Raw genomic sequence first — 57671 nt, 5'->3', positions numbered from 1 at the left:
ATCAACGCTGTGGGTCGTCCCCGGTTTAGCTATCGCTCTGCTCGGCGTGTGTTGGGTATTAGGAGGTGAGCAAGGATTACACATTGATGAAATAATCCGCAATGTCGTCTCTAATCCCCTTAGCTATACGCTTGCTTTTGCCGGAGCATTTATCTGGGCCGCCTACTGCACCGTAACCGCCAAATTTGCCAAAGGGCAAAACGGTATTACCCTCTTTGTTTTGCTCACTGCGCTGAGCCTGTGGGTGAAATATACTATTAGCGATCAGCCAGAAATGGTGTTCAGCTTTCCGGTTATCGTGAAGCTTGTTATGTGCGGCATTGCGCTTGGGTTTGGCTATGCGGCATGGAATATTGGCATTCTGCACGGTAACGTCACGGTGCTGGCTGCCGTATCCTATTTTACTCCCGTGCTCTCTGCCGCGCTTGCAGCCGTGCTGCTAAGCTCACCCCTCTCTTTTTCGTTCTGGCAGGGCGCGCTGATGGTCTGCGCCGGGTCATTGCTCTGCTGGTACGCTACACGAAAATAGGGTTCAGATTTATGCCGGGTTCGATTAAATCCGGCAGAAAAATTAACATAAATTTAATATGTGATCACATCGTAATATATTAATCAGAACATTAGTGCATTTGTTGATGTTCTGTTTATATTAACTTCCTTCGTCAATTCCCCCGACATTAAATTGACATAACCTGACACCGCTGCGTAACTACTTCCCTGCGAATATTACCGCTATTAATAACACGAAATGCAATAATATTCGCCATCATAGTTGCCAAAAAAATAAACTCATTCTGATTAAATAATCGCCACAACATTTTATTCAGCCGTCATTAACCCGATCTCGATCACACTAAATGAAATTATTACTCATATTTTGAAACTTATTATTGAAAGACAACTACAAGATTTTTAAAAATAGCACGCCGTTGACGAACAGCCTCGTTTAGAAATCGTTCGCGATGGTTCAGGAAATACTGAAAAAAATTATAAGGAATATTTAAGATGAAACTTAAATTAGTTGCAGTGGCAGTCACTTCCATGTTGGCAGCAGGCGTTGTAAACGCAGCTGAGATTTATAACAAAGACGGTAACAAGCTGGATCTGTACGGTAAAGTGACAGGTCTGCACTATTTCTCTGATGACGCAGGCGCAGACGGTGATAAAACCTACATGCGTATCGGCTTCAAGGGTGAAACCCAGGTTAACGACCAGCTGTCCGGTTACGGCCAGTGGGAATACCAGATTCAGGGTAACAAGGACGAAGGCGACAACCAGTCCTGGACCCGTGTGGCCTTCGCAGGTCTGAAGTTCGCTGAAGCCGGTTCATTCGATTACGGCCGTAACTACGGCGTGATTTACGACGTGACCTCCTGGACCGACGTTCTGCCAGAATTCGGTGGTGACACCTACGGTGCCGACAACTTCCTGCAGTCTCGTGCAAACGGCGTGGCAACTTACCGTAACCAGGACTTCTTCGGTCTGGTTGACGGCCTGAACTTTGCCCTGCAGTACCAGGGTAAAAACGGCAGCGTAAGCGGTGAAAACACCAACGGCCGCAGCCTGCTGAACCAGAACGGCGACGGCTACGGTGCGTCTCTGACTTACGATCTGGGTGAAGGCTTCAGCGTCGGTGGTGCAATGTCTTCCTCTCGCCGTACCGCTGACCAGAATGCGGCTGGCGTATACGGTGAAGGCGACCGCGCTGAAGTGTACAGCGGCGGCGTGAAGTACGACGCGAACAACGTTTACCTCGCGGCGCAGTACTCTCAGACCTATAACGCAACCCGTTTCGGCACCTCTAACGGTAACCGCAGCGACATCTACGGCTTTGCAAACAAGGCGCAAAACTTCGAAGTTGTGGCTCAGTATCAGTTCGACTTTGGCCTGCGTCCATCCATCGCTTACCTGCAGTCTAAAGGCAAAGACATCGAGAACTTCGGCGACCAGGATCTGGTTAAATACATTGATGTCGGCACCACCTACTATTTTAACAAAAACATGTCCACCTACGTGGATTACAAAATCAACCTGCTCGACGACAACCAGTTCACTCGCCAGGCAGGTATCGGTACCGACAACATCGTGGCGCTGGGTCTGACCTACCAGTTCTAAAATCTTGTCTGTCCAAAAGCCAGCGTGACACGCTGGCTTTTTTATCTTCCGCATTTACCCGACGGACAACTCCCCGCCTGCCGCCCGACGCAGCCAGGTTTGCAGTAGCTTGCCGTCTTCGGTCATCTCTGAATCTGAACGCACGCAGAGGTAATAATCGCGCCCGTCATCAATCGGTAAGTCAAATATCTTGACCAGCTCGCCGCTCTCAAGATATGGCGCAATCAGCGGCTCACGCATGAGCGCACATCCCAGCCCTGCCTGAACGCCCGCCAGCGTCAACAGCCCGTCTTCAAACAGCGGGCCGCTGCGCCGGAGTGGACGTTTTACCCCCTGCAACAAAAACCACTGCGTCCAGCTCGTACGCTCTTCATCGTGCAGCAGCGGCATTTGCAGCAGCTGTTCAGGCGTGTCGATATGGCCATGAACGCGCAAAAACGCGCGGCTGCACACCGGCACCATCTGGCCGGAAATCAGTTTTTCACTCTGATACCCCGCCCACTGCCCGTTACCAAAACGAATCGACATATCCGACGCGTCGCTCAGATAGTTACGGTGGTTGGCATACACCACGTTGATCTCGGTTTGCGGATTGGCGCGCATGAACGCAGGCAAGCGCGGGATAAACCACCCCATACCAAACAGCGGAATCAGGCTGATGGTGACCTGACGCGTTTGCGCCTGCTCCGCCAGGTGCTCCGTCGCCTGGCGCAACACGTTAAAGGCCGCACGGATCGAGCGGTAATATTCCCGCCCGTGCTGGCTCAGCACCAGCCTGCGTCCCTGACGTTCCGTGAGCGGCATTTGCAGGTATCCTTCGAGCACCTTGAGCTGATGGCTGACGGCCGACGGAGAGATATCCAGCTCCTGCGCGGCCAGCGTGACGCTCCCCAGCCTGGCGATGGCCTCGAATGCACGTACGGCCCGAAGCGGCGGATCGTTTGCCAGGCGGCTCTCTGCAAACGCCGTCAGGCTCGCCAATTGTTCTGTTTTATTCATATGTTGATTTCTTTAGGCTTTTCACCCAAAAGCAGGCTTTAACTATTTTCATTTAAATCATAAACATAAAACAATATTTATTTATCATAAGAAATAATAGATGCGTATTTTACAATTTAATTCATTTATTGGATGGTAGCCGCAGAACGAGCACTTTGCGGGTACAAACGTTGGATACACTCATACAACAACTGATCAACGGTGTGATGCTGGGAAGCATCTACGCGCTGATCGCGCTGGGCTATACCATGGTGTATGGCATTTTGCGCATTATTAACTTTGCCCACGGGGATATTCTGATGGTCGGCGCGCTCACCACGCTCTCCGCCATTAACGCCCTGAATAGCACCTTCCCGCATATGCCGCTGCTCTTGCAGCTCGGCGTTGCCCTGATGATTGCCATGGCCGTGTGCGCCCTGCTGGCCATGGCCGTGGAGCGATTTGCCTACCGTCGACTGCGCAACGCTCCGCACCTGGCGCCGCTGATCTCGGGTATCGGCGTCTCCGTCCTGCTGCAAACCGTGGCGATGATTATCTGGACGCGCAACCCGCTGATGTTCCCGCAGATCCTGCCCATGGATCCGATTACCGTGACGTCAGGCAGTGAAATGCACCCGCCCGCCATCGTGACCGTTACCGGTATTGTCACCGTGGCGCTGGCGCTGGCGGTGATGACCGGGCTCTGGCTGCTGGTGGAATACACCCGCCTGGGGCGCGGCATGCGCGCCGTGGCGGAAAACCCGCGCGTGGCCACGCTGATGGGAGTTAACCCAAACGCCATTATCACCCTGACGTTTGCGATTGGCGGGGCGTTTGCCGCGCTGGCAGGCGTAATGATGGCCAGCAACTACGGTAACGCCAGCTTCTCGATGGGCTTTTTACCCGGGATCAAGGCCTTTACCGCCGCCGTGCTGGGGGGCATTGGCAACATTCGGGGTGCCATGATTGGCGGCATCCTGCTCGGCATTATCGAAGCCCTGGGCGCAGGCTACCTGGGTGAACTGACCCACGGTGTATTTGGCAGCAACTATCAGGATGTCTTTGCCTTTATGGTGCTGATCCTGGTGCTGGTCTTCCGTCCGGCTGGCCTGCTGGGCGAGCGCGTGGCGCACAGGGCGTAAGGAATACCATGACAACACTTCAAATTCAGGCCCCGGCGGCGACGCGCAAATTCTGGTCAGGCATGAGCCTGTTCTGCCTCGCGCTGCTGATAGCGCCCGTGGTGGCCACGCAGCTCGGCGGCAACTACTGGGTGCGCGTTATCGACTTCGCCCTGCTCTACATCATGCTGGCGCTCGGGCTCAATATTGTGGTCGGCTATACCGGCCTGCTGGACATGGGCTTTATCGCCTTTTACGCCGTCGGCGCCTACCTCGCGGCACTGATGGCTTCTCCACACCTGCTGGAGGTGTTTCCGATCCTCGCAGTCTGGTTCCCGGACGGGCTGCACACCTCGTATCTGCTCATTATTCCGCTGGCGGCCCTCGTGGCGGCAGTCTGCGGGATTTTACTCGGTGCGCCCACGCTGAAGCTGCGCGGGGACTACCTGGCGATAGTGACCCTCGGCTTTGGCGAAATTATCCGCATCCTGATGCGCAACCTCGACCGTCCGGTAAACATCACCAACGGCGCAAAGGGCATTACCGGGGTAGATACGCTGAACCTGTTCGGCCTGAAGTTTAGCGGCGTCTACCACTGGTTTGGTTTCAAAGTGCCCGCCCTGTGGCTGTGGTACTACCTGCTGATGCTGGTGATTGTAGCGATTATTTTTGTCTGCCTGCGCCTGCAGCATTCCCGTATTGGCCGCGCCTGGCACGCCATCCGTGAGGATGAAGATGTGGCCCGCGCGATGGGCATCAACGTGCGTAACTATAAGCTGCTCGCCTTTGCGATGGGCGCCTCCTTTGGCGGCATAGCAGGTGCGCTTTTCGGCGCGTTTCAGGGCTTTGTCTCCCCGGAATCCTTCACGCTGCAGGAGTCCATTGCCGTACTGGCGATGGTGGTGCTGGGCGGTATGGGGCACATACCGGGCGTGATCCTGGGCGCGGTACTGCTTACCGCCCTGCCGGAACTGCTGCGCAGCCAGGCAGCGCCGGTTCAGCAGGCGCTGTTCGGTACGGTACTGATTGACCCGGAAGTGCTGCGCCAGCTGTTTTACGGTATGGCACTGGTGCTGGTCATGCTGGTGCGCCCGTCAGGCCTCTGGCCGGTACGCCACAAGGAGGTGAAGGCATGAGCCTGTTAACCGTACGCAACATGTCAAAACGCTTCGGCGGGCTGACTGCCGTAGATGACGTTTCGATTACCGTGAACAGGGGGGAAATCTACGGGCTGATTGGCCCCAACGGCGCGGGAAAAACCACCTGCTTTAACCTGATCACCGGGCTTTATCCGGCGGACAGCGGTGAGTTTTCGATTGCCGATAAGCCCTACTTCCCAAAACACATAGAGAAAGTCACCGCCGCCGGGATTGCCCGCACCTTCCAGAACGTGCGCCTCTTCAACGAGATGTCGGTGCTGGAAAACGTGATGGTGGGCCGCCACGTGCGCACCCGTAACGGCCTGTGGGCCGCGCTGAGCCGCCATAAACGCGCCCGCGAGGAAGAGAAGCAGACCCGCGAGCTGGCCTGGCACTGGCTGGACTATACCGGCATTGCGCAGTTCGCCCACTATCGCGCCTGCGATCTGGCCTATGGTCATCAGCGTCGCCTTGAAATCGCCCGCGCGCTGGCGACGGATCCGCTGCTGCTGGCGCTGGACGAGCCCGCCGCAGGGATGAACGCGGCGGAAAAAGTGGCGCTCGGCGAGCTGCTCATCCGCATCCGCGATGACGGCAAAACTCTGCTGATGATTGAACATGACGTCAAGCTGGTGATGGGCATCTGCGATCGCCTGACGGTGCTTGATTACGGTAAAACGCTCGCCAGCGGTACGCCGGAAAGCGTGCGGCGCGACCCGGCAGTGATCGCCGCCTGGCTTGGAGGTAACGCCCATGACTGAATTACTGAAGGTAGAACGTCTGGACGTGCATTACGGCGGCATTCAGGCCGTACGCGATGTCTCCTTTACCCTGCACGAGGGCGAACAGGCTACGCTGATCGGCGCTAACGGCGCGGGGAAAAGCTCCACCGTGCGCGCCATTACCGGGTTGGAAAGCTTTAGCGGCAGTATTGAATTCAACGGTAGGCCGGTCCGCAAACAGAGCCCGGAGACCCTGCTTCGCGACGGGCTTGTCATGGTTCCGGAGGGCCGCGGGATCTTCTCCCGCATGACGGTACTGGAAAACCTGCAGATGGGCGCCTGGCTAAGGCGTGACACTGTCACCATTAAGCGCGAGATGAACGAGATTTTCGAACGTTTCCCGCGTCTGGGCGAGCGCCAGCATCAGCTTGCCGGGCTGCTGTCCGGCGGCGAGCAACAGCTGCTGGCCCTTAACCGCGCCCTCCTCAGCCGCCCGCGCCTGCTGATCCTCGACGAGCCGTCGATGGGCCTTGCCCCGAAGATGGTCGAGAACATATTTGCCGTTATCGCCGGGCTGCGCGAGCGTGGCGTCGCCCTGCTGCTGATCGAACAAAACGCCCGGCTCGCGCTGGAAGTGACCGACAGCGCATGGGTGATGGACAGCGGCAGCATTGTTCATCATGGCGAATCGACAGCACTGCTTCACGACGACCAGATTGCACACATTTATTTGGGCGAAATGCCCGTTTAACCACATCAGCCAACATCAGGGAAATACAATGAAAACAGTAAAAATCAGTGCGCTCAGCGCCGCTATTCTGCTCGGCGGTCTTGCCTCAACGTCCTCGTGGGCCGCCGACGGCGAAACCGTGGTTATCGGTCTGGCAGGCCCGCTCACCGGCCCGTCCGCCCGTATCGGGAAAGATCTGGAGAACGGCGCGCAGCTGGCCATTGACGACATAAACAAGCAGCATCCGACCATCGGCGGCAAAGCGGTCACCTTCAAACTGCAGTCCGAAGACGATCAGTCTGACCCGCGCACTGCCGTAGCCGTCGCGCAGCGTCTGGTGGACAGCGATGTGGCGGGCGTGGTCGGCCACTGGAACACCGGCACCAGCATTCCAGCGGCCCGCGTTTATCACGATGCGGGCATCGCCCAGGTAGCACCGGTCGCGACCGGTCACGCCTATACGCAACAAGGTTTTGATACCAGCTTCCGCGTGATGGGACACGACGATGACGGCGGCCAGCTCGCCGGTCAGTACTCGGTTAACACCCTGAAAGCCAAACGCATTGCGGTAATCGACGACCGTACCGCCTTTGGTCAGGGGCTTGCAGACCAGTTTATTAAATCGCTGGAAGCCCAGGGCGTGAAAATTGTCGACCGTCAGTACGTGGATGACAAAACGGTCGATTTCAGCGCCGTACTGACCGCCATCCGCAGTAAAAACGCCGATCTGATCTTCTTCGGCGGCGTCGACAGCCAGGCCGCACCGCTGGCTCGCCGCATTAAACAGCTGGGCATGAATGCCACGCTGATGGGCGCAGGCGGATTCGTCAGCCAGACGTTCCTGAAGCTGGCGCAGAAAGAAGGCGAAGGCGTTGTGGCGCTGGAGCCGGGCCTGCCCGTTGATCAGATGCCGGGTGGAAAGGCATTCGAACAGGCCTACCAGGCCCGCTACCACACCCATATCGAGCTGCACGCCCCGTTCGCCTATGACGCCACCCGCGTGCTGGTTGCGGCGATGGAAAAAGCAGACTCCGTTGAGCCATCAGACTATCTGCCAGCCCTACGCGCCATCAGCTATTCCGGCGTTACCGGACAGATCGCGTTTGATAAAGAGGGCAACCTGAAATCGCCGTCGTTCACGGTCTATAAGGTTGTCGACGGCAAATGGCAGCCGCAGGCCGTGCTGGGCGGCGCAAAAGCGAAGTAACGCAGCGAGGCAATGTGATGAGTGATAATAATGAGCTGGGCATTCTCGCCCGCCGCAAAATTGAAGCTGAAATTATTAAGCCAATTTATGAAATCCTGGTGCGCGAGATAGGGAAAGCCCGCGCCCAGGCGGTGATTGGCGAGGCCATTGAGCAGGCCGCGATTGACGCTGGCAAAGGGTTTGCCAGCAAAGAACCCAACGGCGCGAACATCAAGAGCTTTATCGCCCTGCAGTATCTGTGGGAGAAAGATAACGCCCTGGACGTGAAGGTGATCGACGCTGACGACCAGCAGTACAACTACAATGTGACCCGCTGTCGCTACGCGGAGATGTACCACGAGATGGGGCTGGGCGAGATCGGTCATCTGCTCTCCTGCGCGCGCGATGAAAAATTCATCGTTGGCTATGCGCCGGACGTAGAGCTAACCCGCACCACGACCATTATGCAGGGCGGTGCGTGCTGTGATTTCCGCTACCGCAGCGGTAAGGACAAGCCATGATCCGCGTCAACGCCGAACGGCTGTGGTCAACGCTTGAGATGATGGCGCAGATCGGCGGCACGCCCGCCGGTGGCGTCACCCGTCTGGCACTGAGCGAGGAAGATCGTATTGCGCGTAACCTGCTGCGCGACTGGGCGCTGGACGCCGGTTTTTCCTGTGACGTCGACAGCATGGGCAATATGTTTATCCGCCGCGCGGGGAAAAACCCGCAACTCGCGCCGGTCATGACCGGTTCGCACGTGGATACCCAGCCGCTGGGAGGGAACTACGACGGCGTTTACGGCGTGCTGGCCGGGCTGGAGCTGCTGCGCACCCTCAATGACCATCACCTTGAGACGGAACGTGACGTTGTGCTGGTCAACTGGACCAACGAAGAAGGCGCGCGCTTTGCGCCAGCCATGCTCGCTTCAGGGGTCTGGACGGGGCAATTTAGCGAAGCGTACGCCCATGCCCGCGCGGATAGCGACGGTATCAGCGTGGGTGAAGCGCTGGAAAGCATCGGCTACCGGGGTGAAGCCCCTGCCCGCGCGTTTCCGGTTCACGCCTGCTACGAGCTGCACATCGAACAGGGCCCGATTCTGGAAGATGAAGCACTGGATATCGGGTTAGTCCGCGCGGCAATGGGCCAGCGCTGGTTTACCCTGACGCTGGACGGGTTTGCCGCCCACGCGGGCACCACGCCGATGCACAGCCGCCGAGACGCGCTGACCGCGTTCTCGGAGCTGGCGCTGAAGGTGGAGGAGATTGGCTATCGGCACGCGCCGGACGGACGTGCGACCATCGGTATGGCGCAGGTTACGCCAAACTCGCGCAACGTCGTCCCGTCTCGAGTGGTCTGCAGCGTGGAGTTTCGCCATCCGGCGCTGACGGCACTGGAAGCCATGGAGGCGGCGCTGCATAAGGTGGCTGAAAGCCTGAGCCTGCGCGGCGTGGCGGCTCTTGTTGAGCGCATTTTTGACTACGCGCCCATCGCGTTTGATGCCGAATGTCTGGCCCGCACGGAGAAGGCCGTGGCGGAACTGGGCTACTCGGCGAAACCGATGGTCTCGGGGGCGGGACATGACGCCTGCTATGTCAGCAAGATTGCCCCTGCCAGCATGATTTTTATCCCCTGCGTGAAGGGCATCAGCCATAACGAAGCGGAAAGGATCCTGCCGGAGTGGTCGGAGAAAGGGGCGAACGTGCTGTTGCACAGCGTCCTGTCCGCGGCCCAGGAAAAATAAACCGGGTGGCGCGGCTCGGACAACCGCGCCCGTAGGCCCGGTAAGCGCAGCGCCACCGGGCGTGTTTTACGGCTTCGGCACCTTCGCCAGGCTAAACCAGATCCCCACTGCCAGCAACAGCAGCATTCCACCCGCACTCCCCAGCGCCACGCTGTGGGAGGTAATAAACGCACTTTTCGCCGCCTCAATCACCGGCTCCGCGAGGGACGGCGTCAGATCCTGCGCCACCTTCATCGCTTCACCAATCGATGACGAGGCTTTATCGACGAGCGAGGCATTCAGCCCCTGCGGCAGGTCAATGGACGCCGAGAAGCTGCGGGTCAACAGCAGACCAAAAATAGCGATCCCCAGCCCGGCGCCAAGTTCATAGGACATGGTTTCAATCGCCCCTGCGGCAGCGGCTTTCTCCTTCGGCGCGGCAGCCATAATGGCGGAGGTCGAGGCCAGCAGCGCGCTGGCGGCGCTGAAGCCCAACAGCACCATCAGGCTCCACGCCTGCCACTGCTGCGTGCTGAAATCGAGCATCGAGAGGCCGATGAAACTGACCGCGCTGAGCCCCATGCCACCCGCAGCGACAATGCGCAGCCCAAGACGCCCCACCAGTACCCCGGCGATCGGCCCGCTAAACCCGCTCGCTACCATGACCGGAAGCATAAACATGCCCGCTTCAAATGGCGTAAAGCCGTGAACGAATTGCAATTCCTGCGCCATCAGCAGCTCAAACCCGACCAGGGCAATCATGGCGGTCATCGCCATTACCACGCCGCTCAGAATGATGCGATGGCAGAACAGGCGCATATCGATCATCGGAATGCGGGCGCGAAGCTGAATACGCACGAAGATAAACAGCAGCACCGAGCCGGTCACCAGCGCGGAGGCAACCAGCCACGGCGACAGGACGCCTTTGAGCGCGGTTTTGGCACTGTAGACCAGCAGCAAAATTGCCACAATCAGCATGATGGCATGACTGATATTCAGCGGCTGCTCCGGTCGGCCCTGCTGACGGGGCACAAAACGCGCGGCCAGCGACACCACTACCAGCACAATCGGCACGTTGATTAAAAACACCGATCCCCAGTAAAAATGCTCGAGTAACATACCGCCAATCAGCGGACCAAATGCCGCGCCACCTGAGCCAACGGCCGCCCAGACGCCAAGTGCGATATTACGATCTTTCGCGTCGGTAAACAGCGTGCGGATCCCGGCCAGCGTAGCCGGAATGATCATCGCCGCACCGATTGCCAGCGAGGCGCGCGCCGCAATCAGCCACCCGGCTGACGGCGCAAAGGCTGCCGCCAGGGACGACACCCCAAACAGCGTGCTGCCGATCATCAGCAAGCGTTTAAAGCCAATGCGGTCACCCAGGGCACCCATCGGCAGCACCATCCCCGCCATCACCAGCGAGTAAATATCAATGATCCACAACAATTCGTTTCCGCTGGCACCCAGCGTCATGCTCAATGTCGGCGCCGCCACGTGCAGCACCGTCGCGTCAATCGCGACCGGGATATAGACCAGCACGATAATCACTAACGCTAACCACTGACGAAACATAAATTTCCTTTTCATTTTAAACATGGACACATGTCCAGGATGCGATCCTACGTAAAGTTGAACGAGTGTCCAGCTTTTTGTTACACTCGTTTCATTCCCATTGAGAGTGAGTAAACATGCGATATCTGAGCAAGGATGAACGGCGGGAAGCAATCTTACAGGCCGCCATGCGCGTGGCGCTCGCCGAGGGGCTGGCGGCGATGACGGTGCGGCGCATTGCAACTGAAGCGGGCGTTGCTACCGGGCAGGTCCACCACCACTTTGCCTCCGGCGGTGAGTTAAAATCGCTGGCATTCGTTCGCCTGATCCGCGAGCTATTAGATGCCGACGTGGCGGATGAACGTGCCACCTGGCGAGAGCGGTTGCACAGCATGCTCGGCAGCGACGATGGTAAGTTTGAGCCTTATATCCGACTGTGGCGGGAAGCCCAAATTCTCGCCAGCCGTGATCCCGAGATCAAAGCGGCTTATGTCCTCACCATGGAGATGTGGCATCAGGAAACCGTGGCGATTATCCGCGCCGGGGCTGATGCCAGCGCGTTCACGCTTACCGATCGGGCGGAAAATATCGCCTGGCGTTTAATAGGGCTGGTTTGTGGCCTGGATGGGATCACCGTATTAAATATGCCTGAAATGGACGATGCGGCATTTAATAAACATCTCGACAAACTTATCACGCTGGAATTGTTTTAATACTCCTTCCGGAGTATAAATTCCGCAAAATGTTACAATTAGTAACACATTAAGCGAGCCCTTATTTTCATTCTAATCTCGGGGGTTCGCTTTTTTATCTATCCTTTCAGATGTATCCCAAAGCATCCCAAAAAACCAATAACACTTCTTTAATCATCTTTTTGTTTTTACTTCATTTTTCTCTCAAACATGGTAAGCAAGAGGGCGATATGTCGCAACAAAGTGATAAAAGTAATCCCCATTTGTTGAGTAACTGGAAACCTGAAAACGCGCAATTTTGGGAGAATAAAGGAAAACATATCGCACGAAGAAACCTATGGATTTCTGTAGCTTGCCTGCTATTAGCGTTTTGCGTGTGGATGTTATTTAGCGCCGTTGCGGTCAATCTGAATAAAGTCGGATTTAATTTCACCACCGATCAGCTTTTTATGCTAACGGCATTACCTTCACTCTCTGGCGCGATATTGCGCGTGCCCTACTCGTTTATGGTGCCAATATTTGGCGGACGCTACTGGACGGTATTGAGCACCGTTATCCTGATTATCCCCTGCGTCTGGCTGGGGATAGCCATTCAGGACACCGCGATACCTTACTGGGTCTTTATCGTGATTGCCCTGCTCTGCGGTTTTGCCGGGGCCAACTTTGCCTCCAGCATGGGTAACATCAGCTTCTTCTTCCCGAAGGCCAGACAGGGCAGCGCGCTGGGCATCAACGGCGGGTTGGGAAATCTGGGCGTCAGCGTGATGCAGCTGTTTGCTCCGCTGGTGATTTTCCTGCCAATGTTTACCTTCCTCGGCGTGCACGGCGTACCGCAGGAGGATGGCTCAACGATGTGGCTGGCCAATGCGGCCTGGGTCTGGGCGCCGCTGCTGCTGCTGGCAACCCTTGCGGCGTTTTTTGGCATGAACGATATCGCCAGCTCTAAAGCCTCTATCGCCAGCCAGCTGCCGGTACTGAAGCGCTTTCACCTCTGGCTGCTGAGCCTGCTTTATCTTGCTACCTTCGGCTCGTTTATCGGCTTCTCGGCGGGCTTTGCCATGCTGTCGAAAACCCAGTTCCCGGACGTGAACATCCTGCACCTCGCTTTCTTTGGCCCCCTGATCGGCGCGCTGGCGCGTTCGGCGGGCGGGATGGTCTCTGACAGGCTGGGCGGCGTGCGCGTCACGCTGATTAACTTCGTCTTTATGGCTATCTTCAGCGCCCTGATCTTCCTGACGCTCCCCGGCTCTGGCTCCGGCAGCTTTATCGCCTTCTACCTGGTCTTTATGGGCCTGTTCCTCACCGCTGGGCTGGGCAGCGGTTCGACCTTCCAGATGATCGCGATTATCTTTCGCCAAATCACCCTCGACCGCGTCAAAAAGCAGGGCGGCACGGACGAACAGGCGCAGCATGAAGCGGTGACGGAGACCGCCGCCGCGCTGGGCTTTATCTCCGCCATCGGTGCCGTTGGCGGGTTCTTTATCCCTAAGGCGTTCGGCACATCGCTGGCAATGACCGGTTCGCCGGTTGGGGCCATGAAGGTCTTCCTCGTGTTTTACATCGTCTGCGTGTTCGTCACCTGGCTGGTGTATGGCCGTAAATCCTCAAAAAAATAAAAACTACATCTTCGCCGGAGCGTGATGCATCGCACTCCGGACATGCTATCGAAGCAGGAGAAATGTCATGAGCAAACTGTTGGACCGCTTCCGTTACTTCAAAACAAAAGGCGACAGTTTCGCCGATGGGCACGGGCAGGTGTATCACACCAACCGCGACTGGGAGGACAGCTACCGCCAGCGCTGGCAGTTCGACAAGATTGTGCGTTCCACCCACGGGGTAAACTGTACAGGCTCCTGTAGCTGGAAGATTTATGTCAAAAACGGCCTGGTGACCTGGGAAACCCAGCAGACCGACTACCCCCGCACCCGCCCTGACCTGCCCAATCACGAGCCGCGCGGCTGCCCGCGAGGCGCAAGCTACTCCTGGTATCTCTACAGCGCCAACCGCCTTAAGTACCCGCTGGTGCGCCGCAGGCTGATTGAACTCTGGCGCGAGGCGCTGGCGCAGCATACCGATCCGGTGCTGGCCTGGGATGCCATCCAGAACGATCCGCAAAAGGCGCAAAGCTACAGGAAGGCGCGGGGTAAAGGCGGGTTTATCCGCTCAAACTGGAAAGAGCTGAACCAGCTGATCGCCGCCGCTAACGTCTGGACTATCAAAAACTACGGCCCGGACCGCGTGGCCGGTTTTTCGCCTATTCCGGCGATGTCGATGGTCTCCTACGCCGCCGGAACGCGCTATCTCTCCCTGCTGGGCGGCACCTGCCTGAGCTTCTACGACTGGTACTGCGACCTGCCGCCTGCGTCGCCCATGACCTGGGGCGAGCAGACCGACGTGCCGGAGTCCGCCGACTGGTACAACTCCAGCTATATCATTGCCTGGGGCTCGAACGTGCCGCAGACGCGTACTCCGGACGCCCACTTCTTTACCGAGGTGCGCTACAAAGGCACCAAGACCGTTGCGATTACGCCGGACTTCTCGGAGGTCGCCAAGCTCAGCGACCAGTGGCTGGCCCCCAAACAGGGCACCGACAGCGCCCTCGCCATGGCGATGGGCCACGTCATCCTCAAAGAGTTCCACCTCGATAACCCGAGCGATTACTTCCTTAACTACTGCCGCCGCTACACCGACATGCCGATGCTCGTGCTGCTGGACGAGCAGGCTGACGGTCGCGTGGTGCCGGGCCGGATGCTGCGCGCCTCCGATCTCTTCGACGGACTGGGGGAGGCCAATAACCCAGAGTGGAAGACCGTCGCCTTCGATATTGCCGGTAACCTGGTGGTGCCAAACGGCTCGATCGGCTTCCGCTGGGGGGAAAAAGGCAAATGGAACCTGGAGCCTCAGGCTGCGGGCCATGAAACAGAACTCACCCTCTCCCTACTGATTACCCACGACAGCGTGGCGGACGTCGCGTTCCCCTACTTTGGCGGCAACGAAAACCCGCATTTTCGTAGCGTGAAGCAGGAGCCGGTGCTGACGCGCCGCGTGCCGAGCAAAACCCTGACGCTCGCCGACGGCAGCCAGAAACGCGTGGTCAGCGTTTACGATCTGGTGCTGGCTAACTACGGTCTCGATCGCGGCCTGGAAGACAGTAACGCCGCAGACAGCTATGACCAGATCAAAGCCTACACGCCCGCCTGGGGCGAGCAGATCACCGGCGTGCCCGCATACCTGATCGAAAAAATTGCCCGCGAGTTCGCCGACACGGCGCACAAAACGCACGGTCGCTCGATGATCATTCTGGGTGCCGGGGTGAACCACTGGTACCACATGGACATGAACTACCGCGGGATGATCAATATGCTGGTCTTCTGCGGCTGCGTCGGGCAGAGCGGCGGCGGCTGGTCCCACTATGTCGGCCAGGAGAAGCTGCGCCCGCAAACCGGCTGGCTGCCGCTGGCCTTCGCGCTGGACTGGAACCGTCCGCCTCGCCAGATGAACAGCACCTCGTTCTTCTACAACCACGCCAGCCAGTGGCGCTACGAGAAGCTCACTGCGCAGGAGCTGCTCTCCCCGCTGGCGGACGCGTCGAAGTTCACCGGACATCTGATCGACTTTAACGTTCGCGCCGAGCGCATGGGCTGGCTGCCGTCGGCCCCGCAGCTCAACCTCAACCCGCTGCACGTCAAGGAGCGTGCGGACGCGGCGGGCATGACGCCGCAGGAGTACACCGTTCAGGCGTTGAAATCGGGCGATATCCGCTTCGCCTGCGAACAGCCGGACAACGGCAAGAACCACCCGCGCAACCTGTTCGTCTGGCGCTCTAACCTGCTCGGCTCGTCCGGGAAAGGCCACGAGTACATGCTGAAATACCTGCTCGGCACCGAGAGCGGCATTCAGGGTGAAGATTTAGGCTCAACGGATGACGTGAAGCCTGAAGAGGTGGAGTGGCAAACCGCCGCCATCGAGGGCAAACTCGACCTGCTGGTGACGCTCGATTTCCGCATGTCCAGCACCTGCCTGTTCTCCGATATCGTCCTGCCGACCGCCACCTGGTATGAAAAGGACGACATGAATACCTCGGACATGCACCCGTTTATTCATCCGCTTTCCGCCGCCGTTGACCCGGCGTGGGAATCGCGCAGCGACTGGGAGATCTACAAAGGCATCGCCAAAGTCTTCTCCGAGGTGTGCGTTGGCCATCTGGGCACAGAAACCGACGTGGTGCTCCAGCCGCTGCAGCATGACTCCCCGGCGGAGCTGTCGCAGCCGTTTGATATTCAGGACTGGCGCAAAGGGGAATGTGACCTGATCCCCGGCAAAACGGCGCCGAACATCGCGGTGGTGGAGCGTAACTACCCGGAAACTTACGAACGCTTCACCGCCCTCGGCCCGCTGATGGACAAGCTCGGCAACGGCGGGAAAGGCATTTCGTGGAACACGCAGAACGAGGTCGATTTCCTCGGCAAGCTGAACTACGTCAAGCTCGACGGCCCGGCGAAAGGCCGCCCGCGCATTGAAACCGCCATTGACGCCTCGGAGGTGATCCTCGCCCTCGCCCCGGAAACCAACGGACAGGTGGCGGTGAAGGCCTGGGAAGCGCTCGGGGAACTGACCGGGCGCGACCACACCCATCTGGCGCTGAACAAGGAAGACGAGAAAATCCGCTTCCGCGACATTCAGGCGCAGCCGCGCAAAATCATCTCCAGCCCGACGTGGTCCGGCCTTGAGAGCGAGCACGTCTCCTATAACGCGGGCTATACCAACGTCCACGAGCTGATCCCGTGGCGCACTCTTTCGGGCCGCCAGCAGCTGTATCAGGATCATCCGTGGATGCGCGCCTTCGGGGAGAGCCTGGTGGCCTATCGCCCACCGATTGATACCCGCAGCGTGACCCACATGCGCGAGATCCCGCCGAACGGCTTCCCGGAAAAAGCGCTGAACTTCCTGACGCCGCACCAGAAATGGGGCATCCACTCCACCTACAGCGAAAACCTGCTGATGCAGACCCTGTCGCGCGGGGGACCCATCGTCTGGATCAGCGAAACCGACGCCCGCGAGCTGGGCATAGAGGACAACGACTGGATCGAAGCCTTCAACGCCAACGGCGCCCTCACCGCCCGCGCGGTGGTCAGCCAGCGCGTGCCGCCGGGCATGACCATGATGTACCACGCCCAGGAGCGCATCCTGAACATTCCCGGGTCAGAAGTGACCGGACGGCGCGGGGGGATCCACAACTCGGTCACCCGCGTCTGCCCAAAACCGACGCACATGATCGGCGGCTATGCGCAACTGTCCTACAGCTTCAACTATTACGGCACCGTCGGCTCGAACCGCGACGAATTCATCATGATCCGCAAAATGAAAAACATTAACTGGCTGGATGGCGAAGGTCGGGATCAGGTACAGGAGGCGAAAAAATGAAAATACGCTCACAGGTTGGCATGGTTCTGAATCTCGATAAATGCATCGGCTGCCACACCTGCTCGGTCACCTGCAAGAACGTCTGGACCGGGCGCGAAGGGATGGAGTATGCGTGGTTTAACAACGTGGAGACCAAACCGGGGATTGGCTACCCGAAAAACTGGGAAGATCAGGAGGAGTGGCAAGGCGGCTGGATCCGCGGCATACACGGCAAGCTGACGCCGCGCCTCGGCGGCAAAATGGGCGTGCTGTCGAAGATTTTCGCCAACCCCGTCCTGCCGCAGATTGACGATTATTACGAACCCTTCACCTTTGACTATCAGGATCTGCACCGCGCACCGGAGGGGGATCATCTCCCTACCGCCCGCCCCCGCTCGCTGATCGACGGCAAGCGGATGGATAAAATCGTCTGGGGGCCAAACTGGGAGGAGCTGCTGGGGGGCGAGTTCGAAAAACGCGCCCGCGACCGCAACTTCCAGAAGATCCAGAAAGAGATGTACGGCCAGTTTGAAAACACCTTCATGATGTATCTGCCGCGCCTGTGCGAGCACTGCCTGAACCCGAGCTGCGTCGCCACCTGCCCGAGCGGCGCGATTTACAAGCGCGAAGAGGACGGCATTGTGCTGATCGACCAGGATAAATGTCGCGGCTGGCGCCTGTGCATCAGCGGCTGCCCGTACAAAAAAATTTACTTCAACTGGAAAAGCGGCAAGTCAGAAAAATGCATCTTCTGCTACCCGCGCATTGAGTCCGGCCAGCCGACCGTTTGTTCGGAGACCTGCGTCGGGCGAATCCGTTATCTCGGCGTGCTGCTGTACGACGCGGACCGTATTGAAGAGGCCGCCAGCACCGAGCATGAAACCGATCTGTACGAGCGCCAGTGCGACGTGTTCCTCAACCCTAACGATCCGGCGGTGATTGAGGAAGCGCTGAAACAGGGCATTCCACAGAACGTGATTGATGCCGCCCAGCGTTCGCCGGTCTACAAGATGGCGATGGACTGGAAGCTGGCCCTGCCGCTGCATCCTGAATACCGCACCCTGCCGATGGTCTGGTACGTGCCGCCACTGTCGCCGATTCAGTCCTACGCGGATGCGGGCGGCCTGCCGCAGAGTGACGGCGTCCTGCCAGCCGTGGAAAGCCTGCGCATTCCAGTGCAGTACCTGGCAAACATGCTCAGCGCGGGCGATACCGGCCCGGTGCTGCGCGCCCTGAAGCGCATGATGGCGATGCGTCACTATAAACGCTCCCAGACCGTGGAAGGCGTGACCGATACCCGCGCCATTGAGGAAGTGGGCCTGACCGAAGCGCAGGTTGAGGAGATGTACCGCTATCTCGCCATCGCTAACTACGAAGATCGCTTCGTGATCCCGACCAGCCACCGCGAAATGGCGCGCGACGCCTTCCCGGAGAAAAACGGCTGCGGCTTCACCTTCGGCGACGGCTGCCACGGCTCCGACACCAAATTCAACCTCTTCAACAGCAGCCGCATCGACGCGATTAACATCACCGAGGTGCGCGAACACGGGGAGGGAGAATAATGCAGATCCTTAAAATCATCGCGCTGCTGATTGAGTATCCCGATGAGTTGCTGTGGGAAAACCGCGATGAGGCGCTTTCCCTGGTTGAGCAGGACGCGCCCATGCTGCTGCCGTTTGCCCGGCAGCACCTGAGCGCCCCGCTGCTGGATAAGCAGGCCGAATGGTGCGAGGTGTTTGAACGCGGGCGCGCAACGTCCCTGCTGCTGTTCGAACACGTTCACGCCGAGTCCCGCGATCGTGGTCAGGCGATGGTCGATCTGATGAGCCAGTATGAGAAAGCCGGGCTGGAGCTGGACTGCCGCGAGCTGCCCGACTATCTGCCGCTCTACCTGGAATACCTCAGCCTCGTCACCGACGACGAGGCGCGTGAAGGATTGCAAAATGTCGCGCCGATCCTGGCGCTGATTGGTGGTCGCCTCAAGCAGCGCGGCGTGGCGCATTACCAGCTGTTTGACGCCCTGCTGACGATGGCCGGTACGCGGCTTTCCAGCGACAGCGTGGCGAAGCAGGTGTCCGGTGAAAAACGGGATGATACCCGTCAGGCGCTGGACGCCGTGTGGGAAGAGGAACAGGTGAAGTTTATCGAAGACAACGCCTCATCGTGCGACAGTTCGCCGATGCAGCAATATCAACGACGCTTTAGCCAGGACGTCGCGCCGCAGTACGTGGACGTCAGCGCCGGAGGCCCAAAATGACGCACTACCTGAACGTGTTTTTCTATGATATTTACCCGTATATCTGTGCTACCGTTTTTTTCCTCGGCAGCTGGCTGCGCTACGACTACGGGCAATACACCTGGCGGGCCTCATCGAGCCAGATGCTCAGCAAGCGCGGGATGAACTGGGCCTCTAACCTGTTTCATATCGGGATTCTGGGGATCTTCTTCGGGCACCTGTTCGGCATGTTAACCCCGCACTGGATGTACGCCTGGTTTTTACCCGTCGCGGTTAAACAGCAGCTGGCCATGATTGCGGGAGGCATTTGCGGCGTACTGACGCTGATTGGTGGGTCAATGCTGCTGATCCGCCGCCTCTTCAACCAGCGGGTACGCGCCACGTCCACCACGCCGGATATTATCATCATGAGTATCCTGCTGCTTCAGTGCATCCTGGGGCTGTCGACCATTCCTTTCTCCGCGCAATATCCTGACGGAAGCGAGATGATGAAGCTGGTCGGCTGGGCGCAGGGGATCGTAACGTTTAAAGGGGGCTCGTCGGAGATGTTGAGCGGCGTCGCGCCGATCTTCCGCGTGCATCTGGTGCTGGGGATGACGATCTTCCTCATCTTCCCGTTCACCCGTCTGGTGCACGTGTGGAGCGCACCGTTTGAGTATTTTACCCGTCGGTATCAGGTGGTGAGATCGCGCCGTTGATTTTGTCGGGTGGCGGCTTCGCCTTACCCGACCTACGTTCACACTCCCGTAGGCCCGGTAAGGCGTAGCCGCCACCGGGCCGCAATCTCAGAACAAAGTACTTCCGGTTACGACAGAAATCACCACCAGCAGCAGCAAAACGGCAACGATCAAACCAAAAGCCAGTAACACCGCATGAAAAGCGAGCGTAGCTCCGGAAAAAAACAGCGCGCCACTCACCCCCCATCTGTTCTCTTTGCGCATCCCTGCCGTGAACGCAAGCCCTAATGCCACCACGGATAAAATTATTCCGCTATTGATAAGAATGCTGTCGATATCGACCGCTTTCTTTTTCGCCTCAATGGTCGGCTGCTCTCCTTTTATGCCAGCAATGATCCCTTTTTTTACCGCCGAAACCTTTTCAGCCACAACAATTTCAAGCGCCGTCGACTTTGTCGAAAAAGGACCAAAAGTGAACTGCACTAATGAGAGAAGCAGTGCAATAACCCCGAGTAACATTCCCACTGAACTGAATTTATTCCGTAACAAGATTTCCATATCAGCATGCCTTTGATGATGTTTAAACTAACCTGTCGAGTGGCGGCCTATGTTCAGGCCCGGTAATGCGTAGCCGCCACCGGGCTATTTCCCTGCCTGCGGATGCGTATCAAACCCCGCCATCACTGCCGTCAGCTCGGCCAGTGTAAAGCCGTGCTTCGGATCAGCAACGCCAAGGCCAAACCGCTCCTGCATCAGCTTATACAGCGCCTCTGCATCCGGCAAATGGATCTGCTCCTCCACGTGACCGTTCTGCCAGTGGGTAAAGTTGAAGTTAGTCAGCGTCAGCTTGCCGCCGTCCGGCAGGTGGCGGCACATCAGCAGATGATGACGAAAATGGGACTGCGGCCAGTGCGCCGACCAGAAGTTCCCCATCACGTAATCGCTGAAATACTGCGTCGTCAGGTCAAAGTGGTACATCGACTGCCAGTGCTCGTGGTGACGGAACTGTAATACCCAGTCGTTACCCTCGCTCAGAAGACGGTACATGCCGTGCGGGGTTTCCTGCTCCTCGTTGGCGAGCAGGCGAATCGGCGCCGTCAGCGTCTGTCCACCAAACCCCACGTCGGCAATCCAGCGCTCGCCGTTCAGCTCAACCAGCAGCAGGCGGTGCGTGCGCGGCGGCATCTGCGACGGATTTGCCAGTACGACCCGCCCCAGCACGCTGCGCACGTTAAACCCGACTTCACGCAACACGCGCTCGAAAAGGCCGTTTTGCTCAAAGCAATATCCTCCGCGTCGCGCCGTCACCAGCTTGTCGACCAGACATTGATCGTCAAGATGGATTTCGCGCGGCAGGACGACATCAATATTTTCGAACGGGATCGCACAGTTGTGGTGTAAATGCAGCGCGTGCAGGGTTTCGATATCAACCCGTGTCGGTTGCGCCCACCCAATGCGGGCAAAATAGTCAGTCAGAAAGGGGAACATACATCATTTTCCTTTGATTGTGATGTTCTGTTTATAAACTAATTTTACGCACTCACTTTGATTTACGTGCTTTTTCGTCATACTCATCGTTACAGATGAGGAGATCCTATGAGCCACTTTCGCCCTGTTGAATTACGTCATGCCAGCCGTCTGCTGAACCACGGCCCTACCGTTCTGATCACCAGCCGCGATGAAACCCTGGACAGACGTAACGTTATGGCCGCCGCATGGTCAATGCCCGTTGAGTTTGAACCGCCGCGCATCGCGATTGTGGTGGACAAAAGTACCTGGTCACGTGAGCTGATTGAGCATAGCGGGAAGTTTGGCATCGTCATCCCCGGCGTGGCGGCAGCTAACTGGACATACGCTGTCGGCAGCGTCAGCGGGCGCGACGAGGACAAATTCAACTGCTACGGGATCCCGGTCGTGAACGGCCCTGAGCTCGGGCTGCCGGTGATTGAAGAAAAATGTCTGGCGTGGATGGAGTGCCGATTACTTCCCGTCACCTCTGCGGCAGAGAAATACGACACGCTGTTTGGAGAAGTGGTTTCAGCGGCAGCCGATGAGCGCGCGTTTGTCGCCGGGCGCTGGCAGTTTGACGGGGATAAGTTGAATACGCTGCATCATCTAGGGGCTGGGACATTTGTGGCGAGCGGGAAAATGGTGAAGGCGCTGGATTGATTTCCTAAATTATATCCTACTGAATTATAGTAAATTTCTATGGCATTTTATGTTTACTATTGCGTTGTAAAACGGAGGATATTTCCAGAGTTGCTGCATTAGCACTCTCGCGTTAAGGAAATATCAATGACATGGAATAAAGATGGCGCAATCGCGTATGCCAAATCACACGCCCAACCGAAGAGCACGGGGTATTGTGCTCACTACGTCACCGAAGCGATCAGAACGGGTGGAAGATTAAAAATCCCCAATACGCGTCTGGCAAAAGACATGGGGCGGACATTGGTTAACGCTGGATTCCGCCTTGTATACGATCAACCCCATGCAGGCGACGTCGCAATTATTCAAAATATTGTTGGTCATGATAGCGGGCACGTTTGCATATACGATGGTCAGCAGTGGATCAGCGATTTTGTTCAACGCACCATGTACCCAGGGCAGGCTTACCGCAACATACAACCACATTACGAACTGTTCAGGCATGACTAATGAAAACACTTTGGTTTTTTCTTTTTGCCCTTTCTCCTCTCGCGGCCGCAGAAAATGTTTATGCACCGGGCCAGGCGGCGCTTAAATTCAATCAATGGTATATCGCCCAGTTAGACCAACACAAACCGCCCGTACTTAACCCAGATATTATGAATGATTACGTTGCCTCGGGGACAATTGCAGCAATAAAAGAGTTGTATTCAGGTGACAGTAACGAAAAAGATATGCCCGATACGGATATGTTCATCAAATCACAGGATTGGGATGAGGACTGGAATCAGATAACCATCCTGCACTCTGATTTTGACGCCGTTTGCACAAACGTTTATATCGCGTTTGGTAAGAAGCAAGATCACGTTGTTGCAGATTGTCTTATTGAAGAACAAGAGAAATGGAAAGTCCGCTCGGCAACGTTAATTAAGTAACATGGATAATCTCCGTGTCGTAAAAAAAGCACATGGTAGCCTACCGACTACCATGTGCAATTAATTAACTACTTCGCACGCCGCGCAATAATCTCATCCGCCACATTTCGCGGGGCTTCCGCAAAATGATGGAACTCCATCGTGTACGTCGCGCGTCCCTGGGACATCGAACGCAGCGTGGTGGCGTAACCAAACATCTCGGCCAGCGGCACATCGGCGCGGATAATCTGGCTTCCGTACTGCTCCGCCATTCCCTGCACCATGCCGCGGCGGGAAGAGAGATCGCCCATGATGTTCCCGGCGTACTCTTCCGGCGTTTCCACTTCCACGTGCATGATCGGCTCAAGGATCACCGGATCCGCCCTGCGAGCGCCCTCCTTGAAGCCGAGGATCGCCGCCATGCGGAACGCCATCTCCGAGGAGTCGACGTCGTGGTACGAACCAAAGGTCAGGGTCGCTTTGACATCCACCACCGGATAGCCCGCCAGCACGCCGCTGTTCATCGCTTCCCGCAGCCCTTTCTCCACGGACGGGATATACTCGCGCGGTACCACGCCGCCCTTGGTGGCATCTTCAAATACAAAACCACTTCCGGGCTCCAGCGGCTCCAGGCTCAGCACCACATGACCGTACTGCCCTTTACCGCCGGACTGCCGGACAAATTTGCCTTCGATATCCTTCACCGCTTTGCGCAGGGTTTCGCGGTACGTCACCTGCGGACGACCGATATTCGCCTCGACGCCAAACTCACGCTTCATGCGGTCGACGATAATCTCGAGGTGTAACTCACCCATCCCGGAGATAATGGTCTGACCGGACTCCTCGTCAGTGTGCAGGCGGAAAGACGGGTCTTCCGCCGCCAGACGCTGCAGCGCAATGCCCATTTTCTCCTGATCGCCTTTGGTTTTCGGCTCAATCGCCAGCGAGATCACCGGATCCGGGAACTCCATGCGCTCAAGCGTAATGACGGCGTTCGGATCGGTGAGCGTGTCACCGGTGGTCACGTCCTTCAGCCCCACGCAGGCCGCGATATCGCCCGCGCGCAGTTCATCCACCTCATGGCGATCGTTGGCATGCATCAGCACGATGCGCCCGATGCGCTCTTTCTTCTCTTTCACCGGGTTATAGACCGCGTCGCCTTTGCGCAGCACGCCAGAGTAGACCCGGATAAAGGTCAACTGCCCGACGTACGGGTCGCTCATCAGCTTGAACGCCAGCGCCGAGAACGGCTCATCATCACTCGGATGACGCTCCGCGTGCTGCCCTTTTTCATCCACGCCGTCAATGGCCGGCACGTCCAGCGGGGACGGCATCAGCTCAATCACCGCATCCAGCATGCGCTGCACGCCTTTATTTTTAAAGGCGCTGCCGCAGAGCATCGGCTGGATTTCGCCCGAGATGGTGCGAATGCGCAGCCCTTTGATGATTTCCGCTTCCGTCAGATCGCCCGTTTCCAGGTATTTGTCCATCAGTTCATCGCTGGCTTCCGCCGCCGCGGAGACCATTTTTTCCCGCCACTCCTGGGCGGTACTGACTAAATCGTCCGGCACGGGGGCATAGGTAAACACCATACCCTGCGTCGCATCGTCCCACAGAATGGTTCGCATCTTGATGAGATCGACCACGCCGGTGAAATGATCTTCGGCACCCACCGGGATGACAATCGGCACCGGATTGGCCTTCAGGCGCTCCTGCATCATCCGCACGACGCGGAAGAAATCGGCACCCGGACGGTCCATTTTGTTGACGAAGGCCAGACGCGGTACGTGATATTTATTGGCCTGACGCCAGACGGTTTCCGACTGCGGCTGCACGCCACCCACGGAGTCATACACCATCACCGCGCCGTCGAGCACGCGCATGGAACGCTCCACCTCAATGGTGAAGTCCACGTGCCCCGGGGTGTCGATGATGTTAATCCGGTGCGGCTCAAAGCCTCTGTCCATGCCTGGCCAGAAGCAGCTGACCGCCGCGGACGTAATGGTGATCCCGCGCTCTTGCTCCTGCGCCATCCAGTCGGTGGTTGCCGCGCCATCGTGTACTTCACCCAGCTTGTGGCTCATCCCGGTATAAAACAGGATGCGCTCAGTGGTGGTGGTTTTACCGGCATCGATATGCGCGGAGATACCGATGTTGCGATAACGTTCGAGAGGAATGGGTCGGGGCATGATATTTCCTTAGTCACTATGACGTGTTTGTGACGACCGGGATGGTCGTGCATTGGTTCGTTTGCTATAATAGTCCTATTGTACGAGTATTATCGAACTATTTTTTAAGTGTTGACCTATTGTTGATATAGCTCAATCTGACATCACGCGCAGGAAAACGATGATCCCTAACCACCCTGAAACTGAACAAATACTGCTGGAAAATGTGCTGTTTGCCCTCGGCAACCCGCTCCGGCTATCGATTATTCGCCGGCTCGCCGACGGCAGCGAACTCAGCTGTAACGCGCTGCGCCCGGAGGACGTGGTGAAGTCCACGATGACCCACCACTGGCGCGTGTTGCGCGACAGTGGGGTCATCTGGCAGCGTCCGCAGGGACGAGAAAATATGATTTCACTGCGTCGGGAGGATCTGGATGCCCGTTTTCCCGGGCTGATGGAAATACTGCTAAAGGTCAAAAGCGCTGCCGGAAACTAGCTCCAGCAGCCTTTTGCGTGGCGTTTTAGTGCTGCATGCCCGACTGCTGCGAGAATTCATCGTCGGTTAAGCCAGCCCGAGGGGGCGCGGAGATTTTTTTACGGGCATATCTGTCCGGCACGCCCTCAGGACGCGTCTTGAAGCGACGGTGCAGCCACATATACTGCTCCGGCGCCATCAGCACCGCGCGCTCGATCGCCCGGTTCATCTGGGTTGCGACAGACTCTTTATCCGCACCCTGCAATGACGCGCTGATATCTTCAAGAATAATCAGCTCGTACCCTGTACCGTCCTCTCTGCGGCGCGGCACAAACGGAATAACGGCAGGCTTAGCGCTTTTGACCAGCATATAGCTGCCCGCCGTCGTGGCGGCATCCGGGACGGCGAAGAATGGCGCAAACACGCTGTTGGCTTTGCCATAGTCATGATCCGGCGCGTACCAGAGAATTTCATTCTGCTTCAGGGCGCGGATCATACCTTTTAAATCATGACGATCCAGCATGGTTTTATTCGAACGCAGACGACCGCGCGTTTGTAGCCAGTCCAGGAGCGCATTATTGTTGGGACGATAAACCCCAATACCGGGGTTAAGCATGCCAAATATCCGCGCGCCCAGCTCAAGCGTCAGAAAATGCATGCCAACCAGCACCACGCCCTTTCCCTGCGCCCTGGCCTGCTCCATATGTTCGTAACCGCGCACGGTAAAGCATTTACGCACCCGCCATTCAGGCCAGAACCACGCCATGCCGGTTTCGATTACCCCCATTCCCACGGATTCAAAATTTCGCTGCAGCAAAGATTCACGCGCTTCTGCTTCCATCTGCGGGAAGCACAGTTCCAGATTACGGCGGGCAATCTCGACACGGCGCGGTAGAAGGCGCATGGCTAACCGGCCCAGAACGTGTCCGAGTCTGAACAACAGCGGGTAAGGCAGCAGCATGATAAGCCACAGGGCGGCGATGCCTGTCCAGCTTAGCCAGTATCGCGGGTGGAAAAAAGCAGGTGAAAACCGGGGTAATTTTGTCATGAGAAAATTATCCTTTAATGTGACTGTCCTTAATTGATTCTGTTGTCGATCTTTCCTAAGGATTGATTAAATGTCGGTCGTGAACGTTAAGTGTAACGGATCAGATAAAACTTATTTTTATCGTTTTTTGCGAAAAGAAGGCGTAAGCGGCAGGAGAAACCGGGTAAGACGATGACCTCACCCGGCGAATGATTACATTGAATACCCGGGCTTTTTAATCAACTCGTCCAGCTTCGGTCCGATTTCGGTATCCCAGACCTGTGCTTTCCAGTCTTCCGGGTTTACCTGGTTCAACGCCACCGATACTGAACCGTCTTTGCTATTGAAATGGCGAATAATCACCTCGGCGATATCTGCCGCCAGCGCGGTTTTTTGCTCGTCGTTAAGATCGCGGGGAAAACATTTGATGTCTACGTGTGGCATATGCAAGCTTCCTGTTATGTGTGAGCATTCCACGTTATCAGATAATGTTGTTTGCCTTTAACACCTTGTGCAGTTCCGGCAGCTGACACACGGTATCCGCAATCGCCGTAAGCTTCGGCGTATTTGTCGCAAACCACTCATGGCGAGGCCCCCAGGTGCGCGCCACCGCAATATACACATCCAGCAGCGTCAGCCGTTCACCCAGCGCAAACGGCGCGGCCTTAAGCTGATTTTCAAACCACAGATAGAGGGATTTCCGGTACTCAATGCAGTTTTTCTGCAGCTGTTCCGGCGCATCAGGCACCCAGCGTTCGGGATAATCGGCATAGGTAAAGGTGGGATAGACGTTCGCCACGAACCAGATAAGCAGACGCTGAAACTGCTGACGCTCGGCCTGCCCCACGGGTGGAGCGAGATCGGGACAACGGTCGAGCACCATCAGGGCAATCGCCGCCGTTTCGGTCATGATGGTGCCATTTTCCAGCTCCAGCGTCGGCACCTGGCACAGCGGGTTGAGTTTTTGCAGCAGTTCACGCTGCGGGCCGGGCTGGTCAAACCCGTCAACGTTCACAAATTGATAAGGGATATCAGCCAGGGTCAGCATCACTTCACTGATTGCCGAGCCCCAGCCGGGTACGCCATAGAGTTTCATCATGTTGCCCCCTCAGGAGTGAAAATCCTAAGTGTAGAGCACCATTAGTAGGTTATCCCAGGCGGGTTGACCTCCGATTGCGCCACCGCTTCGCCCTGTTCGCCCCAGCGCGCCAGCACCTTCTGGTAATCACCGCGCTTAATCGCCCCGTCCAGTGCCGCCTGCAACGCGTACACCAGCCCATTGCCTTTTTTGGTCGTGGTGGCGACATAAGCTTTTTTCGGACCTAAACCGACCACGCGGGTTTTGCCGGTGAGCGCCGCTTTGTAAGCTGAAACCGACTGAGGGCCAAAGAACACGTCCGCCCTGCCGGACTGGATATAGAGATTGCCCGAGGCATCGTCGTGGAGATAGACCGGCAGCGCAGGCGCTCGCCCCGCCTTTTTATTCTCTTCGTTCCAGCCCAGCAGGATGCGCTCCTGATTGGTGCCCGAGCCGACAATCACCTTTTTTCCGGCCAGATCTTCCGCGCTTTTGATTGATTGAATCTCGCTGGTGGACTTCACCGAAAACGCCAACGAATCGACGCGGTAGGTCGCAAAATCAAACTTCTCTTTACGCTGTTCGGTCACCGCAATGTTCACCAGCGCCACGTCGTAGCGCCCGGAAGCGATCCCCAGCGGCCAGTCTTCCCACGCCGTTGGCACCAGCTTTAGCTTCAGCCCCAGGCTGCCCGCCAGCAGGCGGGCGATATCCGGGTCGCTGCCAATCCGCGTGCGGTTATCGCTGGCCAGCAGCGCCAGCGGCGGGGAGTTCAGCATCGAGACGGCGACCGTCAGCGTACCCGGCTCAACGAATTTATAACCGGCGGGGATCTTCGCCACGGCCTGCCGATCCACCGTCACCGGCAGCGGCTGCTCGTTGGCTTTCAGATCGATGCTGGCGTGGCTTGCCGTTGTGAAGACCAGCCCCGCCAGAAGTCCGTATTTCATCTGCGCTCCTTACAGCACTTTTGACAGGAACTGGCGCGTTCGCGCATGCGACGGACGGTTCAATACCGCGTCGCTGCTGCCCTGCTCCACGATTTTCCCGTCGACCATAAACACCACCTGATCCGCCACCTCGCGGGCAAAGCCGATCTCGTGGGTGACCACCACCAGCGTAGTGCCGGACCGGGCCAGTTTTTTGATCACGTCCAGCACCTCTCCCACCAGCTCCGGATCCAGCGCCGAGGTAGGTTCATCAAACAGCATCACGCGGGGGCGTAGCGCCAGCGCGCGGGCAATCGCAATGCGCTGCTGCTGCCCGCCGGAGAGATGGCGAGACCAGGCGTCGGCTTTATCCCGCAGCCCGACCACATCCAGCAGGCTGTATGCCCTTTCCACCGCCTCTTTTTTGCTGAGCTTCTTATGCGCGATGGGCGCCTCAATCAGGTTTTCCAGCACCGTGAGGTGAGGAAAGAGATTGAAGTTCTGAAACACATAGCCAACGTTGACGCGCTGCTTGAGGATCTCTTTCTCCTTCAGCTCATAGAGCTTGTCGCCCTGACGACGGTAGCCAATGTAGTCCCCGTCGATCTGAATAAAGCCTTCGTCGACGCGCTCCAGATGGTTAATGGTGCGCAGCAGCGTCGATTTGCCCGAGCCTGAGGGCCCGAGAATGACCGTCACGGAACCGGGCGGGATCTCAAGCGAAACGTTGTCGAGCGCCTTATGGCGACCAAAAAACTTGCTGACACCGGTAATCGAGATATGTCCTTCAGGAGAGGCTTGCATGGATAGGCTCCTGTGCTGGCGTGGTGGTGACGGAACGGGTGCGACGGGCGGCACGGTTCTGATTAACCGCAGAGCGGCGTTCGCTGCGGGCGAGTGCGCGTTCAACACCGTACTGAATAGCGGACAAGACGGTGGTAATCACCAGATACCAGGCGGCACCGACCATCAGCAACGGGATCACCTCCTGGGTACGGTTGTAGATCATCTGGATGGTATAGAACAGCTCCGGCATTGCCAGGACATAGACCATCGCCGTCCCCTTGGCGAGGCTGATGATTTCATTGAATCCCGACGGCAGAATGGTACGCAGCGCCTGAGGCAAAATGATGCGCACCGTACGTCGCCAGGCCGGCAGGCCGAGCGCGGCGGCGGCCTCATACTGCCCGTGATCGACGCCGAGGAATCCACCGCGAATGATCTCGGCGGTATAGGCGCTCTGCACCAGCATCAGCCCCACCACGGCGGTGGAGAACTGCCCGAGCACGTTAATGGTCTCAAAGCTGCCCCAGCTAATGCTGGTGAACGGCACGCCGAGGGAGAGCGTGTCGTAGAGATAGGAAAAGTTGTAGAGAATGATCAGCACCACGATCAGCGGCAGCGAGCGAAACAGCCAGATATAGCCCCACGCCAGGCTGCTCAGCAGCCACGACGAGGAGAGTCTCGCCAGGGCCAGCATGCCGCCCAACACCACGCTCAGTGCGGTACCGATCAGGGTAAGCAGCAGAGTCTGCCCTACGCCTTCGAGAATAACCGGGTCAAAGAACCAGCGGGCAAACACCGCCCACTCCCAGCGCGGGTTGAAAGCGACGGACTGGATCACGACCGCCAGGACAAACAGCGCCACCGCGGCGCCGACGGTCCGCAGCGGATAACGCGCCGGGACCACCTTAATGGTTTCAACGTTGCTCATCGTCGTTCCTCATGCGGTTTTACTGAACGCTTCGCGTACCAGCGTTTTAGTGAAGCGCAGCCGACCGTCAAACGGCGGCTGGCTGTACTCTTCCGGATCCCGGTTAAGATCAAACTGTGGCTGGTAGCCCTGGCTGAGATAGAGCCTGACCGCTTCCGGCTGGCGAAAACCGGTTGTCAGGTAGATCTGGCTGTAACCTGCCAGCACCGCCCTGCGCTCCAGCTCCTGCACTACGCGTCCGGCAAGCCCCTGCTGACGCAGGGTTTTGTCCGTCCAGATGCGCTTGATTTCCGCGGTGCGTTCGTCGAAGGGTTTGTACGCACCGGTGGCGATGATTTTTCCGTCACGCTCCAGAACGATAAACAGCCCCTGCGGCGCTAAATACCACTCGGTGAGTTCCACTTCCGCGTCTTTAGAGAAGTAGTCACCGTAGCGGGCGGCATATTCACCGAACAGCCCCTCGATAATGGGCTGAAGTTCGGCATCTTCCGGTGAAACGTCACGAAATTGTTCACGCATAGCGCCTCCTTAATCACCCAGGCCATCAGGATTCACTTCTGACTGCGGAATACGCTCAACGCCTTCCCCCCAGCGGTTCAGCACTTTGTCGTAATCGCCGTTTTTGATGACGCCGTTCAGCGCGGTCTGCACCGGCTCAACCAGCCCGCTGCCTTTCTTCAGCGTCACCGCAATGTGCGCCGCCTTCGGCCAGCCGCCGTCGACGCTGCCGACCAGTTTAGTTTTCCCGTTCAGCGCCGCTTTCCATGCGCCAATAACGTTCGGGCCAAAGTAGGCATCCGCGCGCCCGGACTGGAGCGCCAGCGTTTGCGCCGCATCGTCTTTGGTATAGATCGGGGTAAACGGTTTCAGCCCCTTCTTCAGGTTTTCAGCATTCCATGCCAGCAGGATGGCCTCCTGGTTGGTGCCGGAGCCGACGATAATCCGCAGCCCGGCGATGTCCTCAGCCTTCTGAAGCGATTCGATCGGGCTGGTCGATTTCACGTAGAAGCCGAGGGAGTCCTTACGATAGGTGGCGAAATCGAACTTCTCTTTGCGCGCTTTGGTAACGGTAATGTTGCTGATGGCGGCATCGTATTTTCCGGACGCCACGCCCAGCGGCCAGTCTTCCCACGACGTTGGCACCACGTTCAACTCAAGTCCGAGGCTGTCGGCCACCAGACGAGCGACGTCAACTTCACTCCCGAGCAGCGTTTTGTTGTCGTCGGAAAATACCGTCAGCGGCGGTTGATTGAGGCCCGCCACCGCCACGGTAAATTTCCCCGGCACGGCGAAGCGATAATCTTTCGGCAGCTGCGCCACTGCATCGCTGTTTTTGGCGGTATTGATCGGCGTTTTATTGGCCTCGATGCTCACGCCGGTGCCGTTAATGTTCACATTCTCTGCCCAGACGGCAGGGGTAAAGGCCAGCGCGAGCGCCAGAATAAGCGATGTTTTTTGCATAGCGGAGTTCTCTTTTATTGTTGTGTGAACTGGTTTTTCGGTTGGTCTAAGCCAAGGCTTTCGCGCAGCGTGGTTCCCGGGTAGTCGGTGCGGAACAGGCCGCGGGCCTGTAAAACGGGCACCACCTGGTCAACGAAGCGCGGAAAGGTATCCGGCGTACCGCCCTGGATGATGAAGCCGTCTGCGGCATAGCCTTCAAACCAGGCCTGCAGACCGTCTGCGACCTCTTCCGGCGTGCCGGAAAAGCGCGGGCGCGGCGATGCGGCCTCAAGGGCCACCTGGCGCAGGGTTAAGTTGCGCTCGCGGGCATTTCGCTTAATTTCATCGGTGGTGCTGCGGAAGCTGTTTTTGCCTAAGTCACCGATATCCGGGAACGGCTCGTCGAGCGGGTATTGGCTGAAATCGTGATGTTCAAAATAGCGCCCGAGGTAATTGAGGGCATCGGTAACCGACACCAGCGCCGCCGTGGTTTGATACTGGTTTTCCACGTCATTGGCGTCTTTACCCACAATCACGCTGACGCCCTGGAAGATATGTAAATCTGACGCGCGGCGGCCGTTTGTTTCCAGCTGCTGCTTCACGTCGCGGTAAAACGCTTTTGCCTCGTCGAGCGTTTCGTGATGAGTGAAAATGGCGTCGGCATGTTTTGCCGCCAGCTTTTTCCCGTCGTCCGAGGCGCCCGCCTGAAAAACAATCGGACGCCCTTGCGGGGTGCGACCAATATTCAGCGGACCGGCGACCTGGAAGAAGTCACCGTGGTGATCGAGCGTATGCAGCCTGGCCGGGTCAAAAAACTGACCGCTCTCTTTGTTGCGGATAAACGCGTCGCCTTCCCAGGAGTCCCACAGCCCTTTCACCACGTCGAGATACTCATCCGCAATGCGATAGCGCAGCGCATGCTCGGGGTGTTTTTCGCGAGAGAAGTTCTTTGCCGACCCTTCCAGCGGCGAAGTCACCACGTTCCAGCCCGCACGTCCGTTGCTCAGATGATCGAGGCTGGCGAACTGGCGCGCCGTGGTAAAGGGTTCGCTGTAGGAGGTGGATAACGTTCCCACCAGCCCCAGACGCGTGGTGATGCTTGCCAGCGCGGATAATACCGTTAACGGCTCAAAGCGGTTTAAAAAATGCGGAATGGATTTCTCATTTATATAAAGACCGTCGGCAACGAATAAAAAATCGAGTTTGCCCTCCTCCGCTTTTAACGCCGTCTCTTTTACAAATTCAAAATTAATGCTGGCATCCGCGACCGCCGCCGGATGACGCCAGGCGGACATATTGCCCGATGCACCATGCAAAATGGTCCCAAGCCGCAGTTGACGATGTGCAGACATATTTACCTCTCCAAAATTAAACGTGTTGCAGGGCTTTTTCCGCCAGCTGTGCAAAATAGCGGGCTGCGGGCTCGATCAGGGCTTCGTCAGGATTAAACGCCGGGTGGTGTAAACCATACGGGCTGTTGCTGCCGATGCTGACAAACGCGCCGGGAACAGACTGCAGGTAGACCGCAAAATCTTCCCCGCCCATATGCAGTTCCGCGTGCCGGGTTTCATAGCCTGCCTCTCTGGCAACGGAGGTGGCGAAGTCGGCCCAGCGCTCGTCGTTCACCAGCGCAGTGGGCCCGGCATACCAGGTGATGTCGATCTGCGCGCTGAAGGCGCTGGCAAACCCGGCGGCAATTTCACCCACGCGGGCCTTCACGTTCTGCTGCACTTCCGTGCGATGGGTACGCAGCGTGCCTTCCAGCTCGACGCTTTCCGGCAGCACGTTCCAGGTGTTACCCCCTGCGATGCGGGTGACGCTCAGCACCACCGAGTCCAGCGTATTGACGTTGCGGCTGGCGACGCTTTGCAGCGCCGTCACCAGCTGGCTCGCCAGCACAATGGCGTCGTTGCCTTCGTGCGGGCGGGCCGCATGTGCGCCCTTACCGGTAATGCGAATCACGAAGCGATCGACGTTGGCATAAAACGGTCCGCCGCGGGTGGCGAACTCACCGACCGGCAGGCCGGGCTCGTTATGCATGCCGAAAATGGCGCTGACGTCACGCAGGGCACCGGCACGCACCATGCTCTTCGCACCGCCAAAGTTCTCTTCGGCAGGTTGAAACAGGATACGCACCCGGCCGTTAAGTGAGGCTTCCCGCTCTTTGAGCTTTAACGCGGCACCGAGGATCACGCTGGTGTGGATATCGTGTCCGCAGGCGTGCATCACGCCTGCATGCTGCGAGCTAAACGGCACGCCGCTGCGCTCCTCAATTGGCAGGGCATCAATGTCTGCCCGCAGCGCAATCAGCTTGCTACCGGTTCCAATTTCCGCCACCAGACCGGTCGGCAGATCGTAAGGCTGTGGGGGAATACCGGCATTCGTCAGCCACTGGCGCAGGCGCGCGGTGGTCTCCACTTCCTGGCCGGACAGCTCCGGGTTCCGGTGCAGCTCACGACGCCAGGCAATCAGTTGTTCGCCGAAGCTCATACGGTGACCTCCCTGTTAAGACGCGCCTCGGCCAGCAGACGCAGAGACGCGACGCGCGTTGCCCCCTCCGCGACCGGCGTGTCGATGATAAATTCGTCAATGCCCCACTGTTCGTGCAGCGCGTTAAGCTGTTCCAGCACCGACTCAGCAGTGCCCGCCAGCAGCGACTGGGCCCGACGGGCAATGCGTACCGGCTCGCTCCCCGCCTGACGGGCAAAGGCGTAGGCCTGCTCCTCGCTGGCGACGGTTACGCGCTGGCCGTTTGCCAGCTCAACGCCCCACACTTCGACCTTCTGCGCCAGCGCGTCCGCTTCGGCCTGGGTCGGCGCGACAATCGCCTGCACCGCCACAATCACCTCCCGCGCGCTGTTCTTCCGCCAGATCGATACCACCTCGCGCAGCAGCTCCGGATCGCCGTTAAGGTGCGCGGCAAAGACGAAGTGCCAGTCGAGCGATGCGGCGAGCAGCGCGCTTTCGGGGCTGGCCCCCAGCAGGAAACCTTGTGCAGGGACCGGCGGCAACGGCGTGGCACGGACGGCCTCTTCCGCCGACTGGTTTTCAGGGCGGATCCAGCGATCGAGCTGCGTCAGCTGTTCGGCAAAGCTGCCTTTTTCCTGTGGATGCAAGCCAGGCTGCAGCGCGCGGGTCGAAAGCGGTAACCCACCGGGGGCTTTCCCGACGCCCAGATCCACGCGACCCGGCGCCAGCGCGGCCAGAACGTTAAAGTTTTCAGCGACTTTATAGGGGCTATAGTGTTGAAGCATGACGCCGCCAGAGCCCACGCGGATGCGTTTCGTTTGCCCGAGGATCCAGGCAATCAGTAGTTCCGGCGAGGGGCTGGCGAGTTGCGGGGTATTGTGGTGTTCGGCAATCCAGAAGCGGTGATAGCCCAGATTTTCCGCCTGTTGCGCCAGCGCTAACGTCCGCGCCAGCGCATCGGCAGCCGTTTCATTTTCAGCGATGGGGCTTTTATCCAGAATGCTGATTCGCCATGACATGTTGCGTTCTCGTTTGACTTAACATGTCGACATTATTAAAGGCGTATTTCACCACTGAGAAACAATTAATTTACATTTGGTTTGCCGGAAATCAGAAAAGCATAGCCCTGCTAACGGTGTGATTTTAGCGTTGAAATGAGCGCGTCGGCCTGAGGCCGGGAGGTAATGCGGACAAACTGAATATGGGCATACTGCGGATTTTGCATATCTGCTTCATAGCGCTCGCGGTTACTGCGCCAGGTTTTGATCGTCCAGATAATGATTGACTCCCGGCTGAAAAATGAACGGCGGAAGCTTTCACGGTTTCCTGTGCCGGGCCACAGCTCCTGCCGGTGCCATGCGCGTTTGAATGCACGCGTGACCGCCTGCCGGAGCGTGCGGGTGAACCCGCAATCGACCCACACGACCATATCCACATCACGCCACTTCACCGGGCGCGTGCGGTTGTAGTTACCGTCGAGCACCCAGCCAGGCGTGGCGTCCAGGGTATTCGCCAGCGTTGCAAGTAATTCCTCATCGGGCGTTCCCTGCCAGTCGGGCCGCCAGTAAAGCCTGTCCATCTCAATGTAGGGAAGTGCCAGTTCCGCCGCGATGCGTCGGGCAAGCGTACTTTTTCCGCTCCCGCTGGTACCAATAATATTGATTTTCACCGTTCCGCCTGGACATGCTGAAGAAAACGGATTGCATCATAGCGTTTTAGTTTTGTTAATGAAACGCCAGTGAAGCGCAGCAGCCTGACGCCCTCCACCTATGCAATTATTAAGATATTCTGATGATTAAAGCAGCACTTCAATAATTGTTTTGACTAAAAAATCACCACGATTCAGCGCGTTGTAAACCTTGTCTGCTCTGACCACACGATTTCCTTCGACGTGCATCACTTTCGGCACGGTTATATTTTGCGTCGCTTATCAATTGCAGGTAGGATGCCTCGCCATGTTTCGCCTTATCCATACGCAGAATGACTGGGAAGGCGGCATGTGTTTGCGCAGAAGCAATCGTTTGTATTGCGCTCTGCCAGGCAGGACTATCACGATAATGGTTCAGACAGGCAAACAGGTAACTCAATGAAAACAAGCAATAAAAGCGCAGCCGATCATCACGCTGCGAAACGTCGCTGGTTGAACTCCCACGAAGAGGGCTACCACAAAGCGATGGGCAACCGTCAGGTTCAAATGATCGCCATCGGCGGCGCTATCGGAACGGGTCTGTTTTTAGGTGCTGGAGCGCGTCTGCAGATGGCGGGCCCGGCTCTCGCCCTGGTCTATCTGGTGTGCGGGATCTTCTCTTTCTTCATTCTTCGCGCGCTGGGTGAACTGGTACTGCATCGCCCTTCCAGCGGAAGCTTCGTCTCTTACGCCCGAGAATTCCTCGGTGAAAAAGCCGCCTACGTGGCAGGCTGGATGTACTTCGTCAACTGGGCGATGACCGGTATCGTCGATATCACCGCCGTTGCGCTGTATATGCACTACTGGGGCGCGTTCGGTGATGTGCCGCAGTGGGTCTTTGCCCTTGGCGCGCTGGCAATCGTCGGCACCATGAACATGATCGGCGTGAAGTGGTTCGCCGAGATGGAGTTCTGGTTTGCGCTGGTCAAAGTGCTCGCCATTGTGATTTTCCTGGTGGTCGGTACCGTCTTCCTCGGCAGCGGCAAGCCGCTGGATGGCAATGCTACCGGCTTCCACCTGATAACCGATAACGGCGGTTTCTTCCCGCACGGTCTGCTACCTGCGCTGGTGCTGGTGCAGGGCGTGGTCTTTGCCTTTGCCTCTATTGAGCTGGTCGGTACCGCTGCGGGCGAATGTAAAGACCCGCAAACGATGGTGCCAAAAGCCATTAACAGCGTGATCTGGCGTATCGGTCTGTTCTACGTCGGCTCCGTGGTGCTGCTGGTTCTGCTGCTGCCGTGGAACGCCTATCAGGCCGGCCAGAGCCCGTTCGTCACCTTCTTCTCGAAGCTCGGCGTGCCTTACGTGGGCAGCATCATGAACATCGTGGTGCTGACGGCGGCGCTCTCCAGCCTGAACTCCGGTCTTTACTCTACCGGGCGTATCCTGCGCTCCATGTCGATGGGCGGTTCAGCGCCGAAGTTCATGTCGAAGATGAGCAAGCAGCACGTGCCTTACGCAGGCATTCTTGCCACGCTGGTGGTGTACGTCTTCGGCGTATTCCTGAACTATCTGGTGCCGTCTCAGGTCTTTGAGATCGTTCTGAACGTGGCCGCACTCGGCATTATCGCTTCCTGGGCCTTTATCGTGGTCTGCCAGATGCGTCTGCGTAAAGCCATTAAAGAAGGCAAAGCCGCAGATATCAGCTTTAAGCTGCCGGGCGCGCCGGTGACCTCCTGGCTCACCCTGCTCTTCCTGTTCAGCGTGCTGGTGCTGATGGCGTTCGACTACCCGAACGGCACCTATACCATCGCCACCATCCCGCTGCTGGCCGTGCTGCTGATCGCTGGCTGGTTCGGCGTGCGTAAGCGCGTTCACGAAATTCACAGCACCGCGCCGGTTCATCCAGACGATGAAAAACACGACGCGCCGCTGGTGGAAGAGACCTCGCGTTAAGCATCACACAGGCATTAAAAAGGGAAGGCATATGCCTTCCCTTTTTTTATATTACAGCGCGATACGAATAACATCGTCAGGCTGGGTCGCTTCCTGCTGACGGGTAGATTTCTGCTTCACCGTCACGTAAAGCGTTTTGCCATCCGCAGAGAGCACCAGGCTGTTCGGGTAGACCGGCGTATCGAACGTTTTCGTCACTTTGTAGGTCTTCGCGTCAATCACGCTCACCTTGCCGGCCTCACGGTGCGTCACGTAGGCTTCATTGCGAGCCGGATTAAACAGAACGGCCAGGGATTCAGGCGCGGCGATTTTCTCGATCACGCTGCCGTCTTTCAGGCTCACCGCCAGCACTTCCGGCTGTTTTGAATCGGTCAGGAACGCGCGCTGACCGGCGGTGTCCAGGCTCAGGTTCAGATAGAAGTGCTCTTTTCCGTCGTCCTGCACTTTTTTGCGGCTCAGGATTTTGTTGGTGGCGGTATCGATGGTGACCAGTTCACCGTCTGCATTGGTGGTGTACAGGCGTTTCGCCTTTGCATCCAGCGCCAGACCGGTACTGTATGTGCCAGTGTTGGCAATGGTCTCTTTCAGCTTCAGCGTTGCGCCATCCACGACCCAAATCACGCTCTCTTTGCCGACACCGGTGATGTAAATCGTGTTGCTCGCGTCATCCGCCACCAGCTGGCGCGGCTGCAGCGGCTTGACGGTTTCACTGCGCTGGCGGCTATCAAGCACCAGTCGCCCTTTCACGTCGCCCGTTTTTGCATCAATGGCCGTCACTGCGCCGTTGATCGTATTACCCAGCCACAGGGTTTGCGTCGCGCCGTCGAGGGTGGCGCCAAACGGTTTGAGATCGCTATGAATGGCCTGCGTCACCTCCAGCGTAGCAGGATCGAGGCGATAGATAACGCCACCCTTGTCGAGTTTACGGCTTTGCGACGTCGCAACCCACAGCGCATTCTCCTGCTGGCTGACCGCCATTTCATAGGCACCTTTACCCACCGCTTTACGCAGCATCTCTTCGGCGGCATGCGCCTGGAAGGTTCCGGCAAACAGTAAAGCGGCAGACAGCAGAGACGTACTCAGGCGTGGCGAGCACAGATGGCGTAAAGACATAACAATTCCTTTTTTGAAAATTGGGGGTACTGCTGACATCGCTTCCGGCTGGCAACGTCATGGCATTGCCGTTTTGATAATGAGAATAGTAATCATTAATAAGTTAAAAGTGGAGTTTTTCTTTTCCCTGGTGCCTTTCATTAACGCAATGTGCGGTTATAGTTTTCAAAACATTTACAAAACCTTTAACATGTATGGACATGTTCCATTTGGTTCGTTTACACATCACAACCGGTTTTACTCATGAAAATCATATCTGCCCGTAAGGCATCTCTCCCGCTGCTGCTGGTTCCCGTTGTTTTTGCGCCTCTAAGCGCGATGAGCGCAGAGGAACAGACCATGATCGTCAGCGCCACGCCGCAAACCGTATCAGAGCTTGATACTCCGGCGGCGGTCAGCGTCGTGAATGGCGAGGATATGCGCCACGCTGCGCCGCGCATTAATCTCTCCGAATCGCTTGGCAGCGTTCCGGGACTACAGATTCAGAACCGTCAGAACTATGCTCAGGATCTCCAGCTTTCGATGCGCGGGTTTGGTGCCCGCTCAACGTTTGGCGTGCGCGGCATTCGCATGTACGTCGACGGTATTCCAGCCACCATGCCGGACGGACAGGGCCAGACCTCCAACATCGATCTCTCCAGCATTGACAGCGTTGAGGTGCTGCGCGGTCCCTTCTCCGCCCTGTATGGCAACGCCTCTGGCGGCGTGATTAACATCAATACGCAAACCGGGCAGCAGCCGCCGACCATCGAGGCAAGCAGCTATTACGGCAGTTACGGGACATGGCGCTACGGCATGAAAGCCACCGGCGCAATGGGCGATGGCACCCATGCCGGGGACGTGGATTACACCGTATCCACCACCCGCTTCACCACTAAAGGCTACCGCGACCACAGCGGCGCGCGGAAGAATCTCGCTAATGCCAAACTGGGCGTACGCATTGACGATGCCAGCAAGTTGACGCTGATTTTTAACAGCGTGGACATGAAAGCAAACGATCCGGGCGGGCTGAGCTATCAGGAGTGGCAGGATAACCCGCGTCAGTCCCCGCGCGGCGATCAGTACAACACGCGCAAGACCATCAAGCAGACTCAGGCGGGGCTGCGCTACGACCGCCAGCTTAGCGCTCAGGACGATCTCAGCGTGATGATGTACGCCGGCGAGCGTGAAATGACGCAGTACCAGTCGATTCCCTACCAGCCGCAGCTGAGGCCTTCTCACTCCGGCGGCGTGATCGATATGCAGCGTCATTATCAGGGGGTTGATACCCGCTGGACGCACCGCGGCGAGCTGCTGGTGCCGGTCACCTTCACCACCGGTCTGAACTATGAAAACATGAGTGAAGATCGTCGCGGGTACGAGAACTTTGTGATGAACAACGGCGTGCCGGACTACGGCGTGAAGGGTGATAAACGCCGGAACGAACGTAACCTGATGTGGAACGTTGACCCTTACCTGCAGACCAGCTGGCAGCTGACGCAGAAACTGTCCGTGGATGCGGGCGTGCGTTATAGCTCGGTCTGGTTTGATTCTAACGACCATTACGTTACTCCGGGCAACGGCGACGACAGCGGTGACGCAAGCTATCACAAGTGGCTCCCGGCGGGCTCCGTGAAGTATGCGGTGACGGACGCGTGGAACCTCTACGCTGCCGCAGGGCGTGGGTTCGAAACGCCAACCATCAACGAGCTTTCGTATCGCGCCGATAACCAGGGCGGCCTGAATATCGGCCTGCAGCCTTCCACGAACAACACGTATGAGGTGGGCAGCAAAACCCGCATTGGCAATGGCCTGCTGACGGCAGCGCTGTTCCGCACCGATACGGATGACGAGATCGTGGTGGATGCCAGCTCTGGTGGCCGCACAAGCTATAAAAATGCCGGAAAGACCCGCCGTCAGGGAGTCGAAGTGTCTCTCGATCAGCAGTTTGCTGAGAACTGGAAGCTGAAAATGGCATGGACCTACCTTGATGCCACCTACCGGACCAACGTCTGCGGCGACGCGGACTGTAACGGCAACCGTATGCCAGGCATTGCCCGCAATATGGGCTATGCGTCGTTTGGCTGGCAGCCTGAAGAAGGCTGGTACGCGGGCTCGGACGTGCGCTACATGAGCGATATCATGGCCGACGACGAGAACACGGCGAAAGCGCCATCGTACACGGTGGTCGGGCTGAATACCGGGTATAAATTCAACTACGGCAACTGGGGGATGGACGTCTTTGGCCGCGTAGATAACCTGTTCGACAAAGAGTACGTTGGCTCGGTTATTGTCAACGAATCCAACGGGCGTTATTACGAGCCAGCGCCTGGCCGTAACTACGGTGTGGGTCTGTCGGTGTCTTATCGGTTCGAGTAACAAATAAGTAAAGTTTATTTTATACCGAAAATAACGATCCTGATGGCAAAATGCCATCAGGAGTTATTCACCAGATAAATAAATAGACGCGGTATATAGTCGCTCTGTTAAATTATCTCTCAGTTAAAATATTGTCGCTGTAAAAGCGTATTCGCTTCATCAATCGATTTTTCTATCGCCTTCTGGCTGGCGTCAACATCCCGGCGTTCCAGGGCTGAAAGCAGTTCGTCATAGTGATACGTCGCTTCCTTAATGTCATTAAGCTCCTGGTGCAGATAGTTAATGCAAGGCCCGATGCGCACCCAAAGCTGTTCAATTAATGCATTCAGCGTGGGCATTTCCGCGTACTGATAAAGCGTAAAGCGGAAGATGCGATTTGCCTGCAATGCCTGCTGAACGTTTCCGTTGCGCATGGCCTCATGAAACGCTTCCGACAATTTGCGCAACGTCTCGATCTTTTGGTCAGACATATTCTGACAGGCTGCGGCAACCGCCATGGGTTCAAGCTGCTTGCGAATAGCGTTGATTTCGTTATAACGCTCCAGCGTCACCTCCGGCACCAGAAATGCCTGTGCCGGCGTGGCATGTAATGCACCCGCTGACACCAGACGCAGTAGCGCCTCGCGCACTGGGGTAATGCTGGTTCCTAATTTATCGGCGATCTCTTTCGTAATCAGTCGTGCACCCGGTTTAAGGGAGCCTGTAATTAACGCTCCTTTCAAACTGAGTTCAACTTGCATGGTAAGACTGATCCTTTGGGCTTTTTCTAAGTGATCCAAATCAAGCATGTTCAATTCCTGTAGCTAAAACTTAATGCTATTTTTAAACGCCAGTTTTAATAAAACGACGCTGGTCCGATATATCCTGTATCGTCATGCCTGGTGGTGGGAAGTACGTAAAACAGCAAAAAATGCAAAAAATGTTTTTTTTATCGGTTTCGGGCTCATCCGGGATGATGGCGCGAAAAGCCATGTCCGTTAATTAAAGACAATATATCGTATCTTCACAAATAAATATGGCGGGAAACCCCGCCATAGTGCCTTTTATTTATTGTCACCCGCGACGCGAATCACGACTTTACCGAAGTTTTTTCCTTCCAGCAGGCCAATCAACGCTTCAGGCGCGTTTTCCAGCCCGTCCGTCACCTGTTCACGATAGTGAATTTTGCCCTCCTGCACCCAGCGCCCCATCTCTTCCTGAAACTCATGAATGCGGTGGCCGTAGTCCTGGGCAATGATAAAGCCCTGCATCCGGATGCGTTTCTTCAGAATAGTGCCCATCAGAAGCGGCAAACGGTCTGGCCCCTCAGGCAAGCCCGTTGCATTGTAGCCGCTCACCAGACCACACACCGGCACGCGCGCGGAGGTGTTCAGCAGGGGCAGCACGGCGTCAAACACTTTCCCGCCGACGTTTTCATAGTAGACATCAATGCCGTTCGGGCAGGCCTGCCTGAGCTGGTCGGCAAAATCCGCGGCGTGGTGATCCAGGCACAGGTCAAACCCGAGAACCTCAACGGCATGGCGGCATTTCTCTGCGCCACCGGCGACGCCGACCACCCGGCAACCTTTGATTTTGCCGATCTGCCCAACCGTCGCGCCAACCGGGCCGGTCGCCGCAGCCACCACCAGCGTTTCACCCGCTTTCGGTTGCCCGATATCCAGCAGCCCCATATAGGCGGTAAAGCCCGGCATACCCAGTACGCCCAGCGACCAGGAAGGATGAGACGGATTGTCGCCCAGCTTCACCAGGCCGCTGCCGTCCGAAAGTTCATACTCCTGCCAGCCGCTGTAGCCCAGCACCCATTCACCGGCTTTGAAGTCGGGATGGTTTGACTGCTCAACGCGGCTGACCGTTCCCCCCACCATCACCGCACCGAGCTCAACCGGCGGTGAATAGGATGGCGCGTCGCTCATGCGACCCCGCATATAAGGATCCAGCGACAGCCAGACGGTACGAAGCAAAAGCTGCCCCGCACCCGGTTCCGGAACAGGCTGCGTTTCCAGACGAAAATTTTCCGCGACCGGTGCGCCCTGTGGACGAGAGGCCAGCACCCAGCGGCGGTTATGCGAAACAGAGTGATTCATCAGGATCTCCTTCTGGTACAAATGTCATTACAGCCTGGCTCACGTTCAGCGTTATCGCATTAGCATTACGAGCCAGACTGGTTGAGGCGTACAACCAGATAGATGCAGGTTTCATTCGTCTCGTTGATGAACCGGCAGTCATTAGGCGGCCCCAGCTCAAGACAGTCTCCGGCGCGCATCTCGTGGCGCGTATCGCCCTCCTGAAACACCAGCTCACCGGACTGCAGCCAGATAAGCTGACGCGCCAGCGCGTAAGAAGAGGCCGGCATCGGAACATCGCTGCCCGCAGGCAGTTCAACCTGAACAAGGTCGATGGGCAGATCGGTACGGGGGGAAACATGGCGGCGGAGGTAATGCGTCTGCGGGTCGCGCCAGACGGGCTGGTTTGCCAGGCGCAGCAGCTTGCCCTCCTGCATTTCGGCCCGGGCAATCAGCGTTGACATGCTGATGCCAAACGCGCCCGACAGGCGGGCAAGCAAGGTGGCGGTCGGGCTACTGTCCCCGCGCTCGATTTTATGGATCATGGCGCGGGAGACGCCTGCCCGGTCCGCCAGCTCGCTCAGGGACCACCCGCGAGACTCGCGTTCAAGGCGAATTCTTGCGCTAATCCGTTGATTCATTGTGTCTGTTATGGTGTTCATGACGTCATACTATAGTGTATGAACGGCATTTCAATGGGCTTTTGATAACAAAAAAATATGGCTTATGCCGTAGCGATCGGGCGATACAGTTGTGTAATATCGTAGCGACAACGTAATACTATAGTGAACAACACACAGAGGCTTCATCATGATCGTTCGTCATGCCTGCAAAGAAGACTGCGCTGCGATAGGCGAGATTTACAACCACGCGGTGCTGCACACTGCCGCGATCTGGAACGATAAAACCGTTGATACCGATAACCGAATCGCCTGGTTCGAGGCCCGCACGCTCGCGGGTTACCCGGTTCTGGTGGCTGAGGAAAATGGTGTGGTTACCGGGTACGCCTCTTTCGGCGACTGGCGCGCCTTCGACGGCTTTCGTCACACGGTTGAGCATTCGGTGTATGTCCATCCGGAGCATCAGGGTAAAGGCATTGGCCGCACGTTAATGAAAGCGCTGATCAACGAGGCCCGCGCCATCGGCAAACACGTGATGGTGGCCGGCATTGAAGCGCAAAATAAGGCCTCGATTCACCTCCACGAAACGCTCGGTTTTGTGACCACGGGGCAGATGCCGCAGGTGGGAACCAAGTTTGGCCGCTGGCTGGACTTAACCTTTATGCAGCTGCAGCTGGACGAGCGCAGCGACCCGGACGCAATCCCATGAATCAGTCGCTGACGCTGGCGTTCCTGGTGGCGGCGGGGATCGGTCTGGTGGTACAAAACACCTTAATGGTGCGTATCACCCAGTCCACCTCCACCATTCTTATCGCAATGCTGCTGAACTCCCTGGTCGGCATTGTGCTGTTTGTCAGCATTCTGCTGCTGAAGCAGGGCTTCGCCGGGTTCAGCGAGCTGGCCGCAACGGTGCGCTGGTGGACGCTGATCCCGGGGCTGCTGGGGTCGTTTTTTGTGTTTGCCAGCATCAGCGGCTACCAGAACGTGGGCGCGGCAACGACCATCGCGGTGTTGGTCGCAAGCCAGCTGATTGGCGGGCTGGCCCTTGACGTGCTGAGAAGCCATGGCATTCCCCTGCGCGCGCTGATCGGCCCGGTAAGCGGCGCGGTGATGCTGGTCGTCGGGGCCTGGCTGGTAGCGCGACGCCAGTTTTGATTACAGTATGGTGCCGCCCCTGGTCAGCTGTTCCTGGCGCGTGTCCATCTCCTCTTTGTGCTGCTTACCGTGGTGCGAAATCGCGGTACGCAGACGCTGCTGTTGGCCGTAACGGTCTTCACGGCTGAGATCGGCATCATCGCTCAATGCAATCAGCAGTTCGTTCATGTGGGCGATGACGCTCTCTTCGATGGCGGCATCCACGCGGGCGATAACTTCGTTTAAATGTGACATTGTCACTCCTTGTTTTTGCCGGGTGGTGGCTTACGCCTCACCCGGCAATAAATGCTTAGTTCAGCTTCGCTTTAGAGAAATCGCTGCCCATCAGGCTCACGCTGTATCCGGTCACGTTGCTGCGGGTTGCAAAGAACGTTTTGCCGTTTGCCAGCGCGATCCACGGTGCCTGCTGGTAGAAAATCTCCTGCGCCTGGCCGTACAGTTTCGCACGCTCGGCCGGATCGCTGGTCAGCTTCGCTTTTTGCACCAGTGCATCATAACCCTTATCGCACCAGCGCGCGGCGTTTGACCCGGTTTTAATGCTGTTGCAGCCCAGCAGCACATCGGCAAAGTTGTCCGGGTCGCCGTTATCGGACATCCAGCCGAACAGCGCGGAGTCGTGCTCGCCTTTACGCATCCCGGAGAGGTATTCCCCCCACTCATAGGAGACGATTTTGGCCTTCACGCCGACTTTCGCCCAGTCGCTCTGGATCATCTCCGCGATACGACGCGAGTTAGGGTTATACGGACGCTGAACCGGCATTGACCACAGCGTGACTTCCGCGCCCTTCTCCAGTCCGGCCTGCTTCAGCAGCGCTTTTGCTTTATCAGGATCGTAGCTGTAGTCCTGCAGATCTTTATTAAAGCCCAGCATATTTGGCGGGATCGGCGATTTAGCCACCGTACCGGAGCCCATAAAGACCGCATTAACGATAGCCTTCTTGTCGGTCGCGTAGTTCAGCGCCTGACGCACCAGCACGTTATCGAACGGCTTTTTCTCGGTGTTAAACGCCAGATAGCCGACGTTCAGCGCATCGACAGAGTGCAGCGTCAGGTCTTTGTTCTTTTTAATCACGTCAAACTGAACCGGAGACGGCGCAGGAATAATCTGACACTCGTTGGTTTGTAATTTCGCCAGGCGGGTTTCCACGTTTGGCGTGATGGAGAAGATAAGATGTTTGGTCGGCACCTCGCCATCCCAGTAGTTCGGATTAGCGACGTAGCGGATCAGCGAGTCCACCTTGTACTGCTGGAGCACATAGGGCCCGGTACCGATCGGCCAGGTATCTACGTTCTCAGGCGTGCCTTTTTTCAGCATCACATCGGCGTATTCGGCGGAAAGGATCGACGCGAAATCCATTCCCCAGTCGGCCAGGAACGCGGCGTTGGGTTCACTCAGGATGAACTGGACGTGATAATCGTCGACCTTTTTAACGTCCTGAATCAGCTTATCGAGCCCGACATCGTTGAAGTATTCGTAGTTGCCCTGGGACACATTATGGTACGGGTGTTTAGGGTCTTTCTGACGCATCACCGAGAAAATAACGTCATCGGCGTTAAAGTCGCGCGTCGGCTTGAAGTATTTGTTGCTGTTGAACTTCACCCCTTTGCGCAGGGTAAAGGTATAGGTCTTGCCGTCCGGTGAAATCGTCCAGGATTCCGCCAGTGACGGTACCGGGGTATTTTTCACCGGGTCGAAATTGATCAGGCGGTTGTACAGAACCTGAGAGCTGGCCACGAACGACGGGCCGGAGCTGGCGATTTGCGGGTTGAACGACTCTGGCGATGCCTCGGAGCAGTAAATAAGGGTGTCGTTGTTTGCCGCCCATGCGGCACCGGCTGGTAAAAGAGCGCTCAGCGCAAGGGCGAGAAGCGTTTTCCCTGTAGACATAGTTATAACCCTGACAGTTTTATTATATAGGTCAGTAATAACAGCACAGCCCTTATCACCTGGCAAATAACGAAACACTATCAGGTTATTCTAAAGCCGCGTTTTTTGCCGGTTTTGCCGCCAGTGCAGAAAAAGGTGATTTGCCTTAAGTGACGTTATTCGTCAAGCACAACCGTCACGATCTATGCCGCAAGAAATCGGCGCTTTTAGCGTCTCTTCCTCCGTTTGTTTGCTTCCTCGTTTCGTTAAAGTAACGGTGTGAAGAAGTATATGGGATCAAATCGTGGCAAAAACTCTTTTACGCAGCGGTAATCTGGATGATTTTCAGGCCGTTGGCGGCGGCGGACAGGCCGTTTTTGAATCAGCGTTACAAATCCGGGAAGCGCTTCGATTGCGCAAACAGCAGGCCATAGTGGACTGTCTGGCTATTCCTCAGGTCAACGACAGCGGCGACCGTGTGGACTGGTATTCCCCCGTTGAGGGAAGCGTCACCAGCTGGAAGGCGGCCAGTGAAGACGACCGCTATCGCGCCCTGCGCTATCTGGAAAACACGCTTGCCAGCGTTGAGTCGTTAAGCAAGAAATGCCTCCAGTCGCCCAAAACCGCGCAGCAGCTTTTCGGCTCGCTGCTGTCGAAAGCGTTTCAGTTTCCCGGCGAGAATTTTGTTTTCCTGGTCGCAGGAAAGCCGATTATTTGCTTCTGGGGTTTTGTAAACCTGAACGAAAATGCGCGCGACGATGTCCTCGACTGCCTGCGTGAAGCGTTGATCCCCGAGCCTGCCACCGTTGTGATTGAAGAGCCCGAGCCAGAACCCGCGCCCGAACCGGCCATCACTTTTGAAAAAGCAGACGAGCCGCTGATTGCGCCTGTCGTCGCCGTGCGTATTACGCCGGAAGAACTGTATGAGCCGGAGCCCGCGCCGGTTGTTGCGCAACCCGCTCAGGAACCTGCGCCTGTTGCCGTCACGAAAAAACGTCGCATTCCCCTGTGGACCCTGCCGGTTGCCGCCGTGATTGTGGCAGCCGTTGCCGCGCCGCTGCTGTGGCCAAAACAGGCCCCTTCGGCAGAGCCCGCTCCGGCACCGGCTCCTGAGCCCGTGGCTATTGCACCGCAGCCGATCAAAGCGGTAGAGCCGCTGGCTATGAATCTCCCCCTGCATCAGGCTGAGGTCGTCGCCAGTAAAGAAAAAGAACCCGCGCCTGCGCCTGAAGCCGCACCGGTGGTAATTGTTCCGATCCCGAAAGATGCCATGGTGATGGAAGCCGGTCAGGTGAAAGCCGGGTCGACGCGCTTCCTGAACGGTACCTGGCGCGCGGTTCTCGACGTGAAAGATCCGGTCACCGGCAAGCCGCCGTCAATGCGCTATCAAATCCAGAACAATAAAGGTTTCGCCCGCGTCGTGCACGGCGACAACATTGTCTGCCGCGCGGAGATTTTCTCCGGGCTGCACAGCAATGGCGAGCTGATGATTAAAAGTCGCGGCAATGCCCGCTGCACCGACGGTTCCCGCTATCCGATGCCGGAAGTCGCCTGTAAAGCCGGGGCCAGCGATATCGCAGAATGTCGCGCTCGCTACGATGCCAACACCGTCGTCCCACTGACGTTCAAGAAAGCAGGTGCCTGATCCTATGCTGGTAAATCTTTGCGACTATAAACAAAGCGTCACGCTTATTGCCAACAGCGGCGTGCAGTTCCTGGATTTCGGCCTGACGCCGCAGGACACCGCCAGCAACGGGCGCTTCGTTCGTAAAACCGCGAACGGCCCCCTTTTGCGACTCGATTTCGACCTGGTGAACGGGCGCTATACCCTGCCGGGGACGAACGGCGGTCAGCCTGAAGTGGTTAAACCGGAAACCACCATTCCGCTGCATCAGTCCCTTGCCGTGCTGGACGGCGTCTGGCTTCCCGTGCCGTTCCTGCGCTTCAATCCACCGCGAACCTTTGTGGAAGGACCGGATAACTGGGCGCGCGTTCAGGTGCGCAAGCTCGAGAAGCCCGACACGGCAGGCAACTCGCACCGCGTCACCCTCGCGCTCGACAGCCAGATCGCGGAGCATGCCACTTCCGCCCTGTCGCCGGTTGAAAACGATATTCTGAATGGAACCCGCTTTGCGCTGGCGTGGCGCGATAGTGAGGTAGAAAGTTTCCTCGACCAGACCTGGATTGACGGCTGGCTGCGTGAGGCATTTACCCAGTATGCCGACGGCGTTGAAAACCGCTCTGAACGCGACCTGCATCAGGCGATGCGCAGTTTTGAATATCAGGCCCACTGGCTCAATGTACTGACCATGCTCGGTGAACAACTCACCGTGCCGGAAGTGAAATTTGTCACCCACACGCTCAGCACGCCTGCCATTCCCGTCGACCTGATCCTCGACGTGGGCAACACCCACACCTGCGGCGTCATTATCGAAGACCACGGTGATGCAAACGACGGGCTTCGGCAGACCGCCGAGCTGCAGGTTCGTTCGTTAAGCGAGCCGCAGTTCCTGAACGAGCCTCTCTTTACCAGCCGTCTTGAATTCTCCGAAGCGCGTTTTGGCAAACAGCACTTCTCGGTGGAAAGCGGTCGCGAAGATGCGTTTGTCTGGCCGTCGATTGTTCGCGTGGGCGATGAAGCCCGCAAGCTGGCGATGCAGCGCCTGGGAACCGAAGGTAACAGCGGCATCTCCAGCCCGCGCCGCTACCTGTGGGATGAAACGCCTGTCGTGCAGGACTGGCGCTTTAGCCAGATGAACGGCAAAACCCAGCGTGAACCGCTCGCCACGGCGTTTCCGCTGATGAACCTGATGAACGATGACGGTGAGCCGCTGTTTACGCTGCCGCAGGACGAGCGGCTGCCGGTCTTTTCGCCGCAGTACAGCCGCAGCACGCTGATGACGCACATGCTGTGCGAGCTGCTGGCGCAGGCGCTGGGCCAGATCAACAGCGTCGCCACCCGCCTGCGCCTGGGTTTCCCGGCCTCGCCGCGCCAGCTGCGCACCCTGATCCTGACCCTGCCCTCGGCCATGCCGAAGCAGGAGCGCGAGATTTTCCGTCACCGCATGTTTGAAGCCATTGCCATCGTCTGGAAAGCGATGGGCTGGCACCCGCAGGATGAAGATTTTGCCACCCGCAAGCAGCAGGAAAAAAGCGTGGTGCCGGTCCCTGAGATCCAGATGGAGTGGGATGAAGCCAGCTGCGGTCAGCTGGTCTGGCTGTATAACGAAGCGATTTCCCGTTTTGGCGGCCAGACGGAAGCCTTTTTCGCCTCACTCGCCCGCACGGATCGTGAACCTGAGCCGGGCGTGCAGCCGGGCCGCGCATTACGCGTCGCGTCTATCGACATCGGCGGTGGCACCACGGATATGGCAATAACCCACTACCAGCTTGATGACGGCTCCGGTAATAACGTCAAAATCACCCCGCAGCTGCTGTTCCGCGAAGGGTTCAAGGTGGCGGGCGACGATACCCTGCTGGACGTGATTCAGCGCTATGTCCTGCCCGCCCTGCAAACGCAGCTGCAGAAATCCGGCATTGCGGACGCCTCACTGCTGATGGCGTCGCTGTTCGGCGACTCCGGGCGTATTGATACCCAGGCGGTACTGCGCCAGCAAACGGCGCTTCAGCTCTTTATGCCGATTGGCCACGCCATTCTTTCTGCGTGGGAAGCCAGCGACATTGACGATCCGCTGGCGGGCCTGCATGCCACCTTTGGCGAGCTCCTTGCGCAGAAACCAACCCGCAACGTGATGAACTATCTTCAGCAGGCAATCGATCATGCCCTGCCGGCGGGCTCAGAGGCGTTCGACCTGTTCGCCGTGCCGCTGCACGTGAGCTTCCGCGAAATGCAGGATGCAATGCTGGCCGGTCAGTTTACGCTGACCTCGCCGCTTCACGCGGTGTGTGAAGCGATTTCCCACTACAGCTGCGATATTCTGCTCATCACCGGGCGCCCGGGCTGCCTGCCGGGCGTTCAGGCGCTGATTCGGCATCTGCAGCCGGTGCCGGTCAACCGCATCGTCTGGCTGGATAAATATCAGGTTCACGAGTGGTATCCCTTCAGCCAGCAGGGGCGCATAGGCAATCCGAAATCGACCGCCGCGGTGGGGGCCATGCTCTGCAGCCTGGCGCTCGATCTGCGTCTGCCGCGCTTTAACTTTAAGGCCGCGGACATTGGCGCCTATTCCACCGTGCGCTATCTGGGCGTGTTGGATAACACCGTCAATACCCTGCGCGAGGAGAACGTCTGGTATCAGGATATCGATCTCGATAAACCCGGCGCGAAGCTTGACGCCCGTCTGCACTTCCCGCTGCGCGGTAACGTTACCCTCGGCTTCCGCCAGCTGGCGAACGCGCGCTGGCCCGCCACGCCGCTTTATACGCTCAGCATCAACTCGGCTGAACTGGCAAAAGCGATTGCCGGCGACGGCGTGCTGAACGTGCGGCTTAAGCTCTGCGGCGGTAGCAAATTAGAGGGCCCTGAGTCCTTCGAGCTCAGCGATGCCTGGCTGCAGGACGGCACGCCGGTTGCGCCTGACGCGTTAACCTTCAAACTGAATACCCTGGCCGATCGCCGACACAGCGGTAGCCACTACTGGATCGACAGCGGGAGCGTATACCTGAAATGACAGCGACCACGACCACCACTCAGGCCTTAATCGGGTGGATTAATGAGACGCGCCTGAACGCCCCTGTGCTGGATAACGATGCTGATGCCCTGCTTGCTCGCATCAACGCGGCGCAGGCGCGGGAGCAGGCCATTGAACGCGCCCTGACCCGCCGGAGCAGCATTGGGCTTTACGGCCATTCTCAGAGCGCCAAAGCGCACCTGCTGCTGTCGCTGTGCGGCAGCGGTAACGGGCGCCTGAACGTGATGCCGGGCCAGCGCACCTTTGACTATTTTTCGCATATTAACCCAGGGCATGCCCTGACCAACATGGCCGTGCGCTTCACCCGAGACACCCCGGAGATAAAGGATGAGGCGTTTCCGCTGCGTCTGAGCCTGGTGACAGAGGCCGAACTGGTACAGCTGTTTATTGCCCGCACGACGCTGCACCCGCAGATGCGCGCGGTGGATAAGGCGGTCATTGAGACGCGTCTGGAGAAATGGCGCGGCCTTCGCCAGCCGCAGAGCGTGCCCGGCATCACGGCGCAGGATGTGGGTGCGATTTCGCGTTTCTGGCAAAGCACGGTACCCGCCGCGAGACAGCAAATTGATGACGCCCTGTGGCATGAGTTTGCCCAGCTGGTGCCATCGCTCGATCTCAGCACCCGCGCCAGCGTCTGGTCGCTGCTGTGGGGCGAGCAACAGGAGTTAACCCAGCAGTGGCTGAAGCTTGCCCACGTGCTGCATCAGACCAGCCATGCGAGCGAGCTGGCTGCGCCGCTGAGCCTGCTGGTGGACAGCTTTGGTCTGCCTGGTGAAGGGTTCCTGACGCACGGCACCTTAACCCAGCAGGAAACTCAGGAGACGCTGCTTCATCCGCTGAACAACGGTGAAATGCTCAACGCCATCAGCATCCCGGTCGACGTGCTTGCCTTCCTTACCCGCGAGCTGGTCTTGCCGGTTGAGAATGGCGCGCTGGATAACGTTGATATCATTGATATTCCGGTCTTTGAAGACGGCAGTGCCGATCCTTTAGTACAGGCTAAATGCCAGTGGCTGCTTGAACATTACCGCCAGCAGCTCCAGCCGGATGTGCTGGTTATCTGCAACGCGACAGCGCGGCACGAGCAGACGGCCCAAAAAGCAAAAGTGTTAATTAACTGGATTAAAGAGACCCAGCCTGCCGAGGAGTCTGCCCTGCCGGGGCTGGTGTGGGCGATCACCCCGCATGACGCTCGTTTCACTACCCGACAGAATCTCGATGAAGCCGTACAGCATCTGCTGGGCAAGCCAGGCCTGCGCTGGGGAACTCTGCAGGCGCTGGACAGCCACAGCATGCAGCGCGTCATTGAGTGGTTGTCTCAGGCGACGCTCCCGGCACAGCGGCAGAAGCGTCTCGGCACGCTGAAAAACCTGCTGCGGCAGGAGATCGCGTCGCTGATGCAAAGCTATCTGGCGCCGCTGGTTGAGGAACCGGGTACACGACGTGCTCAGGCCGAAAACATGGTGCGCACGCTGCAAAGCAGCGCCGCCCGTCACGGCGAGCTGCTTGAGGGCCTGCTGCCGCCGCTGAAAGCCTTTGAAACGCTGCTCGCCGTTCAGCAGCCGCGCGAGGAGCAAGTGAACGGGCTGTTCACGGACACCATCGATCTGTTCGCCGATAACGCCCAGGAAAGCGCAGGACGATTCCAGACAAAAGACAAAGCGCGCCTGGCGCACAGAGTATGGATAAATCATCTGCGCCAGTGGAGCCGCAATGAAGCTACCGCCGCCCGTCTTGGTCTGGAGCCCGCGGTGCTGCAGCAAATCGCGGATGTGCTGGTGGTAACCAGCTACCGGCTTAATCTGCCGCAACAGCTTCAGCAAATTGTCGACGCGGATAAAAGCAGCGCGGCGCAGCTGCATGCGGTGATAGGGAATTTCGTTGGCTGGCTGGGTTACGACCAGACCCCGTCAGCAGAACGCCCCGCAAGCCGCATTCGCAAAGGTCAGGCAATCTTTGTTACGCCCGTCGTCAGCAGTGCCGCACCGCGCCTGACGCGTCTGGGGGAGCAGCCTGTTCATGCGGCCACCGCGTACGTTTATGACTGGCTGGTTGCCCTCTATAACCGGGCAATCGAAAACATTGATTATCAGCACCCGCATGATGTTCAGCCTGACGCACGTCGGGCACTGCGGGCTTTAATCCTGTAGAGGCCTATCTTGCCGGGTAGCGCTGCGCTTACCCGGCCTGTATTCAGCAACGATAATCACGCCGCCATACACTCCGCTAACGCCTGCGCCAGTGCCGACGGGTTTTCCCACGACATGGAGTGCCCCGCAGCAGGGATGATTTTGACCTCAACGCCCTTCAGCTTCAGATTATCCACATCGTCATCCGGCAGTGAGAGCTCACCAAAAATCAACGTCACCGGGCAAGGCAGCGACAGAAATTGCGCTTCCCAGTCCGGCTCAACACCGGCGACCAGGCTTGATGCGCCGCGCCAGACGGCATAGGGTGCATTGCTTTGCAGGCACCCGGCCCAGGCGGTGGTCTCTTTGCGGAGCATGGCATTATAGCCCTGTGCCACAAACTGGTGTTCGGTTTGCGCCGCAATAGCGCGGCTAAACATCCCCCCACCGGCGTGAAAATTGGGCTCCGACACCATCAGTCCCTTCACGCGCGGTGCCAGCAGCCCCGCCATTTCTATAGCAATGCTGCCGCCCATGCTGTGACCGTATAACCAGAAGGCATCCAGCTGAAGATGGTCAATCAACTCCGCCACGACGCGCGCCTGTTCAGTCGTTTTATAGCTGTAATGTTCAGGCTTATCGCTGTAACCGCTGCCGGGTAAATCGATGAGAATAGCTCTGCGCCCGTCAAACTGAGGGTCTCGGACGACGCGAGGATATTCATAGGAAGAGGCGCAGCCCAATCCGTGGATAAAGACTACGGGATCGCCAGAACCGGGCAAATCATGCCAGCGCACGGTGCAACCCGCATGATGCGAGTAAAAACTGTTCATAAGCACTCCTTTTACGATGCACTGTGTATTTATACAGCCATCGTAACTGGAATGCTATGTTCATCTTTCGAAATTGGAAGGATGCTTCAGAAAAGAGAAATCAGCAGCGCAACTGGGAAACTCATCGGCCAGGTCGACCCGACCAGAAACGCGCTAAGCAGGCGGATGCGCTTGCGGTCTTTAGAAAGGAACCAGGTAATCAATGCACAGATGGAAGCCATCACTGCGTAAAAAACCAACATCTTTTGATACAACGTCATTCTGTATACCAGAGCCGAAAAAATAACCGCACGCAATATGCGTCATATTTTGATACAGATCAAGTTTTTTTCATTACATAATAACCACTTAAATATTATGGCTAATAACAACTGAGTATTTTGTATTACAAACAGGGGGAGCCACCCATTATCTTCTTGATAACATGCAAGTTAAATGCACTTTTTGATAAATCCTCTCTTCCGCAAAGGCGTCTAATAAAGGCAGACATACATGGGAGGCAATATGCTACGCATTCCGCAAAGCTGTATTCATACCCGCTCTACCCCTTTCTGGAATAAAGAAACCGCCCCCGCCGGGATCTTTCAGCGTCATCTCGACACGGGTACCCGTCCGGGCGTTTATCCCCGCCTGTCCGTTATGCAGGGTGCCGTCCGTTACCTGGGTTATGCTGATGAACATGCCCCTGAGCCTGACAGCACACTGATTATCAGGGCAGGCCACTTCGGTGTTTTTCCACCTGAGAAATGGCATCACATCGAGGTGATGAGCGACGACACGCTGTTCAATATTGAATTTTTCGTCGAACCAGAGGTGTTGAAGTCGCTTTAAGCGGCTTTTATTTACGAGGAAACCCTTATGCTACGTATCCCTGAGAATTTTGTTCATACCCGCTCCACGCCATTCTGGAACAAAGACACTGCGCCAAAAGCCCTTTTCACCCACCATAATACGAAAGCCAGCGTATATGGCCGTTTGTCGGTGATGCAGGGTGCGGTGCGCTATTTCGGTTTCCCGAACGCTGACGCGACCGAACCGGATCTGGAGCTGGTGATTGAAGCCGGATCGTTTGGCATCTCGCCGCCGGAGAAATGGCACCGCATCGAGCTATTGACCGACGATACCTATTTCAATATCGACTTTTTTGCCGATCCTGACGTTACGCTTCAGGGCGCGGGCATCGGCAAAGTGGTCAATACACATAAGGAGTAACCGCGTGGGTAAAGCAACGTACACAGTGACCGTGACCAACAACAGCAACGGCGTCTCGGTGGATTATGAAACAGAGGCCCCCATGGAGTTGCTCATCCCCGACGTCGCCGCAGACGTGGTAAAAGATCTGGTGAATACCGTCCGCGCTTACGACACGGAAAATGAGCACGAGGTGTGTGGCTGGTAAAGCAAACGCCCGGCGATGCAGACCGCCGGGCATGATTTCCTAATGTTTTATCATCACATGCCGGACAACCGTATAATCCTCAAGCCCGTACACCGACATATCCTTTCCATAGCCAGACAATTTCATGCCGCCGTGCGGCATTTCGCTCACCAGCATAAAGTGGGTATTGACCCAGGTACAGCCGTACTGCAGACGCGCGCTCAGGCGATGGGCGCGTCCCACGTCTTTCGTCCAGACCGACGACGCCAGGCCGTACTGCGAATCGTTCGCCCAGGCCAGGACCTGCGCTTCATCGTCGAATTCGGTGACGCTCACCACCGGTCCAAACACTTCTCGCTGAACGATGGCATCGTCCTGTTTCGCCCCGGCCAGCAACGTTGGCTGGAAGTAGTAGCCCGCCCCCTCTTTTTTGCTCCCGCCCGTCACCACGCGGATATGGCCGAGGGCTTTCGCCTCGTCAACCGCCTGACAGACGCGTGAAAGATGGGCAGCCGAGCTGAGCGGACCGAGTTCAGTAGACTCATCCTCCGGGGCACCCATTTTGAGGCTGGCGACCGCGGCACCGAGCTTTTCCACCAGCCGGGCATAGATCCCCTTCTGGGCATAGATACGGCAGGCCGCCGTACAGTCCTGCCCGGCATTGTAGAAACCAAACGTCCGCACGCCTTCTACAACCGCATCCAGGTCGGCGTCATCGAACACGATAACCGGCGCTTTACCGCCCAGCTCCATGTGGGTGCGCTTAATGGAGGACGCCGTGTGGCCGATGATATGCTCCCCGGTGGCAATCGAACCGGTCAGCGACACCATGCGCACTTTTTCATGTCCGGTGAGCGGGTCGCCCACCGTTTTCCCGCGTCCAAACAGCACGTTGAGAACGCCAGCCGGGAAGATATCTTTCGCCAGCTCCGCCAGCTTTAACGCCGTCAGCGGCGTGATTTCAGACGGCTTGATGACCACACAGTTACCGGCCGCCAGCGCAGGCGCCAGCTTCCATGCCGCCATCATCAGCGGGTAATTCCACGGCGCGATAGAGGCAACCACGCCCACCGGGTCGCGGCGGATCATCGACGTGTGGCCGTCAAGATACTCACCCGCGGCCAGCCCGTTCAGGCAGCGGGCCGCCCCGGCGAAGAAACGGAAAACGTCGACCACGGCGGGAATTTCATCGCCCAGCGCACAGTGCAGCGGCTTGCCGCAGTTGAGGGATTCGAGCCGGGCAAACTCTTCGCCATGCGCTTCAATCGCATCCGCGAGCTTC

53 protein-coding genes and 1 pseudogene (2 of these 54 cut by a window edge) are annotated in these 57671 nt (G+C 57.5%); 29 read left to right on the top strand and 25 right to left on the bottom strand.

The window, feature by feature from the left end:
* Together yddG and IM299_RS00815 are read left to right on the top strand one after the other, a co-directional pair.
* Window positions 1-529, top strand: the 3' portion of a protein-coding gene (gene yddG, locus IM299_RS00820; RefSeq protein WP_028013255.1) for an aromatic amino acid DMT transporter YddG. 350 nt of this gene lie to the left of the window's left edge; 529 of the gene's 879 nt are visible here — the last part of the coding sequence; the start codon falls outside the window, past its left edge; the stop codon is at window positions 527-529.
* A gap of 476 nt (window positions 530-1005) precedes the next feature.
* The gene (locus IM299_RS00815; RefSeq protein ID WP_028013256.1) at window positions 1006-2115 is read left to right on the top strand and encodes a porin OmpC; all 1110 of its coding nucleotides are present in this window, start codon (window positions 1006-1008) and stop codon (window positions 2113-2115) included.
* Between the two features lie 54 nt (window positions 2116-2169).
* Here IM299_RS00815 and IM299_RS00810 read toward each other — a convergent pair whose 3' ends face one another.
* Window positions 2170-3114, bottom strand: coding sequence for a LysR substrate-binding domain-containing protein (locus IM299_RS00810; RefSeq protein ID WP_028013257.1), 945 nt, complete (start codon window positions 3112-3114; stop codon window positions 2170-2172).
* Between the two features lie 170 nt (window positions 3115-3284).
* Between IM299_RS00810 and IM299_RS00805 the strand changes: the two genes are divergently transcribed.
* The 7 genes from IM299_RS00805 to IM299_RS00775 are packed head-to-tail and all read left to right on the top strand — an operon-like array spanning window position 3285 to window position 9735.
* Window positions 3285-4235 carry a branched-chain amino acid ABC transporter permease gene (locus IM299_RS00805; protein WP_193356846.1) on the top strand — a complete coding sequence of 317 codons (951 nt, stop codon included), beginning with the start codon at window positions 3285-3287 and terminating at the stop codon, window positions 4233-4235.
* Window positions 4236-4243: 8 nt separating this feature from the next.
* Window positions 4244-5350 (top strand): branched-chain amino acid ABC transporter permease, encoded by a 1107-nt coding sequence (locus tag IM299_RS00800; RefSeq protein ID WP_045630468.1) that lies wholly within the window; start codon window positions 4244-4246, stop codon window positions 5348-5350.
* Window positions 5347-6114: an ABC transporter ATP-binding protein gene (locus tag IM299_RS00795; RefSeq protein WP_048958777.1), complete on the top strand. Its 768-nt coding sequence runs from the start codon at window positions 5347-5349 to the stop codon at window positions 6112-6114. Before IM299_RS00800 ends, IM299_RS00795 begins: the two co-directional genes overlap by 4 nt.
* Window positions 6107-6826, top strand: coding sequence for an ABC transporter ATP-binding protein (locus tag IM299_RS00790; protein WP_193356845.1), 720 nt, complete (start codon window positions 6107-6109; stop codon window positions 6824-6826). Before IM299_RS00795 ends, IM299_RS00790 begins: the two co-directional genes overlap by 8 nt.
* 28 nt (window positions 6827-6854) lie before the next feature.
* Complete coding sequence (locus tag IM299_RS00785) at window positions 6855-8012, top strand: branched-chain amino acid ABC transporter substrate-binding protein (RefSeq protein WP_193356844.1); 1158 nt, start codon at window positions 6855-6857, stop codon at window positions 8010-8012.
* Window positions 8013-8029: 17 nt separating this feature from the next.
* Window positions 8030-8512, top strand: a complete 483-nt coding sequence (locus tag IM299_RS00780; protein ID WP_028013263.1) for an L-2-amino-thiazoline-4-carboxylic acid hydrolase — start codon at window positions 8030-8032, stop codon at window positions 8510-8512.
* A complete protein-coding gene (locus tag IM299_RS00775; RefSeq protein ID WP_193356843.1) occupies window positions 8509-9735 on the top strand; it encodes a Zn-dependent hydrolase in 1227 nt (408 codons plus the stop codon). Before IM299_RS00780 ends, IM299_RS00775 begins: the two co-directional genes overlap by 4 nt.
* A gap of 66 nt (window positions 9736-9801) precedes the next feature.
* On the opposite strand, the gene IM299_RS00770 is transcribed toward IM299_RS00775, so the two are convergent.
* On the bottom strand, window positions 9802-11289 hold the full coding sequence (locus tag IM299_RS00770) for an MFS transporter (protein WP_193356842.1): 1488 nt from the start codon (window positions 11287-11289) through the stop codon (window positions 9802-9804).
* Between the two features lie 116 nt (window positions 11290-11405).
* Between IM299_RS00770 and IM299_RS00765 the strand changes: the two genes are divergently transcribed.
* From IM299_RS00765 to narI, 6 genes are all read left to right on the top strand, one after another.
* On the top strand, window positions 11406-11981 hold the full coding sequence (locus IM299_RS00765) for a TetR family transcriptional regulator (RefSeq protein WP_041909823.1): 576 nt from the start codon (window positions 11406-11408) through the stop codon (window positions 11979-11981).
* Between the two features lie 209 nt (window positions 11982-12190).
* The gene (locus IM299_RS00760; protein ID WP_193356841.1) at window positions 12191-13576 is read left to right on the top strand and encodes a NarK family nitrate/nitrite MFS transporter; all 1386 of its coding nucleotides are present in this window, start codon (window positions 12191-12193) and stop codon (window positions 13574-13576) included.
* Between the two features lie 67 nt (window positions 13577-13643).
* Window positions 13644-17384 carry a nitrate reductase subunit alpha gene (locus IM299_RS00755; protein ID WP_193356840.1) on the top strand — a complete coding sequence of 1247 codons (3741 nt, stop codon included), beginning with the start codon at window positions 13644-13646 and terminating at the stop codon, window positions 17382-17384.
* A complete protein-coding gene (gene narH / locus IM299_RS00750) occupies window positions 17381-18925 on the top strand; it encodes a nitrate reductase subunit beta (RefSeq protein ID WP_008501747.1) in 1545 nt (514 codons plus the stop codon). Before IM299_RS00755 ends, narH begins: the two co-directional genes overlap by 4 nt.
* Window positions 18925-19620 (top strand): nitrate reductase molybdenum cofactor assembly chaperone, encoded by a 696-nt coding sequence (gene narW, locus IM299_RS00745; protein WP_041909815.1) that lies wholly within the window; start codon window positions 18925-18927, stop codon window positions 19618-19620. Before narH ends, narW begins: the two co-directional genes overlap by 1 nt.
* A complete protein-coding gene (gene narI, locus IM299_RS00740; protein WP_022648214.1) occupies window positions 19617-20297 on the top strand; it encodes a respiratory nitrate reductase subunit gamma in 681 nt (226 codons plus the stop codon). The genes narW and narI overlap by 4 nt, the downstream gene beginning before the upstream one ends.
* A gap of 87 nt (window positions 20298-20384) precedes the next feature.
* Here narI and IM299_RS00735 read toward each other — a convergent pair whose 3' ends face one another.
* Both IM299_RS00735 and nhoA read right to left on the bottom strand, forming a co-directional pair.
* Window positions 20385-20834: a hypothetical protein gene (locus IM299_RS00735; protein ID WP_048958317.1), complete on the bottom strand. Its 450-nt coding sequence runs from the start codon at window positions 20832-20834 to the stop codon at window positions 20385-20387.
* Window positions 20835-20918: 84 nt separating this feature from the next.
* On the bottom strand, window positions 20919-21764 hold the full coding sequence (gene nhoA / locus IM299_RS00730; protein WP_193356839.1) for an N-hydroxyarylamine O-acetyltransferase: 846 nt from the start codon (window positions 21762-21764) through the stop codon (window positions 20919-20921).
* A gap of 108 nt (window positions 21765-21872) precedes the next feature.
* Here nhoA and IM299_RS00725 point away from each other — a divergent pair, with 108 nt between their 5' ends.
* The 3 genes from IM299_RS00725 (at window position 21873) to IM299_RS00715 (ending at window position 23359) form a co-directional block, all read left to right on the top strand.
* Window positions 21873-22445, top strand: a complete 573-nt coding sequence (locus IM299_RS00725) for a flavin reductase family protein (protein WP_028013271.1) — start codon at window positions 21873-21875, stop codon at window positions 22443-22445.
* A 126-nt stretch (window positions 22446-22571) separates the two neighbouring features.
* Window positions 22572-22934, top strand: a complete 363-nt coding sequence (locus IM299_RS00720; RefSeq protein ID WP_193356838.1) for a CHAP domain-containing protein — start codon at window positions 22572-22574, stop codon at window positions 22932-22934.
* Window positions 22934-23359 (top strand): DUF3828 domain-containing protein, encoded by a 426-nt coding sequence (locus tag IM299_RS00715; RefSeq protein ID WP_193356837.1) that lies wholly within the window; start codon window positions 22934-22936, stop codon window positions 23357-23359. The genes IM299_RS00720 and IM299_RS00715 overlap by 1 nt, the downstream gene beginning before the upstream one ends.
* Window positions 23360-23427: 68 nt before the next feature.
* Here the strand turns inward: IM299_RS00715 and fusA are convergent, their stop codons facing one another.
* A complete protein-coding gene (gene fusA / locus IM299_RS00710) occupies window positions 23428-25527 on the bottom strand; it encodes an elongation factor G (RefSeq protein WP_041909807.1) in 2100 nt (699 codons plus the stop codon).
* Between the two features lie 160 nt (window positions 25528-25687).
* Between fusA and IM299_RS00705 the strand changes: the two genes are divergently transcribed.
* Entirely contained in the window at window positions 25688-26002 is a 315-nt protein-coding gene (locus tag IM299_RS00705) for a helix-turn-helix transcriptional regulator (protein ID WP_048958324.1), read from the top strand.
* A gap of 25 nt (window positions 26003-26027) precedes the next feature.
* On the opposite strand, the gene IM299_RS00700 is transcribed toward IM299_RS00705, so the two are convergent.
* From IM299_RS00700 to IM299_RS00645, 11 genes and pseudogenes are all read right to left on the bottom strand, one after another.
* A complete protein-coding gene (locus IM299_RS00700; protein WP_028013274.1) occupies window positions 26028-27029 on the bottom strand; it encodes a Kdo(2)-lipid IV(A) acyltransferase in 1002 nt (333 codons plus the stop codon).
* Window positions 27030-27221: 192 nt separating this feature from the next.
* Window positions 27222-27452, bottom strand: coding sequence for a tautomerase PptA (gene pptA, locus IM299_RS00695; protein WP_028013275.1), 231 nt, complete (start codon window positions 27450-27452; stop codon window positions 27222-27224).
* 37 nt (window positions 27453-27489) lie between these two features.
* Window positions 27490-28107 (bottom strand): glutathione S-transferase family protein, encoded by a 618-nt coding sequence (locus IM299_RS00690; protein WP_193356836.1) that lies wholly within the window; start codon window positions 28105-28107, stop codon window positions 27490-27492.
* A 41-nt stretch (window positions 28108-28148) separates the two neighbouring features.
* A complete protein-coding gene (locus IM299_RS00685; protein WP_193356835.1) occupies window positions 28149-29036 on the bottom strand; it encodes an ABC transporter substrate-binding protein in 888 nt (295 codons plus the stop codon).
* A gap of 9 nt (window positions 29037-29045) precedes the next feature.
* A complete protein-coding gene (locus IM299_RS00680; RefSeq protein ID WP_182033770.1) occupies window positions 29046-29819 on the bottom strand; it encodes an amino acid ABC transporter ATP-binding protein in 774 nt (257 codons plus the stop codon).
* Window positions 29803-30729, bottom strand: a complete 927-nt coding sequence (locus IM299_RS00675) for an amino acid ABC transporter permease (RefSeq protein ID WP_193356834.1) — start codon at window positions 30727-30729, stop codon at window positions 29803-29805. The genes IM299_RS00680 and IM299_RS00675 overlap by 17 nt, the downstream gene beginning before the upstream one ends.
* 9 nt (window positions 30730-30738) lie before the next feature.
* The gene (locus IM299_RS00670; RefSeq protein ID WP_028013279.1) at window positions 30739-31248 is read right to left on the bottom strand and encodes a GNAT family N-acetyltransferase; all 510 of its coding nucleotides are present in this window, start codon (window positions 31246-31248) and stop codon (window positions 30739-30741) included.
* A 9-nt stretch (window positions 31249-31257) separates the two neighbouring features.
* Window positions 31258-33521, bottom strand: a pseudogene (locus tag IM299_RS22835) (NtaA/DmoA family FMN-dependent monooxygenase).
* Window positions 33522-33537: 16 nt separating this feature from the next.
* A complete protein-coding gene (locus IM299_RS00655; RefSeq protein ID WP_028013282.1) occupies window positions 33538-34659 on the bottom strand; it encodes an amidohydrolase in 1122 nt (373 codons plus the stop codon).
* Entirely contained in the window at window positions 34656-35657 is a 1002-nt protein-coding gene (locus tag IM299_RS00650; RefSeq protein WP_059357618.1) for an LLM class flavin-dependent oxidoreductase, read from the bottom strand. The genes IM299_RS00655 and IM299_RS00650 overlap by 4 nt, the downstream gene beginning before the upstream one ends.
* 110 nt (window positions 35658-35767) lie before the next feature.
* Entirely contained in the window at window positions 35768-36307 is a 540-nt protein-coding gene (locus IM299_RS00645) for an AAA family ATPase (RefSeq protein WP_048958338.1), read from the bottom strand.
* Between the two features lie 417 nt (window positions 36308-36724).
* Between IM299_RS00645 and ansP the strand changes: the two genes are divergently transcribed.
* Entirely contained in the window at window positions 36725-38221 is a 1497-nt protein-coding gene (gene ansP / locus IM299_RS00640; protein ID WP_028013287.1) for an L-asparagine permease, read from the top strand.
* 51 nt (window positions 38222-38272) lie between these two features.
* On the opposite strand, the gene IM299_RS00635 is transcribed toward ansP, so the two are convergent.
* On the bottom strand, window positions 38273-39334 hold the full coding sequence (locus IM299_RS00635) for a YncE family protein (RefSeq protein ID WP_193356832.1): 1062 nt from the start codon (window positions 39332-39334) through the stop codon (window positions 38273-38275).
* A gap of 243 nt (window positions 39335-39577) precedes the next feature.
* Between IM299_RS00635 and pqqU the strand changes: the two genes are divergently transcribed.
* On the top strand, window positions 39578-41692 hold the full coding sequence (pqqU, locus tag IM299_RS00630) for a TonB-dependent receptor PqqU (RefSeq protein WP_041909791.1): 2115 nt from the start codon (window positions 39578-39580) through the stop codon (window positions 41690-41692).
* Window positions 41693-41811: 119 nt separating this feature from the next.
* Here the strand turns inward: pqqU and IM299_RS00625 are convergent, their stop codons facing one another.
* From IM299_RS00625 to IM299_RS00615, 3 genes are all read right to left on the bottom strand, one after another.
* On the bottom strand, window positions 41812-42480 hold the full coding sequence (locus IM299_RS00625) for a GntR family transcriptional regulator (protein WP_193356831.1): 669 nt from the start codon (window positions 42478-42480) through the stop codon (window positions 41812-41814).
* A gap of 255 nt (window positions 42481-42735) precedes the next feature.
* On the bottom strand, window positions 42736-43776 hold the full coding sequence (locus IM299_RS00620) for an NADP-dependent oxidoreductase (protein WP_193356830.1): 1041 nt from the start codon (window positions 43774-43776) through the stop codon (window positions 42736-42738).
* Window positions 43777-43841: 65 nt separating this feature from the next.
* Window positions 43842-44417 (bottom strand): helix-turn-helix domain-containing protein, encoded by a 576-nt coding sequence (locus IM299_RS00615; protein WP_021240241.1) that lies wholly within the window; start codon window positions 44415-44417, stop codon window positions 43842-43844.
* A 148-nt stretch (window positions 44418-44565) separates the two neighbouring features.
* Between IM299_RS00615 and IM299_RS00610 the strand changes: the two genes are divergently transcribed.
* Window positions 44566-45084, top strand: a complete 519-nt coding sequence (locus tag IM299_RS00610) for a GNAT family N-acetyltransferase (protein WP_045260624.1) — start codon at window positions 44566-44568, stop codon at window positions 45082-45084.
* Window positions 45081-45530, top strand: coding sequence for a DMT family transporter (locus tag IM299_RS00605; RefSeq protein ID WP_193356829.1), 450 nt, complete (start codon window positions 45081-45083; stop codon window positions 45528-45530). Before IM299_RS00610 ends, IM299_RS00605 begins: the two co-directional genes overlap by 4 nt.
* On the opposite strand, the gene IM299_RS00600 is transcribed toward IM299_RS00605, so the two are convergent.
* Together IM299_RS00600 and IM299_RS00595 are read right to left on the bottom strand one after the other, a co-directional pair.
* Window positions 45531-45764 (bottom strand): YdcY family protein, encoded by a 234-nt coding sequence (locus IM299_RS00600; RefSeq protein ID WP_193356828.1) that lies wholly within the window; start codon window positions 45762-45764, stop codon window positions 45531-45533. It lies immediately after the preceding gene.
* Between the two features lie 55 nt (window positions 45765-45819).
* Window positions 45820-47418: an ABC transporter substrate-binding protein gene (locus IM299_RS00595; protein WP_193356827.1), complete on the bottom strand. Its 1599-nt coding sequence runs from the start codon at window positions 47416-47418 to the stop codon at window positions 45820-45822.
* Window positions 47419-47701: 283 nt separating this feature from the next.
* Between IM299_RS00595 and IM299_RS00590 the strand changes: the two genes are divergently transcribed.
* The 3 genes from IM299_RS00590 to IM299_RS00580 are packed head-to-tail and all read left to right on the top strand — an operon-like array spanning window position 47702 to window position 54199.
* Window positions 47702-49042: an SrfA family protein gene (locus IM299_RS00590; RefSeq protein ID WP_048956115.1), complete on the top strand. Its 1341-nt coding sequence runs from the start codon at window positions 47702-47704 to the stop codon at window positions 49040-49042.
* A 4-nt stretch (window positions 49043-49046) separates the two neighbouring features.
* Entirely contained in the window at window positions 49047-52028 is a 2982-nt protein-coding gene (locus IM299_RS00585; RefSeq protein ID WP_193356826.1) for a virulence factor SrfB, read from the top strand.
* Window positions 52025-54199 carry a virulence factor SrfC family protein gene (locus IM299_RS00580; RefSeq protein WP_193356825.1) on the top strand — a complete coding sequence of 725 codons (2175 nt, stop codon included), beginning with the start codon at window positions 52025-52027 and terminating at the stop codon, window positions 54197-54199. Before IM299_RS00585 ends, IM299_RS00580 begins: the two co-directional genes overlap by 4 nt.
* A gap of 56 nt (window positions 54200-54255) precedes the next feature.
* On the opposite strand, the gene IM299_RS00575 is transcribed toward IM299_RS00580, so the two are convergent.
* Complete coding sequence (locus IM299_RS00575) at window positions 54256-55011, bottom strand: alpha/beta fold hydrolase (protein ID WP_048956120.1); 756 nt, start codon at window positions 55009-55011, stop codon at window positions 54256-54258.
* Between the two features lie 86 nt (window positions 55012-55097).
* On the bottom strand, window positions 55098-55271 hold the full coding sequence (locus tag IM299_RS00570) for a GhoT/OrtT family toxin (protein WP_014883956.1): 174 nt from the start codon (window positions 55269-55271) through the stop codon (window positions 55098-55100).
* 244 nt (window positions 55272-55515) lie between these two features.
* On the opposite strand from IM299_RS00570, the gene IM299_RS00565 reads away from it, so the two are divergent.
* From IM299_RS00565 to IM299_RS00555, 3 genes are read left to right on the top strand one after another with little or no spacing between them, the layout of a single operon-like run.
* Complete coding sequence (locus IM299_RS00565; protein ID WP_041912006.1) at window positions 55516-55842, top strand: DUF1971 domain-containing protein; 327 nt, start codon at window positions 55516-55518, stop codon at window positions 55840-55842.
* 27 nt (window positions 55843-55869) lie between these two features.
* Window positions 55870-56223 carry a DUF1971 domain-containing protein gene (locus tag IM299_RS00560; RefSeq protein WP_028013302.1) on the top strand — a complete coding sequence of 118 codons (354 nt, stop codon included), beginning with the start codon at window positions 55870-55872 and terminating at the stop codon, window positions 56221-56223.
* A gap of 4 nt (window positions 56224-56227) precedes the next feature.
* A complete protein-coding gene (locus IM299_RS00555) occupies window positions 56228-56410 on the top strand; it encodes a DUF1869 domain-containing protein (RefSeq protein WP_003856955.1) in 183 nt (60 codons plus the stop codon).
* Window positions 56411-56449: 39 nt separating this feature from the next.
* Here the strand turns inward: IM299_RS00555 and patD are convergent, their stop codons facing one another.
* Window positions 56450-57671, bottom strand: the 3' portion of a protein-coding gene (gene patD, locus IM299_RS00550) for an aminobutyraldehyde dehydrogenase (protein ID WP_060571765.1). The gene runs 203 nt beyond the window's last position; 1222 of the gene's 1425 nt are visible here — the last part of the coding sequence; its start codon lies off the right edge, out of view; it ends in the stop codon at window positions 56450-56452.

Origin of the sequence: Enterobacter cloacae complex sp. P47BA, from assembly GCF_014930485.1 — a bacterium.
Taxonomy (GTDB): Bacteria; Pseudomonadota; Gammaproteobacteria; order Enterobacterales; family Enterobacteriaceae; genus Enterobacter; species Enterobacter bugandensis.
The sequence above is the reverse complement of the archived record's forward strand: the minus strand, read 5'-3'. Positions and strand labels throughout refer to the sequence as shown.

Coding starts and splice junctions, on each gene's coding strand:
- IM299_RS00685 (WP_193356835.1), bottom strand. CDS start 29,036: ATGAAATACGGACTTCTGGCGGGGCTGGTCTTCACAACGGCAAGCCAC.
- IM299_RS00585 (WP_193356826.1), top strand. CDS start 49,047: ATGCTGGTAAATCTTTGCGACTATAAACAAAGCGTCACGCTTATTGCC.
- IM299_RS00595 (WP_193356827.1), bottom strand. CDS start 47,418: ATGTCTACAGGGAAAACGCTTCTCGCCCTTGCGCTGAGCGCTCTTTTA.
- IM299_RS00705 (WP_048958324.1), top strand. CDS start 25,688: ATGATCCCTAACCACCCTGAAACTGAACAAATACTGCTGGAAAATGTG.
- IM299_RS00670 (WP_028013279.1), bottom strand. CDS start 31,248: ATGCGTGAACAATTTCGTGACGTTTCACCGGAAGATGCCGAACTTCAG.
- IM299_RS00790 (WP_193356845.1), top strand. CDS start 6,107: ATGACTGAATTACTGAAGGTAGAACGTCTGGACGTGCATTACGGCGGC.
- IM299_RS00680 (WP_182033770.1), bottom strand. CDS start 29,819: ATGCAAGCCTCTCCTGAAGGACATATCTCGATTACCGGTGTCAGCAAG.
- IM299_RS00615 (WP_021240241.1), bottom strand. CDS start 44,417: ATGAACACCATAACAGACACAATGAATCAACGGATTAGCGCAAGAATT.
- IM299_RS00795 (WP_048958777.1), top strand. CDS start 5,347: ATGAGCCTGTTAACCGTACGCAACATGTCAAAACGCTTCGGCGGGCTG.
- narI (WP_022648214.1), top strand. CDS start 19,617: ATGACGCACTACCTGAACGTGTTTTTCTATGATATTTACCCGTATATC.
- IM299_RS00720 (WP_193356838.1), top strand. CDS start 22,572: ATGACATGGAATAAAGATGGCGCAATCGCGTATGCCAAATCACACGCC.
- IM299_RS00735 (WP_048958317.1), bottom strand. CDS start 20,834: ATGGAAATCTTGTTACGGAATAAATTCAGTTCAGTGGGAATGTTACTC.
- ansP (WP_028013287.1), top strand. CDS start 36,725: ATGAAAACAAGCAATAAAAGCGCAGCCGATCATCACGCTGCGAAACGT.
- IM299_RS00605 (WP_193356829.1), top strand. CDS start 45,081: ATGAATCAGTCGCTGACGCTGGCGTTCCTGGTGGCGGCGGGGATCGGT.
- IM299_RS00725 (WP_028013271.1), top strand. CDS start 21,873: ATGAGCCACTTTCGCCCTGTTGAATTACGTCATGCCAGCCGTCTGCTG.
- pqqU (WP_041909791.1), top strand. CDS start 39,578: ATGAAAATCATATCTGCCCGTAAGGCATCTCTCCCGCTGCTGCTGGTT.
- IM299_RS00610 (WP_045260624.1), top strand. CDS start 44,566: ATGATCGTTCGTCATGCCTGCAAAGAAGACTGCGCTGCGATAGGCGAG.
- IM299_RS00620 (WP_193356830.1), bottom strand. CDS start 43,776: ATGAATCACTCTGTTTCGCATAACCGCCGCTGGGTGCTGGCCTCTCGT.
- IM299_RS00575 (WP_048956120.1), bottom strand. CDS start 55,011: ATGAACAGTTTTTACTCGCATCATGCGGGTTGCACCGTGCGCTGGCAT.
- IM299_RS00800 (WP_045630468.1), top strand. CDS start 4,244: ATGACAACACTTCAAATTCAGGCCCCGGCGGCGACGCGCAAATTCTGG.
- IM299_RS00785 (WP_193356844.1), top strand. CDS start 6,855: ATGAAAACAGTAAAAATCAGTGCGCTCAGCGCCGCTATTCTGCTCGGC.
- IM299_RS00625 (WP_193356831.1), bottom strand. CDS start 42,480: ATGCTTGATTTGGATCACTTAGAAAAAGCCCAAAGGATCAGTCTTACC.
- IM299_RS00675 (WP_193356834.1), bottom strand. CDS start 30,729: ATGAGCAACGTTGAAACCATTAAGGTGGTCCCGGCGCGTTATCCGCTG.
- IM299_RS00635 (WP_193356832.1), bottom strand. CDS start 39,334: ATGTCTTTACGCCATCTGTGCTCGCCACGCCTGAGTACGTCTCTGCTG.
- narH (WP_008501747.1), top strand. CDS start 17,381: ATGAAAATACGCTCACAGGTTGGCATGGTTCTGAATCTCGATAAATGC.
- IM299_RS00760 (WP_193356841.1), top strand. CDS start 12,191: ATGTCGCAACAAAGTGATAAAAGTAATCCCCATTTGTTGAGTAACTGG.
- IM299_RS00655 (WP_028013282.1), bottom strand. CDS start 34,659: ATGAGCTTCGGCGAACAACTGATTGCCTGGCGTCGTGAGCTGCACCGG.
- IM299_RS00770 (WP_193356842.1), bottom strand. CDS start 11,289: ATGTTTCGTCAGTGGTTAGCGTTAGTGATTATCGTGCTGGTCTATATC.
- pptA (WP_028013275.1), bottom strand. CDS start 27,452: ATGCCACACGTAGACATCAAATGTTTTCCCCGCGATCTTAACGACGAG.
- IM299_RS00560 (WP_028013302.1), top strand. CDS start 55,870: ATGCTACGTATCCCTGAGAATTTTGTTCATACCCGCTCCACGCCATTC.
- IM299_RS00600 (WP_193356828.1), bottom strand. CDS start 45,764: ATGTCACATTTAAACGAAGTTATCGCCCGCGTGGATGCCGCCATCGAA.
- IM299_RS00715 (WP_193356837.1), top strand. CDS start 22,934: ATGAAAACACTTTGGTTTTTTCTTTTTGCCCTTTCTCCTCTCGCGGCC.
- narW (WP_041909815.1), top strand. CDS start 18,925: ATGCAGATCCTTAAAATCATCGCGCTGCTGATTGAGTATCCCGATGAG.
- IM299_RS00775 (WP_193356843.1), top strand. CDS start 8,509: ATGATCCGCGTCAACGCCGAACGGCTGTGGTCAACGCTTGAGATGATG.
- IM299_RS00765 (WP_041909823.1), top strand. CDS start 11,406: ATGCGATATCTGAGCAAGGATGAACGGCGGGAAGCAATCTTACAGGCC.
- IM299_RS00780 (WP_028013263.1), top strand. CDS start 8,030: ATGAGTGATAATAATGAGCTGGGCATTCTCGCCCGCCGCAAAATTGAA.
- IM299_RS00565 (WP_041912006.1), top strand. CDS start 55,516: ATGCTACGCATTCCGCAAAGCTGTATTCATACCCGCTCTACCCCTTTC.
- nhoA (WP_193356839.1), bottom strand. CDS start 21,764: ATGTTCCCCTTTCTGACTGACTATTTTGCCCGCATTGGGTGGGCGCAA.
- IM299_RS00815 (WP_028013256.1), top strand. CDS start 1,006: ATGAAACTTAAATTAGTTGCAGTGGCAGTCACTTCCATGTTGGCAGCA.
- IM299_RS00700 (WP_028013274.1), bottom strand. CDS start 27,029: ATGACAAAATTACCCCGGTTTTCACCTGCTTTTTTCCACCCGCGATAC.
- fusA (WP_041909807.1), bottom strand. CDS start 25,527: ATGCCCCGACCCATTCCTCTCGAACGTTATCGCAACATCGGTATCTCC.
- IM299_RS00810 (WP_028013257.1), bottom strand. CDS start 3,114: ATGAATAAAACAGAACAATTGGCGAGCCTGACGGCGTTTGCAGAGAGC.
- IM299_RS00570 (WP_014883956.1), bottom strand. CDS start 55,271: ATGACGTTGTATCAAAAGATGTTGGTTTTTTACGCAGTGATGGCTTCC.
- IM299_RS00690 (WP_193356836.1), bottom strand. CDS start 28,107: ATGATGAAACTCTATGGCGTACCCGGCTGGGGCTCGGCAATCAGTGAA.
- IM299_RS00580 (WP_193356825.1), top strand. CDS start 52,025: ATGACAGCGACCACGACCACCACTCAGGCCTTAATCGGGTGGATTAAT.
- IM299_RS00755 (WP_193356840.1), top strand. CDS start 13,644: ATGAGCAAACTGTTGGACCGCTTCCGTTACTTCAAAACAAAAGGCGAC.
- IM299_RS00650 (WP_059357618.1), bottom strand. CDS start 35,657: ATGTCATGGCGAATCAGCATTCTGGATAAAAGCCCCATCGCTGAAAAT.